At 71.1% G+C, this 55,835-nt stretch carries 58 protein-coding genes and 3 pseudogenes (2 of these 61 only partly in view); 25 read left to right on the top strand and 36 right to left on the bottom strand.

Annotation, left to right across the window (positions count from 1 at the left end):
* Nucleotides 1-550, bottom strand: the 5' portion of a protein-coding gene (locus tag ACVDFE_RS01215) for an HpcH/HpaI aldolase/citrate lyase family protein (protein ID WP_360386239.1). It extends 410 nt beyond the left edge of the window; 550 of the gene's 960 nt are visible here — the first part of the coding sequence; the start codon lies at nt 548-550; its stop codon lies off the left edge, out of view.
* Nucleotides 551-660: 110 nt separating this feature from the next.
* Here ACVDFE_RS01215 and ACVDFE_RS01220 point away from each other — a divergent pair, with 110 nt between their 5' ends.
* Genes ACVDFE_RS01220 through ACVDFE_RS01235 form a run of 4 tightly spaced genes read left to right on the top strand, consistent with a single transcriptional unit; the run spans nt 661 to nt 3,576 of the window.
* Entirely contained in the window at nt 661-999 is a 339-nt protein-coding gene (locus ACVDFE_RS01220) for a hypothetical protein (protein WP_360386237.1), read from the top strand.
* Nucleotides 996-1,829 (top strand): aminoglycoside phosphotransferase family protein, encoded by an 834-nt coding sequence (locus ACVDFE_RS01225; protein WP_360386234.1) that lies wholly within the window; start codon nt 996-998, stop codon nt 1,827-1,829. The genes ACVDFE_RS01220 and ACVDFE_RS01225 overlap by 4 nt, the downstream gene beginning before the upstream one ends.
* Before the next feature lie 15 nt (nt 1,830-1,844).
* Nucleotides 1,845-3,098 carry a magnesium transporter MgtE N-terminal domain-containing protein gene (locus ACVDFE_RS01230; protein WP_360386232.1) on the top strand — a complete coding sequence of 418 codons (1,254 nt, stop codon included), beginning with the start codon at nt 1,845-1,847 and terminating at the stop codon, nt 3,096-3,098.
* Nucleotides 3,091-3,576: a DUF1003 domain-containing protein gene (locus tag ACVDFE_RS01235; protein ID WP_360386229.1), complete on the top strand. Its 486-nt coding sequence runs from the start codon at nt 3,091-3,093 to the stop codon at nt 3,574-3,576. The genes ACVDFE_RS01230 and ACVDFE_RS01235 overlap by 8 nt, the downstream gene beginning before the upstream one ends.
* Before the next feature lie 24 nt (nt 3,577-3,600).
* Here the strand turns inward: ACVDFE_RS01235 and ACVDFE_RS01240 are convergent, their stop codons facing one another.
* Complete coding sequence (locus tag ACVDFE_RS01240; RefSeq protein WP_458429295.1) at nt 3,601-3,999, bottom strand: NUDIX hydrolase; 399 nt, start codon at nt 3,997-3,999, stop codon at nt 3,601-3,603.
* The gene (locus tag ACVDFE_RS01245; protein WP_360386224.1) at nt 3,996-4,463 is read right to left on the bottom strand and encodes a MarR family winged helix-turn-helix transcriptional regulator; all 468 of its coding nucleotides are present in this window, start codon (nt 4,461-4,463) and stop codon (nt 3,996-3,998) included. The genes ACVDFE_RS01240 and ACVDFE_RS01245 overlap by 4 nt, the downstream gene beginning before the upstream one ends.
* A gap of 103 nt (nt 4,464-4,566) precedes the next feature.
* Between ACVDFE_RS01245 and ACVDFE_RS01250 the strand changes: the two genes are divergently transcribed.
* Entirely contained in the window at nt 4,567-5,712 is a 1,146-nt protein-coding gene (locus tag ACVDFE_RS01250) for an Mrp/NBP35 family ATP-binding protein (protein ID WP_360386221.1), read from the top strand.
* Nucleotides 5,713-5,778: 66 nt separating this feature from the next.
* Here the strand turns inward: ACVDFE_RS01250 and tatB are convergent, their stop codons facing one another.
* The 4 genes and pseudogenes from tatB to sigE all read right to left on the bottom strand — a co-directional run bounded on the left by tatB (nt 5,779) and on the right by sigE (nt 8,885).
* Entirely contained in the window at nt 5,779-6,156 is a 378-nt protein-coding gene (gene tatB, locus ACVDFE_RS01255; RefSeq protein WP_360386219.1) for a Sec-independent protein translocase protein TatB, read from the bottom strand.
* Nucleotides 6,157-6,173: 17 nt separating this feature from the next.
* Nucleotides 6,174-7,700, bottom strand: a complete 1,527-nt coding sequence (locus ACVDFE_RS01260) for a S1C family serine protease (RefSeq protein WP_360386217.1) — start codon at nt 7,698-7,700, stop codon at nt 6,174-6,176.
* 65 nt (nt 7,701-7,765) lie between these two features.
* Nucleotides 7,766-8,308, bottom strand: coding sequence for an anti-sigma factor (locus ACVDFE_RS01265; protein WP_360386214.1), 543 nt, complete (start codon nt 8,306-8,308; stop codon nt 7,766-7,768).
* A pseudogene (sigE, locus tag ACVDFE_RS01270) lies at nt 8,305-8,885 on the bottom strand (RNA polymerase sigma factor SigE). The gene ACVDFE_RS01265 and the pseudogene sigE overlap by 4 nt, the downstream one beginning before the upstream one ends.
* Before the next feature lie 219 nt (nt 8,886-9,104).
* Here sigE and ACVDFE_RS01275 point away from each other — a divergent pair.
* The gene (locus ACVDFE_RS01275) at nt 9,105-9,737 is read left to right on the top strand and encodes an O-methyltransferase (protein ID WP_360386211.1); all 633 of its coding nucleotides are present in this window, start codon (nt 9,105-9,107) and stop codon (nt 9,735-9,737) included.
* A gap of 243 nt (nt 9,738-9,980) precedes the next feature.
* On the opposite strand, the gene glgC is transcribed toward ACVDFE_RS01275, so the two are convergent.
* Nucleotides 9,981-11,195, bottom strand: a complete 1,215-nt coding sequence (gene glgC, locus ACVDFE_RS01280) for a glucose-1-phosphate adenylyltransferase (RefSeq protein WP_360386208.1) — start codon at nt 11,193-11,195, stop codon at nt 9,981-9,983.
* Nucleotides 11,196-11,283: 88 nt separating this feature from the next.
* Between glgC and glgA the strand changes: the two genes are divergently transcribed.
* Nucleotides 11,284-12,435, top strand: coding sequence for a glycogen synthase (glgA, locus tag ACVDFE_RS01285; RefSeq protein ID WP_360386206.1), 1,152 nt, complete (start codon nt 11,284-11,286; stop codon nt 12,433-12,435).
* 1,328 nt (nt 12,436-13,763) lie between these two features.
* On the opposite strand, the gene ACVDFE_RS01290 is transcribed toward glgA, so the two are convergent.
* Entirely contained in the window at nt 13,764-15,011 is a 1,248-nt protein-coding gene (locus tag ACVDFE_RS01290; RefSeq protein WP_458429296.1) for an MFS transporter, read from the bottom strand.
* A 52-nt stretch (nt 15,012-15,063) separates the two neighbouring features.
* Here ACVDFE_RS01290 and ACVDFE_RS01295 point away from each other — a divergent pair, with 52 nt between their 5' ends.
* Nucleotides 15,064-15,957 carry a LysR family transcriptional regulator gene (locus tag ACVDFE_RS01295; RefSeq protein WP_458429297.1) on the top strand — a complete coding sequence of 298 codons (894 nt, stop codon included), beginning with the start codon at nt 15,064-15,066 and terminating at the stop codon, nt 15,955-15,957.
* Here ACVDFE_RS01295 and ACVDFE_RS01300 read toward each other — a convergent pair.
* The 3 genes from ACVDFE_RS01300 to ACVDFE_RS01310 all read right to left on the bottom strand — a co-directional run bounded on the left by ACVDFE_RS01300 (nt 15,939) and on the right by ACVDFE_RS01310 (nt 19,367).
* A complete protein-coding gene (locus ACVDFE_RS01300; RefSeq protein ID WP_458429298.1) occupies nt 15,939-17,537 on the bottom strand; it encodes a hypothetical protein in 1,599 nt (532 codons plus the stop codon). The two genes, ACVDFE_RS01295 and ACVDFE_RS01300, sit on opposite strands and share 19 nt — an antisense overlap.
* A gap of 78 nt (nt 17,538-17,615) precedes the next feature.
* The gene (locus ACVDFE_RS01305) at nt 17,616-19,034 is read right to left on the bottom strand and encodes a leucyl aminopeptidase family protein (RefSeq protein ID WP_458429299.1); all 1,419 of its coding nucleotides are present in this window, start codon (nt 19,032-19,034) and stop codon (nt 17,616-17,618) included.
* 165 nt (nt 19,035-19,199) lie between these two features.
* A complete protein-coding gene (locus tag ACVDFE_RS01310) occupies nt 19,200-19,367 on the bottom strand; it encodes a DUF3117 domain-containing protein (protein ID WP_065914675.1) in 168 nt (55 codons plus the stop codon).
* A 208-nt stretch (nt 19,368-19,575) separates the two neighbouring features.
* Between ACVDFE_RS01310 and ACVDFE_RS01315 the strand changes: the two are divergent.
* From ACVDFE_RS01315 to ACVDFE_RS01325, 3 genes and pseudogenes are all read left to right on the top strand, one after another.
* Nucleotides 19,576-19,716, top strand: a pseudogene (locus ACVDFE_RS01315) (PaaX family transcriptional regulator C-terminal domain-containing protein); the annotation flags it as partial.
* Between the two features lie 235 nt (nt 19,717-19,951).
* On the top strand, nt 19,952-20,374 hold the full coding sequence (locus ACVDFE_RS01320) for a PaaX family transcriptional regulator C-terminal domain-containing protein (RefSeq protein ID WP_458429300.1): 423 nt from the start codon (nt 19,952-19,954) through the stop codon (nt 20,372-20,374).
* 12 nt (nt 20,375-20,386) lie between these two features.
* On the top strand, nt 20,387-21,172 hold the full coding sequence (locus ACVDFE_RS01325; RefSeq protein WP_458429301.1) for an enoyl-CoA hydratase-related protein: 786 nt from the start codon (nt 20,387-20,389) through the stop codon (nt 21,170-21,172).
* A 64-nt stretch (nt 21,173-21,236) separates the two neighbouring features.
* Here the strand turns inward: ACVDFE_RS01325 and ACVDFE_RS01330 are convergent, their stop codons facing one another.
* Genes ACVDFE_RS01330 through ACVDFE_RS01345 form a run of 4 tightly spaced genes read right to left on the bottom strand, consistent with a single transcriptional unit; the run spans nt 21,237 to nt 23,086 of the window.
* On the bottom strand, nt 21,237-21,785 hold the full coding sequence (locus ACVDFE_RS01330) for a DNA-3-methyladenine glycosylase I (protein WP_458429302.1): 549 nt from the start codon (nt 21,783-21,785) through the stop codon (nt 21,237-21,239).
* Nucleotides 21,772-22,074: a DivIVA domain-containing protein gene (locus ACVDFE_RS01335; RefSeq protein ID WP_360386186.1), complete on the bottom strand. Its 303-nt coding sequence runs from the start codon at nt 22,072-22,074 to the stop codon at nt 21,772-21,774. Before ACVDFE_RS01335 ends, ACVDFE_RS01330 begins: the two co-directional genes overlap by 14 nt.
* Complete coding sequence (locus tag ACVDFE_RS01340; protein ID WP_458429303.1) at nt 22,071-22,763, bottom strand: permease prefix domain 1-containing protein; 693 nt, start codon at nt 22,761-22,763, stop codon at nt 22,071-22,073. Before ACVDFE_RS01340 ends, ACVDFE_RS01335 begins: the two co-directional genes overlap by 4 nt.
* Entirely contained in the window at nt 22,748-23,086 is a 339-nt protein-coding gene (locus ACVDFE_RS01345; protein ID WP_360386180.1) for a PadR family transcriptional regulator, read from the bottom strand. The genes ACVDFE_RS01340 and ACVDFE_RS01345 overlap by 16 nt, the downstream gene beginning before the upstream one ends.
* 106 nt (nt 23,087-23,192) lie before the next feature.
* On the opposite strand from ACVDFE_RS01345, the gene ACVDFE_RS01350 reads away from it, so the two are divergent.
* Genes ACVDFE_RS01350 through ACVDFE_RS01365 form a run of 4 tightly spaced genes read left to right on the top strand, consistent with a single transcriptional unit; the run spans nt 23,193 to nt 27,593 of the window.
* Nucleotides 23,193-24,353: a cytochrome ubiquinol oxidase subunit I gene (locus tag ACVDFE_RS01350; protein WP_458429304.1), complete on the top strand. Its 1,161-nt coding sequence runs from the start codon at nt 23,193-23,195 to the stop codon at nt 24,351-24,353.
* Nucleotides 24,353-24,976 (top strand): cytochrome d ubiquinol oxidase subunit II, encoded by a 624-nt coding sequence (locus ACVDFE_RS01355; protein WP_360386174.1) that lies wholly within the window; start codon nt 24,353-24,355, stop codon nt 24,974-24,976. The genes ACVDFE_RS01350 and ACVDFE_RS01355 overlap by 1 nt, the downstream gene beginning before the upstream one ends.
* Nucleotides 24,946-26,295, top strand: a complete 1,350-nt coding sequence (locus ACVDFE_RS01360) for an ABC transporter ATP-binding protein/permease (protein ID WP_458429305.1) — start codon at nt 24,946-24,948, stop codon at nt 26,293-26,295. Before ACVDFE_RS01355 ends, ACVDFE_RS01360 begins: the two co-directional genes overlap by 31 nt.
* The gene (locus tag ACVDFE_RS01365) at nt 26,292-27,593 is read left to right on the top strand and encodes an amino acid ABC transporter ATP-binding/permease protein (protein WP_458429306.1); all 1,302 of its coding nucleotides are present in this window, start codon (nt 26,292-26,294) and stop codon (nt 27,591-27,593) included. The genes ACVDFE_RS01360 and ACVDFE_RS01365 overlap by 4 nt, the downstream gene beginning before the upstream one ends.
* Here ACVDFE_RS01365 and ACVDFE_RS01370 read toward each other — a convergent pair.
* Both ACVDFE_RS01370 and ACVDFE_RS01375 read right to left on the bottom strand, forming a co-directional pair.
* Nucleotides 27,525-28,436 carry a glucosyl-3-phosphoglycerate synthase gene (locus ACVDFE_RS01370; protein ID WP_458429307.1) on the bottom strand — a complete coding sequence of 304 codons (912 nt, stop codon included), beginning with the start codon at nt 28,434-28,436 and terminating at the stop codon, nt 27,525-27,527. The two genes, ACVDFE_RS01365 and ACVDFE_RS01370, sit on opposite strands and share 69 nt — an antisense overlap.
* Nucleotides 28,436-28,774 (bottom strand): hypothetical protein, encoded by a 339-nt coding sequence (locus ACVDFE_RS01375; RefSeq protein ID WP_458429308.1) that lies wholly within the window; start codon nt 28,772-28,774, stop codon nt 28,436-28,438. Before ACVDFE_RS01375 ends, ACVDFE_RS01370 begins: the two co-directional genes overlap by 1 nt.
* Before the next feature lie 117 nt (nt 28,775-28,891).
* Here ACVDFE_RS01375 and ACVDFE_RS01380 point away from each other — a divergent pair, with 117 nt between their 5' ends.
* Nucleotides 28,892-30,385, top strand: coding sequence for a CocE/NonD family hydrolase (locus ACVDFE_RS01380; RefSeq protein ID WP_458429309.1), 1,494 nt, complete (start codon nt 28,892-28,894; stop codon nt 30,383-30,385).
* 10 nt (nt 30,386-30,395) lie between these two features.
* Nucleotides 30,396-31,445, top strand: a complete 1,050-nt coding sequence (locus ACVDFE_RS01385; protein ID WP_360386157.1) for a winged helix DNA-binding domain-containing protein — start codon at nt 30,396-30,398, stop codon at nt 31,443-31,445.
* On the opposite strand, the gene ACVDFE_RS01390 is transcribed toward ACVDFE_RS01385, so the two are convergent.
* Genes ACVDFE_RS01390 through dapE form a run of 3 tightly spaced genes read right to left on the bottom strand, consistent with a single transcriptional unit; the run spans nt 31,416 to nt 33,815 of the window.
* The gene (locus tag ACVDFE_RS01390; RefSeq protein WP_458434247.1) at nt 31,416-31,949 is read right to left on the bottom strand and encodes an LOG family protein; all 534 of its coding nucleotides are present in this window, start codon (nt 31,947-31,949) and stop codon (nt 31,416-31,418) included. The two genes, ACVDFE_RS01385 and ACVDFE_RS01390, sit on opposite strands and share 30 nt — an antisense overlap.
* Nucleotides 31,949-32,731, bottom strand: a complete 783-nt coding sequence (locus ACVDFE_RS01395) for an LOG family protein (protein WP_360386154.1) — start codon at nt 32,729-32,731, stop codon at nt 31,949-31,951. Before ACVDFE_RS01395 ends, ACVDFE_RS01390 begins: the two co-directional genes overlap by 1 nt.
* Nucleotides 32,732-32,747: 16 nt before the next feature.
* Nucleotides 32,748-33,815: a succinyl-diaminopimelate desuccinylase gene (gene dapE / locus ACVDFE_RS01400; protein WP_360386151.1), complete on the bottom strand. Its 1,068-nt coding sequence runs from the start codon at nt 33,813-33,815 to the stop codon at nt 32,748-32,750.
* A 60-nt stretch (nt 33,816-33,875) separates the two neighbouring features.
* Here dapE and ACVDFE_RS01405 point away from each other — a divergent pair, with 60 nt between their 5' ends.
* From ACVDFE_RS01405 to ACVDFE_RS01415, 3 genes are all read left to right on the top strand, one after another.
* A complete protein-coding gene (locus ACVDFE_RS01405) occupies nt 33,876-34,289 on the top strand; it encodes a hypothetical protein (RefSeq protein ID WP_360386148.1) in 414 nt (137 codons plus the stop codon).
* Nucleotides 34,290-34,359: 70 nt separating this feature from the next.
* Entirely contained in the window at nt 34,360-35,316 is a 957-nt protein-coding gene (gene dapD, locus ACVDFE_RS01410) for a 2,3,4,5-tetrahydropyridine-2,6-dicarboxylate N-succinyltransferase (RefSeq protein WP_458429310.1), read from the top strand.
* A 76-nt stretch (nt 35,317-35,392) separates the two neighbouring features.
* The gene (locus ACVDFE_RS01415) at nt 35,393-36,298 is read left to right on the top strand and encodes a hypothetical protein (protein ID WP_360386142.1); all 906 of its coding nucleotides are present in this window, start codon (nt 35,393-35,395) and stop codon (nt 36,296-36,298) included.
* Nucleotides 36,299-36,328: 30 nt separating this feature from the next.
* Here the strand turns inward: ACVDFE_RS01415 and dapC are convergent, their stop codons facing one another.
* Together dapC and fdxA are read right to left on the bottom strand one after the other, a co-directional pair.
* The gene (gene dapC / locus ACVDFE_RS01420; protein ID WP_458434248.1) at nt 36,329-37,420 is read right to left on the bottom strand and encodes a succinyldiaminopimelate transaminase; all 1,092 of its coding nucleotides are present in this window, start codon (nt 37,418-37,420) and stop codon (nt 36,329-36,331) included.
* A 2-nt stretch (nt 37,421-37,422) separates the two neighbouring features.
* Nucleotides 37,423-37,752, bottom strand: coding sequence for a ferredoxin (fdxA, locus tag ACVDFE_RS01425; RefSeq protein WP_218130387.1), 330 nt, complete (start codon nt 37,750-37,752; stop codon nt 37,423-37,425).
* A 201-nt stretch (nt 37,753-37,953) separates the two neighbouring features.
* Between fdxA and ACVDFE_RS01430 the strand changes: the two genes are divergently transcribed.
* Entirely contained in the window at nt 37,954-38,622 is a 669-nt protein-coding gene (locus ACVDFE_RS01430) for a GNAT family N-acetyltransferase (RefSeq protein ID WP_458429311.1), read from the top strand.
* Here ACVDFE_RS01430 and ACVDFE_RS01435 read toward each other — a convergent pair.
* The 7 genes and pseudogenes from ACVDFE_RS01435 to ACVDFE_RS01465 form a co-directional block, all read right to left on the bottom strand.
* Nucleotides 38,598-39,029: a hypothetical protein gene (locus ACVDFE_RS01435; protein ID WP_360386137.1), complete on the bottom strand. Its 432-nt coding sequence runs from the start codon at nt 39,027-39,029 to the stop codon at nt 38,598-38,600. The genes ACVDFE_RS01430 and ACVDFE_RS01435 overlap by 25 nt on opposite strands.
* The gene (mshB, locus tag ACVDFE_RS01440; protein ID WP_458429312.1) at nt 39,019-39,855 is read right to left on the bottom strand and encodes an N-acetyl-1-D-myo-inositol-2-amino-2-deoxy-alpha-D-glucopyranoside deacetylase; all 837 of its coding nucleotides are present in this window, start codon (nt 39,853-39,855) and stop codon (nt 39,019-39,021) included. The genes ACVDFE_RS01435 and mshB overlap by 11 nt, the downstream gene beginning before the upstream one ends.
* Nucleotides 39,856-39,911: 56 nt before the next feature.
* On the bottom strand, nt 39,912-40,904 hold the full coding sequence (locus ACVDFE_RS01445) for an ABC transporter ATP-binding protein (protein WP_360386131.1): 993 nt from the start codon (nt 40,902-40,904) through the stop codon (nt 39,912-39,914).
* Nucleotides 40,901-42,067 carry an ABC transporter ATP-binding protein gene (locus ACVDFE_RS01450; protein ID WP_458429313.1) on the bottom strand — a complete coding sequence of 389 codons (1,167 nt, stop codon included), beginning with the start codon at nt 42,065-42,067 and terminating at the stop codon, nt 40,901-40,903. The genes ACVDFE_RS01445 and ACVDFE_RS01450 overlap by 4 nt, the downstream gene beginning before the upstream one ends.
* Before the next feature lie 2 nt (nt 42,068-42,069).
* Nucleotides 42,070-43,002 (bottom strand): ABC transporter permease, encoded by a 933-nt coding sequence (locus tag ACVDFE_RS01455; RefSeq protein ID WP_458429314.1) that lies wholly within the window; start codon nt 43,000-43,002, stop codon nt 42,070-42,072.
* Nucleotides 42,995-43,994 (bottom strand): annotated as a pseudogene (locus ACVDFE_RS01460) (ABC transporter permease). Before ACVDFE_RS01460 ends, ACVDFE_RS01455 begins: the two are co-directional and overlap by 8 nt.
* A gap of 174 nt (nt 43,995-44,168) precedes the next feature.
* A complete protein-coding gene (locus ACVDFE_RS01465; protein WP_458429315.1) occupies nt 44,169-45,572 on the bottom strand; it encodes an ABC transporter substrate-binding protein in 1,404 nt (467 codons plus the stop codon).
* Between the two features lie 56 nt (nt 45,573-45,628).
* Here ACVDFE_RS01465 and ACVDFE_RS01470 point away from each other — a divergent pair, with 56 nt between their 5' ends.
* Nucleotides 45,629-45,796 carry a hypothetical protein gene (locus ACVDFE_RS01470; protein ID WP_458429316.1) on the top strand — a complete coding sequence of 56 codons (168 nt, stop codon included), beginning with the start codon at nt 45,629-45,631 and terminating at the stop codon, nt 45,794-45,796.
* A 579-nt stretch (nt 45,797-46,375) separates the two neighbouring features.
* Here ACVDFE_RS01470 and ACVDFE_RS01475 read toward each other — a convergent pair.
* Both ACVDFE_RS01475 and typA read right to left on the bottom strand, forming a co-directional pair.
* Entirely contained in the window at nt 46,376-48,037 is a 1,662-nt protein-coding gene (locus tag ACVDFE_RS01475; protein ID WP_458429317.1) for an ABC transporter family substrate-binding protein, read from the bottom strand.
* A gap of 233 nt (nt 48,038-48,270) precedes the next feature.
* Nucleotides 48,271-50,166, bottom strand: a complete 1,896-nt coding sequence (gene typA, locus ACVDFE_RS01480; protein WP_360386117.1) for a translational GTPase TypA — start codon at nt 50,164-50,166, stop codon at nt 48,271-48,273.
* Nucleotides 50,167-50,330: 164 nt separating this feature from the next.
* Between typA and ACVDFE_RS01485 the strand changes: the two genes are divergently transcribed.
* Nucleotides 50,331-50,483, top strand: coding sequence for a hypothetical protein (locus ACVDFE_RS01485; RefSeq protein WP_360386115.1), 153 nt, complete (start codon nt 50,331-50,333; stop codon nt 50,481-50,483).
* A gap of 133 nt (nt 50,484-50,616) precedes the next feature.
* Here the strand turns inward: ACVDFE_RS01485 and ACVDFE_RS01490 are convergent, their stop codons facing one another.
* Nucleotides 50,617-50,922 carry a YciI family protein gene (locus ACVDFE_RS01490; protein ID WP_360386113.1) on the bottom strand — a complete coding sequence of 102 codons (306 nt, stop codon included), beginning with the start codon at nt 50,920-50,922 and terminating at the stop codon, nt 50,617-50,619.
* A gap of 171 nt (nt 50,923-51,093) precedes the next feature.
* On the opposite strand from ACVDFE_RS01490, the gene trpS reads away from it, so the two are divergent.
* Entirely contained in the window at nt 51,094-52,017 is a 924-nt protein-coding gene (gene trpS, locus ACVDFE_RS01495; protein ID WP_360386110.1) for a tryptophan--tRNA ligase, read from the top strand.
* Here trpS and ACVDFE_RS01500 read toward each other — a convergent pair.
* Genes ACVDFE_RS01500 through ACVDFE_RS01510 form a run of 3 tightly spaced genes read right to left on the bottom strand, consistent with a single transcriptional unit; the run spans nt 52,010 to nt 54,756 of the window.
* Complete coding sequence (locus tag ACVDFE_RS01500; protein WP_458429318.1) at nt 52,010-52,789, bottom strand: (deoxy)nucleoside triphosphate pyrophosphohydrolase; 780 nt, start codon at nt 52,787-52,789, stop codon at nt 52,010-52,012. The two genes, trpS and ACVDFE_RS01500, sit on opposite strands and share 8 nt — an antisense overlap.
* Before the next feature lie 9 nt (nt 52,790-52,798).
* A complete protein-coding gene (locus tag ACVDFE_RS01505; protein ID WP_360386104.1) occupies nt 52,799-54,058 on the bottom strand; it encodes a sensor histidine kinase in 1,260 nt (419 codons plus the stop codon).
* Complete coding sequence (locus tag ACVDFE_RS01510; RefSeq protein WP_360386101.1) at nt 54,055-54,756, bottom strand: response regulator transcription factor; 702 nt, start codon at nt 54,754-54,756, stop codon at nt 54,055-54,057. The genes ACVDFE_RS01505 and ACVDFE_RS01510 overlap by 4 nt, the downstream gene beginning before the upstream one ends.
* A gap of 190 nt (nt 54,757-54,946) precedes the next feature.
* Here ACVDFE_RS01510 and ACVDFE_RS01515 point away from each other — a divergent pair, with 190 nt between their 5' ends.
* On the top strand, nt 54,947-55,835 hold the 5' portion of the coding sequence (locus ACVDFE_RS01515; protein ID WP_458429319.1) for a LolA family protein. It continues 179 nt past the right edge of the window; 889 of the gene's 1,068 nt are visible here — the first part of the coding sequence; it begins with the start codon at nt 54,947-54,949; its stop codon lies beyond the right edge, outside the window.

Raw genomic sequence — 55,835 nt, forward strand, 5'->3', positions numbered from 1 at the left:
CGTCGTAGCCGGGCGGCTGCTCGCCGACGACCAGCGACTTCATGTTGATCGACGCCATGAAGTCCGCGGGGCCGAAGATGATCGTCTCGACGCGCGGGGACGCGGTGGCGATCGCGTTGACGTTGTTGAGACCCAGGGCGTTCTCGATCTGCGCCTCGATGCCGATCTTGCCGACCTCGTGGCCCATGGTCTTCTCGATCTGGGTGAGCAGGAGGTCGAGCGCCACGACCTGCTCCGGCGTCTGGACCTTCGGCAGCATGATGCAGTCGAGGTTCGCACCCGCGCCCTCGACGACCTCGGTGACGTCGCGGTAGGTCCACTCCGTCGTCCAGTCGTTGACGCGCACGACACGGGCCTTGCCGTCCCAGCCGCCCTCGTTGAGGGACGCGACGATGGTCTTGCGGGCGTCCGGCTTGGCCAGGGGCGCGCAGGCGTCCTCCAGGTCCAGGAACACCTGGTCCGCCGGCAGCGTGCGGGCCTTGTCGATCATCTTCTGGCTCGAGCCGGGGACCGCCAGACACGAGCGACGGGGACGCTGCTGGTCGACCACTGGAGTACCTCCTCGTACCGGCCGGTAACTATGTGGGCCACAGTGGCACGCATCGCTGCGGGGCGCATGTCCGCTGAGTCCCGTCTCACAGCCCCTGGCAGTCTGAACCGGTGGAGATCACGCGCATCCTCGACGCGGCGCTGCGGAAAGCGGCCGCCGTGTGGATCACCTCACCCGGCCGCGAACCGAAGCTGGTGCACGCCCACTGGCGCGACGACGCGTTGTGGGTGATCACCGGCGGCACGGAACAGCAGGTGCCCGGACTGGCCGACGGCGCCGAGGTCACCGTCACCGTCCGCTCCCCCAGCACGCACTCGCACCTCGTCGACGCGCAGGCCACGGCCCGGCTCGTGGAACCGGACGACGAGACGGCCCAGGCGCTGAAGACCGCGCGGCTCAACACGAAACCCGAGTGGGACGCGGTGTACCGGCTGGAGTTCGGCGCGTGATCACCGTGCCGGAGGGCTTCGGGCTCGAGCTCGGCGAGGGCGCGCCGGAGTGGGTCGCGAAGCTGCCTTCACTGGCCACGAAGGCGTGCGCGCGCTGGCGGCTCACCCCGGACGGCGCGCTGATGAACGGGTTCTGCGCCGTCGTGCTCCCGGTGCGCCGGCCGGACGGGCACCCGGCCGTGCTGAAGCTGACGTGGGTCGACCGCGAGACCGAGCACGAGCCGATCGCGTTGCGGCTCTACGACGGCAACGGCGCGGTTCGCTTGCTCGGCCACGACGCGGAGCTGGGCGCGTTGCTGCTGGAACGCCTCGACCAGCACTCGCTCGACGACGAACCGATCGACCTCGCCGTCGGCGTGATCGGTGATCTGCTGCGCCGCCACCGGCACCTCGAAGCGCCTGCGAACTTCCGCCGGTTCACGGACACGCTGAAGGAGCACCCGGCCGTTCCCCGCAGGCTGCTCGACGCGGCCAGGGAGGCGGGCACCCGGCCGATGGGCACGACGCTCGTCAACGAGGACCTGCACTACCGGAACGTGCTGCGCGGCGACCGGGAACCGTGGCTCATGATCGACCCGAAGCCGCTGTCCGGTGACCCCGAGTACTGCATGATCCCGTTGCTGTGGAACAGGTTCGGCGAGCTGGACGGGCGCAGGGGGCTGACCGGCCGGTTCCTCGCGCTGTGCGACGCGGGCGAGCTGGACGTGGCGAAGGCCCGCGACTGGACGTTGCAGCGCGCGGTGGCGAACTGGATCTGGTGCCTGGAGGAGGACCTGCCGGACCAAGCGGCCATCTGCGCCGAGATCGCCGAGTGGGCGGTCAGGTCCTGATCTAGGCTCGCTGTCGTGGTGGCTGTGAACAGGGTCTACATCGCGCAGTTGGCCGGACTCCCCGTCTTCGGCCCCGATGGCGAACCCATCGGCAAGGCCAGGGACGTCGTGATCAGCCTCCGCATCGACCGGCAGCCACCGCGGGTGCTCGGGATGGTCGTCGAGCTCGCCACCCGCCGGCGGATCTTCGTGCCGATGCTGCGGGTCACCACGGTCGAGCCGAACGCGGTGACGCTCGCGACCGGGTCGGTGAACCTGCGGCCGTTCCACCAGCGGGTCAACGAGGTCCTGGTGATCGGCGAGGTGCTGGACGCCACGGTGGAGCTGGAGGACGGTTCGTCCGCGACCGTCACCGACGCCGCGATGGAGCTGACCCGCACCCGTGACTGGCGGATGGTCAAGGTCGCGGTCCGCCGGCGCTCCGGACGCCTCGGCCGGCGCGGACCGGTGCAGGTGTGGCGGTGGGAGGACGTCAGCGGTCTGAGCGTGAACCAGCTCGCCGGCCAGCCGCAGGGTGCGCAGCAGCTCGTCGCGGTGTTCGAGGGCATGCGCGCGGCCGACGTGGCCCACGCCCTCCACGAGCTGCCGCCCAAGCGCCGCCACGAGGTCGCGGACGCCCTCGACGACGAACGGCTCGCGGACGTCATCGAGGAACTGTCCGAAGAGGACCAGAAGGACGTCCTGTCGCACCTGGACGAGGAACGCGCCGCGGACGTCCTGGAGGCGATGAACCCGGACGACGCGGCCGACCTGCTCGCCGAGCTGTCCGAGGTGACGAAGGACCGGCTGCTCGACCTCATGGAACCCGAGGAGTCCGAACCGGTCCGCCGCCTGCTGGAGTACTCGTTCGACACCGCGGGCGGTCTGATGACGCCGGAACCGATCATCCTGACGCCGGACGCGACGATCGCGGAGGCGCTGGCACGGGTGCGCAACCCCGACCTCACGCCGGCGCTGGCGTCGATGGTCTTCGTCTGCCGCTCCCCCTCCGCGACGCCGACGGGCCGCTACCTCGGCTGCGTGCACATCCAGCGGCTGCTGCGCGAACCACCGTTCGACCTCGTCGCCGGCGTGCTCGACACCGACCTGGCCCGGTTGTCGCCGAACGCCTCGCTGAGCGACGTGACCCGTTACTTCGCCACCTACAACCTGGTGTGCGCACCGGTGATCGACGACACCGAGCACCTGCTCGGCGCGGTCACCGTCGACGACGTGCTGGACCACCTGCTGCCGGACAACTGGCGCGAGACGGGACTGAGCCATGCCTGAAGTACTGCCCCGCCGCAGGCTCGACCAGCCGCGCGAACCGAGGGGTTTCCGGTTCTCGATCGACCCCGACACGTTCGGACAGCTCTCCGAGCGGCTCGCGCGCTTCCTCGGCACCGGCAAGTTCCTGTTCTGGCAGACGCTGATCGTCGTCGTCTGGATCACGGTGAACCTCGTCGCGGTGTCGTTGCGGTGGGACCCGTACCCGTTCATCCTGCTGAACCTGGCGTTCTCGACCCAGGCCGCCTACGCCGCACCGCTGATCCTGCTCGCGCAGAACCGGCAGGACGACCGGGACCGGGTGTCGCTGGAGGAGGACCGCAAGCGGGCGGCGCAGACGAAGGCGGACACCGAGTACCTGGCGCGCGAACTGGCCGCGGTGCGACTGGCCCTCGGCGAGGTGGCGACGCGCGACTTCATCCGCGGTGAGCTGGAGAAGCTGGTGAAGGAGCAGGACAACCGCAAGAAGGTCAGGCCGTGACGGCCGACCGGGACCAGCCGCTGCTCACGGCCTGACGTGCCCGGCCTCGACCAGGTCGGCCAGCACGTCGTGGATCGCGGGTGCCGTCTCGGCGTGCGCGCGGTACTCGTCGCGGGTGACGTAGGTGAGCTCGGCGATCTCGCTCGTCGGCTGCGGTGTGCCGAGCAGCTCCGCCGTGAAGCAGGTCATGTCGACGATCGCGCCCTCTCCCTCGCCGTACGCGGGGGCGACGTAGCGCTGAAGCACCTCGGGGCGGTCGAGGTCGGTGCCGAGCTCCTCGCGGACCTCCCTGCGCAGCGCCTCGGCCGGGGTCTCGCCGGGCTCGATCTTGCCGCCGGGGAGGTAGAAGGCCTTCTTGTTGCGTGAGCGCACAACGAGGAGGCGGCCGACCTCGACGTGCACGAGTCCCACGACGGTGATCACGGGAAGACGTCGTCCGCGGCCAGCCGGTCGCAGGTGCGTCCGAAGGCCTCCAGCTCACCGGGTCCGAAGCTCTCGCCGAAGTGCTCGGCGACGCCCGCCAGGTGGGTGGTGGAGGCGCTGCGGAGGCGTTCGGCACCGAGCGGTGTGAGCACGGCCACGATGCCGCGTCCGTCACCGTCGGCGCGTTCCCGCCCGACGAGCCCCGCGCGTTCCAGCCGGTCCACGAGCCGGGTCACGCCGGAGCGGGACAGCAGGACGGCGTCGGCGAGCTCGGTCATGCGCATGCGCGTGGAGGGCGACTCGGCCAGTTGAACCAGCACGTCGTACGCCGCGAGAGAAAGGCGCTGCTCAGCAATCAGTTCGGTCTCGAGGACCCGCGTGATCCGTGCATGCGCGCGGAGGAACGATCGCCACACCCCGAGCTCGACGCGGGTGGGCAATCGGGAACTACCCGATTCCGGCACGGACGTCGATGTTACGGACAGCGCTCCTCCCGCTACGACCTGGGCCTGCGCTGGAAAGTGACCGGCCGGTAGGACGGGCGTGAACCGGACGTAGCATGGATCGGTGACCACCACGCAGCCCCTCCCCACCGCGGAGGACGTCCGCAAGGCGCTCTCCGGTGTGCAGGACCCCGAAATCCGCCGTCCGATCACCGAGATCGGCATGGTCAAGGACGTCGAGGTGGCCGCGGACGGCTCGGTCGTGGTCGGGGTCTACCTGACGGTCGCCGGCTGCCCGATGCGCGACAAGATCACCGCCGACGTCACCGCGGCCGTGTCCGCGCTGGAAGGCGTCTCGTCGGTGCGCGTCGACCTCGACGTGATGAGCGACGCCCAGCGCACCGAGCTGCGCAAGACCCTGCGCGGCGGCACCGAGGAACCGGTCATCCCGTTCGCTCAGCCCGGCTCGCTGACCCGCGTGTACTGCGTCGCGTCCGGCAAGGGCGGTGTCGGCAAGTCCTCGGTCACCGTGAACCTGGCCGTCGCCATGGCCGCGCGCGGCCTGTCCGTCGGCATCGTCGACGCCGACATCTACGGCCACTCGATCCCCCGCATGCTCGGCGCGGACGGCCGTCCCACCCAGGTCGAGAAGATGATCATGCCGCCGCAGGCGCACGGCGTGAAGGTCATCTCGATCGGCATGTTCACCCCCGGCAACACCCCGGTGGTGTGGCGCGGCCCGATGCTGCACCGCGCGCTGCAGCAGTTCCTGGCCGACGTGTTCTGGGGCGACCTCGACGTCCTGCTCCTCGACCTCCCGCCGGGCACCGGTGACGTGGCCATCTCCGTGGCCCAGCTCGTGCCGAACGCCGAGATCCTGGTCGTCACGACCCCGCAGACCGCCGCCGCCGAGGTGGCCGAACGCGCCGGTTCCATCGCGTTGCAGACCCGGCAGCGGGTCGCGGGCGTGATCGAGAACATGTCGTGGCTGGAGATGCCCGACGGCTCCCGCATGGAGGTCTTCGGCGCGGGCGGCGGTGCGGCCGTCGCCGAGTCGCTGACCCGTGCGGTGGGCTCCGACGTGCCGTTGCTCGGCCAGATCCCGTTGGACCCGCGGCTGCGGGAGAACGGTGACGCGGGCACCCCGATCGTGCAGGCCGTGCCGGACTCGGCGGCCGCGCAGGTCCTCACCGAGGTGGCGACGAAGCTCTCGGTCCGCTCCCGCGGCCTGGCCGGCCGCCTGCTGAACGTCTCACCCGCCGGGCGGTAGCAGAACGAGGACGAGGGGCCCCGCGTCACCGGTCCGGTGACGCGGGGCCCCTCGTTCGTTCTCGGGTCAGGTGGCGTCCGGGTCGAACGGCGGGCGTTCGCCGGGGGCCAGAGGGCGCTGCTCAGGGGTGGGAGGAGTGGGCGGCGTCGGGTAGCCGTTCGCCTTCGTCGTCGGCTCCGGGTCGTCGAAGAGGTGCTTCGTCACCGCGCGCTTCGGGTCGAAGTTGCGCAGCTCCCGCAGGTCCTCCAGGGGTTTGCGGAGCTGTTCGAACTCCGGCCCCATCTCCTGCTTGAGCTGCTCGCGTGCGCCGGTCGCGTACTCACGGACCTGGCGGACCGTCTTGCCCAGCCAGGCCGCCGCGGACGGCAGGCGTTCGGGGCCCAGGATGAAGAGACCCGCGACGACGATGATGAGGATCTCGACCCATCCGATGCTGTCGAACACGGGTCCCAGCCTACTTGTCAGTCGGACTTGAGCGTGACGTCGATTTTCAGCTCACGGCCCTGCCGCGCCAGCACGACCTGCACGGTTTCGCCGATTTCGTGTTCCCTGACCGCTACGACCAGTTCGGCGGCGTTGCGGACCATCCGGTCGCCGACCTTCGTGATGACGTCGCCCTCCTGGATGCCGGCGGTGGCCGCGGCCCCACCGGCGGGGACGTTCTGCACCTGGGCGCCCTCGGAGGTCTCGGCGGAGACCGACTTGACGTTGACGTTCATGTCGGCGTGCTTGACCGAGCCGCTGCGGATGAGCTCCTGGCCGATCTTGCGGGCCTGGTTGCCGGAGATGGCGAAGCCGAGGCCGACCGAACCGCCGGTCTCGGTGCGGATCGACGAGTTGATGCCGACGAGGGCACCGCGCGAGTCGACCAGTGCGCCACCGGAGTTGCCGGGGTTGATGGCCGCGTCGGTCTGGATGGCGTCGTAGGTGACCTGGGGGCCGCCGTTCTCGCCCGCGGCGGTCACGGGGCGGTGCAGCGCGGAGACGATGCCCTCGGTGACGGTGTTCGACAGCTGCAGCGGCGAGCCGACGGCGATCACGGAGTCACCGACCTGGAGCTCGTCGGAGTTGCCGAACTGCAGCACCGTCGGGTTCGTCACCTCGACCTTGATGACGGCGAGGTCGGTCTTCGGGTCGCGGCCCACGACGCGGGCCGCGGCGCGGGTGCCGTCGGTGAACACGGCGCTCAGCTTCGCCGAGGAGTCCGCGGCGGCGGGGGCGACGACGTGGTCGTTGGTGAGGATGTAGCCGCCGCTCTCGATGACGACGCCGGAACCGACGCCCGCGACGTTCGCACCCTTGAACTCGATGGAGACGACGCTCGGGGTCACGCGCTTGGCGATGTCGGACACCGAACCGGCCGGGCGTTCCTTGCCCTCCGAGACCTCGGCGAGGGTGACCGTCGAGTCGGTCAGCGGGTTGCCGGCGCGCCCGATCAGCCAGCCGACGAGGCCGCCGACGGAACCGACCAACAGGGCGGCGACCATCAGCAGGGCGAGGGCGGTGGGCTTCACGCGGCGGCCGAACAGCAGCTCGGGGACGCTCAGCTGGGGACCGGGCTCCTGGGCCTTCTCCGGCTCTCCCGGCGGGTCCTCGCCCACGGCGGGCGGGCCGATGACGGCACCGGCGGCGGGGTCGCGCCACGGGTCGGCGGCGGGCTTGCCGTCCCAGAAGACCGGGTCGACGTCGGGGTCGGGCGTGCTGTGCGGCTGGTGGCCGGGCGGGCGCTGCAACAGCTCACCGGAGCCCTGGCGGCCGAACGCGGTGGCCAGCGACTCGGGTGGCGGTGGCGCGGACTGCACCTGGGGAACCTGCACGGTGCGCGCGGCGAACGCGCCGTCGACACCGGCGGGGCGGCCGAAGGCGGTGGCGTGGGTGGGGTCGACCGGCGGCTGCACGAGCGGTCGCGGGCGCAGCCTGCGGTGTGCTCCGTCGTCCACTCCGGACACAGGTGTGGGCGTCTGGCCGTTGGGCGACTGCTGGCTCATCTCTCCCCGAGTTTTCCGCTAGGAGTGCTGAACCACAGCCTGCCTGACGAGCGGTGAAATAGCTGTCAGCGGGTGCCGACGAGCGCGCCGGTCAGGTCCTGGTGGATCAAGGGCGCCGGCTGCGCGGGCAGCTTCGGCTCGCCGTCCGGGGTGGCGAACGCGAGCGCGCCGAGCAGCATGCCGCTCACGACGACGCCCGCTCCCTGGCGGGCCCTGCGGCCGGTGAACCAGCCCTGGCTGCCCAGCGGCTTGGACGACCCCAGCACGGGACCGGAGCCGAACGCGGGCTTGTCGGTGCGCTGAACGGCGACGAACTGGCCGTCCTCGGTGATCGCGAGCCCGTCCGGTGCGGACGGCAGCTCGACCTCCTGCGGGATGGCGCCGAGCCGGTCGAGCAGCGAGGCCGACGCCGTAGGCGCCGACGCGGTGCGCACGGCTGCGCGCGCCTGCTGCTGCGTGTAGGTCTCGAACGCGCAGAAGCCGCAGCGCTGGATGTGCGCAGAGGCTCGCTCGTGTGCGACCGAGGACAGCTCTCCGTCCACGAACGCGACCACGGCATCCGGCAACAGGTGCTGCTCAGGCAGGCTCCAACCACGGAGGTCGGTCATGCAGAGTCCTCCAGCAACGATTCCCGACGACGGCGTTCCAAAGCGACCTTCAGGGCCTGGCGGCCCCGGTGGATCCTGCTCCTCACGGTACCCATCTTCACCCCGAGAGTGGCGCCGATCTCCTCGTAGGAGAGTCCTTCCACGTCACAGAGCACGACGGCGGCCCTGAACTCCGGGGGAGCTCGTCGAGCGCGGCCTGCAGGTCCGGGTCGAGGTGGTTCTCGTCGTAGATCTCCTCGGGGGACAGGTCGTCACCCTCGAGGCGGTCGTTGTCCTCGGGCAGCGCCTCCATGCGCACGCGGCTGCGCCGGCGTGCCATGTCCAGGAAGAGGTTGGTGGTGATGCGGTGCAGCCACCCCTCGAAGGTGCCCGGCTTGTACGACGCCAGGGAGCGGAAGACGCGGATGAACGTCTCCTGCGTGAGGTCCTCGGCGTCGTGCTGGTTGCCGGTCAGGCGGTACGCGAGCCGGTAGACCCTGTCCGCGTGCTCGCGGACAATGCTGTCCCACGAGGGCGGCGTCCAGTCGGCCGTCTCGATGGGCGCGACGGCCTCCGGCGAACTCGACTGCGTGCGCATCAGGTGTTTCGGCACCTCCATGTGGGCCGCCCGGCGACCCTTGTGCGGCTCAACGGACGGCGGGTCCGGCTTGTTCCCGACCAGAGCCTGGCTTCTTGCCCCTGTACCTTCTCCCGCGCGGTTTAAACGATCGTGAGAGCTGGCTGAGAGCACCCTGAGAATCTCGGTTCGGGCGGCGTTCACCCGTTTTGGGCACAAGTGGCACTAGCCTTCGTCCTTGTGACACCGGAATCGGCCCTGCGGGAGTACGTCGAGCAGTACCTCCCCGAGGACGACGTGCACCTCGCCGCGCGCGCACGCGGTGAGGAACTGGGCTGCGTGCCCATCGGCGCGGGTGGCGGAGCCGCTCTCAGGTTCCTCGCGGCCGCCCTGCAGGCGAAGGCCGTCGTCGAGATCGGCACCGGCGCCGGCACCAGCGGCCTCTACCTGCTGTCGGGGATGCCGAGGTCCGGCGTGCTGACGTCCATCGACGTCGCCCCCGAACACCAGCGCGCCGCCCGCGAGGCGTACGCCGCCGCCGGCATCTCACCGTCGCGGACCCGCCTGATCATGGGCAAGGCCCTGGAGGTCCTCCCCCGTCTCACCGACGCGGCCTACGACCTCGTCTTCGTCGACGCGTACAAGCCCGAGTACCCGCAGTACCTCGAACACGGGGTGCGGATGCTGCGGCCCGGCGGCGTCATCGCGTTCGACAACGTCCTCTGGCACGGCAAGGTCGTCGACCCGAAGGTCAAGGACGAGTCGACCCTGGCCATGCGCGAGATCGCGCGCTCGTGCCGGGAGGACCCGCGCCTCGTTCCAGTCATCCTGCCGCTGGGCGACGGCCTCCTGGTCGCCGCCCGCCGCCCCTAGGACGGTCACGCGGGGCCCCGCGTGCCCTTCAGGGGAACGCGGGACTCCCGCGTGACCCTGGAGAGGGGAACGTGGGGTCCCCGCGTGACCCTGGAGGGGAACGCGGGACTCCCGCGTGCCTTCTGGAGGGGAACGCGGGGCCCTTTCGTGCGCTCCTGTCGCACGCGGGGACCTTTCGTGCGATCCGCGCGTGCGCGGGTTATCGGCGCATGCAAGGGGTGTGTAAGAGAAGAGGGGTGTGGGCTAGTAGGCGCGGACGCCCTTGCCTAGGACTGTGACGCCGCCTGCTGAGACGGTGTAGCGCTCGCGGTCCATCGGGGCGTCCACGCCGATCAGCGCGCCGTCGGGCACCACGACGTTCTTGTCCAAGATCGCCCGCCGGACCACCGCGCCCTTGCCGATCCGCACGCCCGGCAGCAGCACCGAGCCCTGCACGACCGAGCCGACCTCGACCACCACGTCCGACGAGATCACCGAGCCGTGGATCTTGCCGGAGATGATCGCGCCGGGGCCGACCATCGAGTCCTCAGCGGACCCTCCCGCGATGAACTTGGCCGGCGGCAGCGGCGGCGTCGCCGTGCGGATGGGCCACAGCTGGTTGTAGAGGTTGAAGATCGGGTGGACGGAGACCAGGTCCATGTGGGCGTCGTAGTAGGCGTCGATCGTCCCCACGTCGCGCCAGTAGCCGCGGTCGCGGTCGGTCGCGCCGGGCACCTCGTTGTCCTGGAAGTCGTAGACGTGCGCTTTGCCGCGGTCGACGAGCATCGGGATGATGTCGCCGCCCATGTCGTGGTCGGAGTCCGGGTTCAACGCGTCCCCGCGCAGCGCGTCGAGCAGCGCCTCGGTCGTGAAGACGTAGTTGCCCATCGACGCGAACGTCACGTCCGGGTCGTCCGGCACGTGCGGCGGCTCCGACGGCTTCTCCAGGAAGCGGGTGATCTTGCCGGAGGCGTCGGAGTCGATGCAGCCGAACGCCTTGGCCTCGGTCCGCGGCACGCGGATGCCGGCGACGGTCACCGCGGCACCCGACTCGACGTGCTGCGAGATCATCTGGCCGGGGTCCATCCGGTACACGTGGTCCGCGCCGAAGATCACGACGTGGTCCGGCTTCTCGTCGTGGACGAGGTTCAGCGACTGGAAGATCGCGTCGGCCGAGCCGGTGTACCAGCGCGGGCCCAGGCGTTGCTGGGCCGGGACCGGCGTCACGTACTGACCGAGCACATTGGACAGGCGCCACGTCGTCGAGATGTGGCGGTCCAGTGAGTGCGACTTGTACTGCGTCAGCACGCAGAGCTTCGCGAGCCCGGCGTTGACCAGGTTCGACAGCACGAAGTCGACCAGCCGGTAGTTGCCCCCGAAGGGCACGGCCGGTTTCGCGCGGTCTGCCGTCAGTGGCCACAGGCGCTTGCCTTCACCACCGGCAAGCACAATTCCGAGGACGTGCGGCTGCCCCTTCACAACACGTGACCCTATCCGGGCGATCGTCCGCGAACCAGACGCAAAGCAGTTCGTCCCACCGTGTCGCGCTGTGATCTACGGTGGGTGCGTGCGAGTTGCGCTCATGACGCGGGAGTACCCGCCGGAGGTCTACGGCGGCGCTGGTGTGCACGTGGGATTCCTCGTGCCGCACCTCAGAGAGCTGGTCGATGTCGACGTGCATTGTTTCGGGGCGCCCAGGGGAGACGCCACGGCGCACAACCCTCCCCATTCTTTGGAGCACGCAAACGCGGCGTTGACCACACTTGCCGTCGACCTCGAAATGGCGGCGGCGGTGTCCACGGCGAACCTCGTGCACTCGCACACCTGGTACGCCAACATGGGCGGCCACCTCGCGAAGCTGCTGCACGGGGTGCCGCACGTGGTGACCGCGCATTCGCTGGAGCCGCGCCGGCCGTGGAAGGCCGAACAGCTCGGCGGCGGGTACCGGATCTCGTCGTGGGCGGAACGCACCGCCTACGAGCACGCCGACGCGGTCATCGCGGTGAGCGAGGGCATGCGCGCGGACGTCCTGGACGCCTACCCGGCGCTGGACCCCGCGAAGGTCCACGTCGTCCGCAACGGGATCGACTCCGTCGCCTACCACCCGGTCGCCGAGACGGACGCCCTGACGTCCCGTGGGATCGATCCCACGAAGCCGATCGTCGCTTTCGTGGGGAGGATCACCCGGCAGAAGGGCGTCGGGCACCTCGTCGCCGCTGCGCACCAGATCTCGCCGGAGGCGCAGATCGTGCTGTGCGCGGGCGCGCCGGACACCCCGGAGATCGCCGAGGAGACCCGGCTCGCGGTGAGCGAGCTCGCGGCGGCACGCGAGGGCGTGTTCTGGATCCAGAAGATGCTGCAGCCCGCGGAGGTCCGGCAGATCCTCAGCCACGCGACGGTGTTCGTGTGCCCGTCGGTCTACGAGCCGCTCGGCATCGTGAACCTGGAGGCGATGGCGTGCGGCACGGCGGTCGTGGCCTCCGACGTCGGCGGCATCCCCGAGGTCGTCGCGGACGGTGAGACCGGGCTCCTGGTTCACTACGACGAGCACGACCCGTCGACCTACCGGCTGCAGTTGAGTGAGGCGATCAACTCGCTCATCGCCGACCCGGAGCGGGCCAAGCGGTTCGGCGCGGCTGGCCGCAAGCGGGCTGAGCAGGAATTCTCCTGGGCCGCGATGGCGGAGCAGACGGTCGAGGTCTACCGCAGTGTGATTTGAGCCACACACGTCCGGGGCAACCCTGAAGTGTGAACGCCGCCTTTAACCAGTAGTGACTTTTGGTTCCAACTGGTGAGGGGCGCGAGGACTGTGCGTTGTGCGGTGCTGGGTCTGGCGGTCGTCCTGGCGGCGGCCGGATGTGCGTCAGCACCGAAGGCGGCCCCGCCCGCTCCCACGCTCACGGTCGACGGCAAGAAGCTCGCCGGCGCCTCCGACCTGCAGTCGGAGGCCGAGGCGCAGATCTCGTTCACGCTGGAGTACGGCTACGTGGCACGGGCGGGTGCCGCGGCGGTCAGCTGCTGGTTCGCCAAGACCGGCGTCGACTCCGAGGTGGACCGGCGGCTGTGGTGCGGCCCGGTGCAGGTGCCCGGCACCGGCGCCTCGACCGACTGGGTGCCCGTGCCGCTCAAGGAGGTCGGCAAGACCGACGACGAGGTCCGCTTCGAGGTCCAGTCGCCGCAGGTGCCCGAGAGCGGCAACCGCAGTTCCCCGGTGGGCACGCTGATCCGCACCGACGGCAAGCAGTTCGACCCGGCCAAGCAGCAGGACCTGACCGCGGGCAGGGACTTCCTCGCCGTGCTGCCCGACGACGGCAAGCGGTCGAACTCCGACCTCGGGCTCGGCAACGTCGACGTGCGGGTGCGCGACGACCTGCTCTCCACGGCCGTGACCGGCTGGGCGAACCCGGACCTGTGGCACACCTCCGACGGCACCGTGCGCGCAGAGCCGGGTTCCCGGCTGCGCGTGCTGCGGATGAAGGTCGAGAAGCTCAACGAGACCGACAGCGGCTACCTGCGCACCAACTGGCAGGGCTTCGCCCCGCAGCCCTCCGAGCTCGCGCTGGAGCTGCCCGGCAAGCGCCAGGTGCTGCCGCAGGACCGCCTGCCGGCCAACGGTTCGGTGTTCGTCGTCTACACCGTGCCCGACCCGCAGGCCGGCACCGAGACGCTCGCGCTGGGCACGCTCGGCGCCAAGTCGCTGGAGCAGCGGGTCGAGGTCCCGTCCGGCAAGCGCGCCGAGAACCCGCCCGCCGTGCTGCTGCGCGCGGCCGGTCCGGCGCAGTTCGCCGAGCAGACGCAGAAGTTCCGGCTCGGCGGCAACGCCATGGGCATGAAGGTCACCGGCGTCAAGCTCGGCCGGCAGCGCCCGGTGAAGCTCGGTCCGAGCCAGTACGACGTCGCCACGGCCTCCGCGCCCGACAAGGCGCTGCTGGAGGTCCGGCTGGAGGCCACCGGTGACGTGCCGGACACCGCGGGCGGCCTGCTGACGAAGGACCTGGTCACGGTGACCCTGCCGGACGGTTCGGCGGCACCGCAGGTCGGTGCCCGCTACGACGGCGGCCCGCTGCCGTTCGCGGTCGTGGTGGAGATCCCGGCGGACACCCGCTCGGTCTCGGTGGGGCTGGTCGACGGCAACCCCGACCTGCCCCGGCTCGGCAAGGTCGCGCTGATGCCGGTCGACGCGCGCCTCACGCTCGCGCTGGAGTTCTGAGCGAGCATCGCGGCGAGCGCCAGCCAGCCCACGACCACGGCGACCAGCCCGCCCCAGCCCCACTCGCCGAACGCCGTGCTGCCCGCCGTTCCGCCGACGCTGCTGCCCACGTAGAAGCCGAGCAGGTACAGCCCGGACGCCTGGCCGCGGGCGTGTTCCGGAGCGCGCGCACCGACCCAGGCGCTGGCCGTGGCGTGCGCGGCGAAGAACCCGCCGGTGACGACCGCCAGCCCGAGCGGCACCCACACCAGGCTCGCGAGCGCGCCCAGCGCGAGGACCCCGATGCACGCGAGCAGCACCCTGCCGCGGCCGAACCGGTCGGAGAACCGGCCCGCGAACGCCGACGCCACGCTGCCGACGCCGTAGAAGAGGAAGACCAGCGACTCGATCCACGTCGGCCCGCCGAGCTGGAAGCCGACGACGTTGTAGAACGAGATGAACGACCCGACCAGCAGCACCGACACCGCGTAGAGCGACAGCAGCACCGGGTCGCGCAGCGCCGCCTTCAACGCCCGCGGCGCCCGCTTCGGCCGGGTGCGCGCCGGCGGCAGGAAGAACACCACCACGGCAGCAGCCACCAGCCCGAACATCCCCGCCGCCAGCAGCGAGCCGCGCCACCCCAGCCAGTCCGCGGTCAGTCCGGACGCGAGCCGGCCGAGCATGCCGCCCGCGCTGTTGCCCGCGATCATCGCGCCCATCGCCGCGCCGAGGCCGCCGCCGCCGTCGAGCTCGTCGGCCAGGTACGCCATGGCCGCGGCGGGCACCCCGGCCACCGCCGCGCCCTGCAGCACGCGCAGCACCAGGAACACGTCGTAGTTCGGCGCGAACGGCAGCGCGAGCCCGACCAACCCGGCCAGCAGCACGCTCGCGACGATCACCGGCCGCCGCCCGATCCGTTCGGACAGCGCCGCGACCGGCACGACCACCAGCGCGAGCGCCAGCGTGGACGCCGAGATCGCCAGCGACGCACCGCCCGGCCCGAGCCCGTACTCGTCCGCGATCAGCGGCAGCAGCGGCTGCGGCGCGTACAGCAGCGCGAAGCTCGCGAGTCCGGACGCGGCGATGGACGCGGTCAGCCTGGTCATGCTTCCGACGCTAAAGCATCCGTCCAATACGGAAATGCGTCAGAATCAATCCGTGGACGAATTGGAGCTGGCTCCGAAGCTGGCCGTGCTGAAAGCGCTTGCCGCCGACGAGCACGTGACCCGTGCCGCGGAGCGCCTCGGCCTGCCGCAGCCCACGGTCAGCCGCTGGCTCGCCGAGCTGGGCGACGCACTGGGTGCTCCGGTAGTGGTCAGGTCCGGCCGCCGCGTCCGCCTGACCCGCGCGGGCCGCCTGCTCGCCGACGCCGCCACCCGGTCGCTGGCCGCGCTGGAGACGGGCCTGCGCGAGGTCGAGGAGGAGCTCGACCCGGAGAAGGGCCGCGTGGTGCTCGGGTTCCTGCACATGCTCGGCCGCTCGGTGGTGCCGGAGCTGGTCCGCGGCTTCCGCGCCGAGCACCCGCACGTGCGGTTCGGCCTGGTCCAGGACGCGCGTCAGGGCGTGGTGGACAAGCTCGTCTCCGGCGAGATCGACCTCGCGCTGGTCGCCCCGCCTCCGTCCGGCCCCGAGTTCTCCTCGGTGGTGCTGTTCGAGCAGGAACTGATCGTCGTCGTGCCCGCCGCGCACCGGCTGGCCGCGCGCGGGGCGGTGCGGCTGACGGACCTGCGGGACGAGGACTTCATCGTCCTGGAGCACGGCTACGGGCTGCGGCAGATCACCGACGACCTGTGCGCGGCGGCCGGGTTCACGCCGCGCATCGCCTTCGAGGGGCAGGAGACCGAGACCGTGCGCGGGCTGGTGGCGGCGGGACTCGGGGTGGCGTTGCTGCCCCACCCCGAGTTCACGCCACCGGCAGGCGTGCGGGAGCTGCCGCTGACGCCGCGGTCGAGCCGGGTGTTCGGGTTGTCGTGGCTGACGGACCAGCCGCTGCCACCGGCGGTCAGGGCGTTCCGCGAGCACGCCCTGCGCACTCACGAGGTCCAGCGCTGAGTCCCCGACCACGTGCGCAGGTACGACTCCGCCCCGCCCAGCAGGTCCGCCACGACCTGGTCACCGCCGAGCTGCCGCACCTGCTCGACCCAGTCCGGCAGCAGCCCGATGTGCGCGCCGCCGTCGGTGTTGACGTCCCACACGCGTTCGCCGGTCCTCTGCCGGTCCACCAGCGGGCCGTCCGGGTAGCTGCGGAACGGGTAGGTCACGCCGGCGCGCGGAGCCGGGTGGGAGCCGACGCCGTTGAAGTCGGAGCCGAAGCCGAGGCCCACGTCGTACCTGCGGCGCAGGGCCTCGGTGGCGGCGGCCTGGGCGACGTAGCTGTCGGGGTCGTTCTCGTAGCCGGCGATGAACCCGCCGAGCCGGTAGACCTGTTCGGTCCACTGCGCGTCCATCCAGCCGTGGCTGGACAGGACACCGGGGTAGCGCGCGGCGGCGGCCAGCTCCAGCGTGCGGCCGGCGGCCTTCACGCTCATGTGGTCGACCTCGATCATCATGTGCCTGCGCATCATGCCCTGCACCGCGTACTCGCCCAGCGCGGTCAGGCCGCGCACGTTGCAGCGCCGGTCCGGGTCGTACGCCGGGGCGACGACGGTGGCGGGGATCAGGGCGTTCGGGCCGGCGAAGCCGATGGGGTTGTCCTGCTGCGGGCCCCTGCACCGCTCGGTCTGCCACCACGTGCCGGTGCGCAGGAACTGGCCGGCGTTGAGCACGCCGCCCTGCACGCCGGAGTCGAAGCGGACGCCGCACAGGGCGTTGTCGAACTTGTGGCACAGGAACGCGCTGCGCACGCCGAGCGCGTAGACCTCGTCGAGACCGCGGTCGATGTCACCCCGGCCGCACAGCGGGAGGTCCAGGAGCTGGCGGCAGCCGAACAGCTCCGAGGTCTCGATGCCGAGGACGACGGCGAGCTTGCCCTGCTCCACGACCGACCGCGCCTGCTCGGACGTCGTCACGATGCGGAACCAGCCCTTGCCGGGGCCGCCGAACATCCGGTCGACGTGGTCCTGCAGCTCGTACGTGCGCTTGGCCTGCAGCCGCACCGACGTCATCTCGTCGCACGGCCGGTCCTTGAACGGGTAGATCACGCACAGCTCGGCGTTGCTGGTCAGGTCCGTCACCAGGATTCGCTGGCCGCCGCGCCACGCCCGCTCCAGCCAGGCGTAGTAGTTCTGCTGGTGCGAGACGGTCGTGTACGACGGCCAGTCGCGGAACGTCGGCCAGCCCACCGGGTCGTGGCCGTCGAGGTCCGAGGTCACCACGGCCTCGAAGATCGCGCCGAGCCCGGCGGGGTGGTGCTCGGGGCAGTCCCGCAACGCCTCCGGCGCGCCACCCTCGGCGAACGGCGCGCCGCAGATCAGCCGGCCGCCGAACGCCTCGCTGGTCATCAGGTGGTTGTGCGCGTCGACGAGGCCGCGCACCCGGCCCTGGCCGTCGGTCCCGCGGAACGGCTCGCCGGTCACCCCGATCTGCGAGTCCTGCGCGGGCCGGGCCACCGGCTCCCACCACGGCGTGCTCGCCACGGCGGGGGTCAGCGCGGTCAGGAGCAACGAGACGGCGAGTGCCAGGCGGAGTAACACGAGCGCTCCTCTACGGCGTTGTGAAGGAGCTGACATCATGCCGTGGCACACCGCCGTCTCGAACGGGCCGATCGGCTACTAACGCGAAAAATGTTCAGCAACTTCGACGAGGGTTCGCGCACCGAAGCCCGTGGCGCCCGCGACGACCTCCTCGTAGACCTTCTCCGACCGCGCCGGACCCGCGATGTCGAGGTGCGCCCACGGCACGTCGCCCGCGAACTTCTGCAGGAACAGCGCCGCGGTGATGCCGCCGGGACCGGGCGGGCACTGCCGGTAGTCGGCGATCTCGCTGGTCACGGCCTCGACGTGCTCCTCCAGCAGCGGCATCCGCCACCACTTCTCCCCCACCCGCGCACCCGCGTCGACCACGGTGCGGGCCAGCGTGTCGTCAGCGGTGAACAGGCCGCCCGTGCGCAGGCCGAGCGACACCTTCATGGCACCGGTCAGCGTCGCCACGTCCACGACGAGGTCCGGCTTGAGCGTCTTCACCGCGTACGCCATCGCGTCGGCGAGCACCATGCGGCCCTCGGCGTCGGTGTTCTGCACCTCGGTGGTGGCGCCGCCGTAGTGCCGCACGACGTCGCCCGGCCGGTACGCCGAGCCGGAGACGTGGTTCTCGGCGCACGGCACGAGGCCGGTGACCCTGATCGGCAACCCGCGCCGGGCCACGGCCAGCAGCGCGGAGATCACCGCGGCGCCACCGGCCATGTCGGTGCGCATGAGGTGCATGCCGTCGGCCGGCTTCACGGAGATGCCGCCGGTGTCGAACGTGATGCCCTTGCCGACGAAGACCAGGTGCGGGCCGGTGCCGCCGTCGTAGGTCAGCTCGACCAGCCGCGGCGGGCGGGACGAGCCGCCGCCCACGGCGAGGACGCCGCCGAAGCCCTGCTGCGCCAGCCACTTCTCGTCGCGCACGACGGCGGACAGGCCGGGCACCCGGTCGGCGAGCTTGGCCGCGGTGGTCGCGAGCCAGCGCGGGTCCTTGACGTTGGACGGCGTGTTCGCGAGGTCGCGGGTCAGCGCGGTGGCCGTCGCGAGCGCGTGCGCCTTCAGCGCGGCGGAGGTCAGGACCTCCTCGAAGCCCTGGTCGGGCGTCACCAGGCGGAGCGAGCCGACCCGGCGGGGCGCCTCCTCGCCGGTGACCTTGAAGCGGTAGCCGCCGAGCGCCGCGCCCAGCACGAACGCCCGCACCTTGTCGGCGTCGAAGTCGGCGGTCAGCAGCACGTCGGCGGTCTTGGGAGCGTCGTCACCGCCCAACGCGCGCACGAGCGCCGCACCGGCCGTGCGGTAGTCGCTGAGCGTTCCGGTGCCCACACCGAGCGTCCACGTGCCGGTGGCCCGGTGGCGGACCGCCTCGCCGGCCTTGCCCGTCAGGTCGGCGGTGTCGATGCCCTCGCCACCCGGACCGAGCGCGGGACCGGTGCCCGCGAGCACGACCGCCGGCACGCCGCGCCGCGGCGTCACGGCCACCTCGACGTCCACGAGCTTGGTTGGCACTGCCGGAACCGTCGACCCCACGACCTGGACCTCTCGTTGTGCATCAGGGACCGCTCATTCTCACCCAGCGGCGCGGCCGTTCGCCCCCGCCCCTGGTTGCAACAAGCGATGCCCCGGTCTCCACTGTGGAAACCGGGGCTTCACGTGCTTCTCTCGCCGGGTGCCTCAGCCGGCGGCGGCCTTCAGCGCGTCGCCCAAGGCGCTGGCCTCGTCCGCCGACATCTCGACGACGAGGCGCCCACCACCCTCGAGCGGCACGCGCATGACGATGCCGCGTCCCTCCTTGGTGACCTCGAGGGGACCGTCGCCGGTCCGGGGCTTCATGGCCGCCATCGCGTGCTCCCTCCGTCAACTCTTCCCCGTCCGGCCAGGCCGGATCTGCTCCATTCTCCCCTATCGCGACTCAGGGGCGAAACCGAACCGATCTTTTGGCGAGTCCGGGTGACAGTTGTGGATCTTCACTTGTCCCTGGTCAGTACCCGGTTTCACGACCGCGCAACACTTTCGGCACTCCACGGCGCGGCGTGACAGACTCAACAGGGTGCGAGCCCGTTCCGCGCTATTCGACGTCTACGGCGGCCACCTGCGCGAACGCGGTGGTGCCGCCACCATCGCCGCCCTCGTCCGGCTGCTGGAGCCGCTGGGGTTCGCCGCGCCCGCCGTCCGGACGGCGGTCTCGCGCACCGTCCGGCAGGGCTGGCTGCACCCCGTGCGGCTGCCCGACGGGCCCGGCTACGCGATGACACCCCGCGGGGAACGGCGGCTCGACGAGGCCGCTGCCCGCATCTACCGCACCCGGCCGTCCACCTGGGACGGTCGCTGGCACGTCGTGGTCCTGGAGGAGCTGCCCGGCCGCGACTCGCGCGACCACCTGGCCTCCGAGCTTCCAGCTGCTGGGCTACGGCGCCCTCGGCCCGGTGACGTGGATCGCACCCCGGCCCTCACCGGAGCTGGCCGACGTGCTGGCCGCCGGAGAAGTTCCCGCACGAACTTTTCACGGTTCACACGACGGTGCGGACGCCGAGCTCGCGGCGAGGGCCTGGGACCTGGGCGGACTGGGCCGCGACTACGCCGCGTTCGTCGCTCACTGGCAACCGGTCGTGTCCGTTGTGGACGAATCGGACGACGCGGCCGCCTTCGCCGCCTCCCAGCAGCTGCTGCACGCGTGGCGCAAGTTCCTGTTCCGCGATCCCGGTCTTCCTGCTGAACTGTTGCCCCAGGACTGGCCGGGCCGGGAGGCAGCGTCGTTCTTCGACGAACAGACGCTGCGGCTGGCACCGGGCACGAGCCGCTTCGTCGACGAGTGCCTGCGCCCGGTCCGCAACGTTTCCACTGCTTGATGGAGGTCCCGAGTGTCCGAGCTCCTCGTCGACGACGCTGACGGAGTGCGCACGTTCACGTTCAACCGCCCGGAGTCGTTCAACGCGTTCACCGTCGCGTTGAAGGTGGCGTTCCTGGAGGCGTTGAAGGAGACGGCTGCCGACTCCTCGGTGCGCGCGGTGGTGATCACGGGCGCCGGCCGGGCGTTCTGCGCGGGCCAGGACCTCAAGGAGCACATCGGGTTGCTCCAGGCCGGTGACCCCGCGCCGCTGCACACCGTGGAGCTGCACTACAACCCGATCGTGCGCGAGCTGATCGGCATGCCGAAGCCGGTGATCGCGGCGGTCAACGGCAGTGCGGCGGGCGCGGGCGCGTCGTTCGCCTACGCGGCCGACCTGCGGATCGCGGGTGCGTCGGCGAAGTTCCTGATGGCGTTCGCGAACGTCGGGCTGACCGCGGACTCGGGTGCCTCGTGGACGTTGCCGCGGCTGATCGGGCACGGCCGGGCGATGGAGATGATGCTGCTGGCGCAGCCGGTCGGTGCCGAGGAAGCGCTGCGGATCGGCATGGTCAACCAGGTCGTGCCGGACGCCGAGCTGCTCTCCACCGCGCACCTGCTCGCCGCGAAGCTCGCCGCCGGTCCGACGACGGCCTACGCGAAGATCAAGGAAGCCCTCGCGGCCGCCGCCGACGGCACGATGGAGGACGCGCTGGAGGCCGAGCGCCGCACCCAGGCCGACTGCGGCGCCACCGCGGACCACCGCGAGGCCGTGGACGCGTTCGTGACCAAGCGCGCCCCGAAGTTCACCGGCCGCTGACCCCTGCTTGTTCCGGCATCTGCAAGTACCACCAACTCGCAGTTGGCGGTACTTGCAGATGCCCTCAGGAGGAGGCGCGGAAGCAGGTCGCGATGTGGTCGTCGACCATGCCGGTGGCCTGCATCAGCGCGTAGCACGTGATGGGGCCGAGGAACTTGAAACCGCGGCGCTTGAGCTCCTTGGCCATCGCCTTGGACTCGGGCGTGATCGCGGGCACGTCGGTGATCGTGGCGGGGCGGACGTGGTCCTGCGGCGCGAACGACCACAGCAGCGCGTCGAGGTCGAGGTCCTGCTCGGTGATCACGCGGGCGTTGTGGACCACCGCGTCGATCTTCATCCGGTTGCGGACGATGCCGGCGTCGGCCATCAGCCGTTCGACGTCGGCCGGTCCGAAACCGGCGACCAGCTCCGGGTCGAAGCCGGCGAACGCGGCGCGGAACGCCGGCCGCTTGCGCAGGATCGTGATCCACGACAGCCCGGACTGGAACGCCTCCAGCGACATCCGCTCGTACAGCTCGTTCGTGCCGTGCAGCTCGACGCCCCACTCGGTGTCGTGGTAGTCGACGTAGTCCGGCGTGGAGCCGCCCCACGGGCAACGCTCACGCTCGCTCATGGCTCTCCGGCTCCAGCTCCCGCACGCGCGCCCGCAGCGTCTCCACCTCGGTCGCGAGCCGTTGCAACGCCCAGTCGACCTCGCTCATCTTGTAGCCGCGGAACACCTGCTGGAACTTCAGCTCGCGGACGTCCTCCGCGGTGATGTCGTCGGCCGGCAGCCGCGTGGGCGAGGCGCCGGGCGGCAGCGGGGCGAGCTCCTCGCCGCGCCCGAACACCAACGCCGCGAGCAGGAACACCACTGCCGCGACGGCCACCATCACGATCAGGTAGATCAGGGCGTTGGTCACGCGACGATCGTGGCACAGCTCAGGCAGCGGCGAGCGAGCAGACCGAGCCGGACGATCACGGTCCAGGTGATGAGGCTGGCGACGCTCATCGGCACCGACTGCAGCAGCCGCGCCGGGTCGAGGTGCGCGGTGGCCGCGATGATCGCGAGGTTGCCCGCGAGCACCATGCCGACCGCGCCCAGCGCCACGCCCGCGCCGAGCCGGGCGAGCAGCCTCGTGTCGTACGTGCGCGCGAGGACCCGGCCGAGCACGAGGGCCACCAGCGCGATCCCGGACGCGACACCGCCGGCCAGGTCGTTCGCCTTGGCGATGAACAGGTACCACTGCGGCGGCACCGTCCCGAAGTCCTGCCACGGCCCGATGAGCAGCATCCGGACGAGCTCCCACGCCATGTGCAGCAACGGCAGCACGATCGCGAGCCAGATGAGCGTCCGCGTGCCGTACGCGACGGCCAGTTCGGCCTGGTACTCGTTCGCGATCTCCTTGACCGGCCCGAACTCCGCGACGGCGCGCCGCTGCGCCTCCTGCTCGGTGAGACCGCTCTCGACGTGGGCCTCGGTGGCGTCGGACAGGCTGTCGCGGGTCTCCGCGAGGAGGTCGCGGACCTGCCGCTTCGAGCCACGCAGCCGGGACCCGAGGTCGGTCACGTACCGGTCGATCACGCGGTGGTCGATCACGTCCGGGCCCACCCGCCACCACCTCCCAGCACCCCGTCGATGACCGTCGTGAACTCCCGCCACGCGGTGCGCTCGGCGCTCAGCGCCCGCTGGCCGGCCGAGGTGAGCCGGTAGGTCCGCCGCTTGCGCCCGCCGACCGTGCTCCAGTCGCTCGTGACGTGGCCCGCCCGCTCCAGCCTGCGCAGCGCGGGGTAGACCGTGCCGGTGGGCAGGTCCAGCGCACCGCCGCTGAGCTGCTGCAACGCCTCGATGATCGCGTAGCCGTGCAGCTGCTCGCCGTCGAGCGTGGCCAGCAGCAACGCGTCCAGGTGGCCACGCAGCGCGTCGGGCTTCATGAGTAGCGACTCTACTGATGCGCCGCCTCCGGGGAGCCCTGAGATGTCCCTGATGTTGCAGGAGATCCGCCTTGATGTAGGCACGCTACATATAGCGTCCCTACTCATGAGCGCAGCAGACCTCGCCCGCCTCCAGTTCGCGTTGACGACGTCGTTCCACTTCCTGTTCGTGCTGCTCACGCTCGGGCTCGTGACGCTGCTGGTGGTCATGCAGACCCGGTACGCGGTCACCGGGAACCCGGTGCACGAGCGGATGACGCGGTTCTGGGGCCGTGTCTACGTCATCAACTACGCGCTGGGCATCGTGACGGGCATCGTCATGGAGTTCCAGTTCGGCCTGAACTGGTCGGGGCTCGCGACCTACGCGGGCGACGTGTTCGGGGCGCCGCTCGCGCTGGAGACGCTCGTCGCGTTCTTCCTGGAGTCGACGTTCCTCGGCCTGTGGATCTTCGGCTGGGGCCGGCTCAACCGGTGGGTGCACCTGAGCCTGCTCTGGCTGACGGCGCTCACGGCGTTCGCGTCGGCGTTCTGGATCATGGCGGCGAACGGGTTCCTGCAGCACCCCGTCGGCCACCGGGTCGAGGGGAACGTGCTGCGGCTGGACGACTTCTCGGCCCTGCTCACCAACCCGACGTGCACCAGCGCGCTGATGCACGTCGTCTTCGCGTCGATCACGGCAGGCGGCGTGTTCGTGACCGGCGTGTCGGCCTACCACTTCCTCCGGCGCACCACCGAGACCGACTTCTTCCGGCGGTCGCTGCGGCTGGGCGTGGTGAGCACCGCGCTGGCCACGCCGTCGCTGATCGGCGCCGGGTTCGCGCAGTTCCCGGTCATCGCGCGGTACCAGCCGGGCAAGGCCGACGCGGCGCAGTGGCTCGGCGCGCCACTCGGGTTCATGATCATCATCGGGATGGTCCTGACGGCGGTCAGCTGGCTCACGCTGCCGCTGCTCCTGCGGGACGCGGTGATCCGCCTGCGCTTCCCGCTGCACCTCATGGTGATCGGCATCCCGCTGCCGTTCGCGGCGGCGGTCTTCGGGTGGGTCTTCCGCGAGGTCGGCCGGCAACCCTGGCTCGTCCAGGGGCTGCTGCGGACCGAGGACGCGGTGTCGCACGTGGACGCCGGGCAGGTCCTGTTGTCCCTCATCGTCTTCACGTCCCTGTTCGCCGTGCTGGCCGTCGTCGACTGGACGCTGATCGCACGCGCGGTCCGCCGCGGTCCGGACACGACGCCCGCCCCTGTCTCGCCGTTGGTGGTGACGCTCTGATGGAAGCGCTGTGGCTGACGGTCCTCGGCACGCTGACGGCCGGCTACTTCGCGTTGGCGGGCTTCGACTACGGCAGTGGACTGCTGCTGCCGTTCCGCCGCCGGGACGAGGTGCTGCGGAGGATGACGCCGTTCTTCCTCGGCAACGAGGTGTGGCTGGTCGCCGCGGTCGGGGTGCTGTTCGCGGCGTTCCCGCGGCTGGAGGGCGAGCTGTTGTCCGGTGCGCACAGCGTGTTCACGCTCGTGCTGGCCGGGCTGGTGCTGTTCATGGCCGCGGTGCAGCTGCGGTTGTGGTGGTGGCTGGTGTTCACCGGCGCGCTGGCGGTGTCGGTGGGCTGGGGGCTGTTCCTCGCGCACCTGCTCGACGCGCCGTGGCCTGTCGCGCTGGTGATGCCGGTGCTGTTCGCGGTGCACGGGTGGGTGTTCCAGAGCGGCCACCGGCGGCTGTTCCCGGTGACGGCACTGCTGTGCGCGCTGCCGATCCCGCTCGCGTTCACCCGTGTCGACACGACCGGGCTCATGGCGCACGCCGACACGCTCGGCCTGCTCGCGTGGGTCGCGGTCCCGGTCATTCCGCTGGTGGTGGTTGTGCAGTGGTCGATCGTCGCCATCTCCTCGCGCTGATCCCGGTCCCGTTCCTGGTGCTGGCGCAGGCGGAGCTGCTCGCGTCGGTGCTGGCAGGCGGCACCGGGTACGCCCTGCTGTGCCTGGTCGTCGGCGCGCGGGTGCTGGTGTGGTGGGGGCACCGGGAGTGGGCGCACCGGGCCGCCGAACGCACCCGCACCCGGCTGCGGGAGGCGTTCCTGCGCGACCCCGGCACCAGGGCCGGCGAGGTCGCGACGCTGGTCACGCGCGGCGTGCACGACGTGACGCCGTACGTGACCGGGTACCTGCCGCAGCAGGTCCTCGCCGTCGTGGTGCCGCTGGCGGTGGTCGTCCGGCTGGCGTTCGCGGACCTCGCGGCGGCGCTCACGATCCTCGTCACGCTGCCGTTGGTCCCGGTCTTCGGCGCACTGGTCGGCGCGCACACCCGTGAGCGGACCGCACGGCAGTGGGACGCGCTGGCGACGCTCGGCGGGCACTTCCTGGACGTCGTCAAGGGCATCGGCACGCTGCGGGCGTTCGGGCGGGCGCGGGCGCAGTCGGCGACCGTCCGCGCACTGGCCGCACGGCACCTGACCGAGACGATGTCGGCGCTGCGGGTCGCGTTCCTGTCGGCGTTCGTGCTGGAGCTGGTGGCCACGATGGCGGTGGCGCTGGTCGCCGTGCCGGTGGGGCTGCGGCTGCTCGGCGGCGGCATGCCGCTGCACACCGCGCTGCTCGTGCTCTTCCTGGCGCCGGAGGCGTTCCTGCCGTTGCGCGCGGCCGGTGCGCAGTACCACGCCAGCGCGCAGGGCCGTGCGGTGCTGGACCGGGTCCCGGTCCGCGCCGAGCACACCGGGGTGGCGCCGCCGGACCTCGCCCGCGCCGAGATCGTGCTGGACGGCGTGAGCGTGCGCAGCCTGCGGAACTTCTCGCTGCGGATCTCCCCCGGCGAGCGGATCGCGCTGGTCGGCCCGAGCGGCGCCGGCAAGAGCACGGTCCTGGGGCTGCTGCTGGGGTTCGTGCGACCCGACGAGGGCCGCGTGCTGGTCGGTGGTGTCGACCTCGCGGAGATCGACCACGCGCAATGGCTCGCCGCGCTGTCGTGGGTGCCGCAACGCCCCACGCTCGTGCCGAAGGACCTCTCCTCCGGCGAGCAGCAACGGGTCGCGCTCGCCACCGCGCTCGACCGGCGCCACGCCGGGCTGTTCCTGCTGGACGAACCGACCGCGCACCTCGACGCGGAGACGGAGGCGCTCGTGCTCACAGCGGTCAGGGAGTTCACCAGGGGCCGCACCGCCGTGGTCGTGGCGCACCGGCCGGCGCTGCTCGCCGAGGTCACGAGGGTGGTGGCGGTGTGAGGCTCGCGATCGTCGTCGGCACCCTCGCCGAGCTCGCCGGCGTCGGCCTCACCGCGACCGCCACGTGGCTCGTGCTGCGGGCCGCCGAGCACCCGCCGGTGCACGCGCTGACCGTCGCGATCGTCGCGGTCAGGGCGCTCGCGCTGGCCAAGGGCGCACTGCGCTACCTCGAACGCCTCACGAGCCACCGGGCCGTGCTCGGCGAGGCCGTCGAGCTGCGCGGCCGGGTCTACGACGACCTGGTGGCGCGCCGGCACGTCCCGTCCGGCACCGCGCTCACCCGGATCGTCACGAACGTCGACCAGCAGCTCGACGCCCGGCTCCGCACGACGTTGCCGTGGTGCACCGCCGTCCTCGCCAGCGTGGTCGTGGTGGTCGTCTCCGGCTTCTCGGTGCCGCTGGTCGCCGGTCTGCTGGTGAACCTCGGCCTGCTCCCCTGGCTCGCCACGCGGCGGGCGGAGGACCTGACGCCGTTGCGCGCCCTGCTCACCGAGCAGACCACCGAACTGGTGCACAGCCGTGAGGAGCTGATCGCCCACGGCCTCTACGACGCCCGGTTCGCGGTGGCGGCCCGGACGGCGAAGACGTTGTCCCGCGAGGAACGCGCCCGCGACCTGACCCCGCTCGCCATCGCCGTCCAGTTCGGCGCGGCGCTGCTGGTGCTGGCGCAGCACGAACCCGCGTGGCTGGTCATGGCCGCCATCGCGACGTTCGAGATCACCGTCCCGCTGGCCGCGCTGAGCAGGCCGGCCCCGGAACCGACCGGCGAACCCGAGCCCGCAGAACCCGCCGACGTGCCGGTGCTGCGGGGGAAGACCGCGGTCGTCGGCCCGAGCGGGGCGGGCAAGACCACGCTGCTCAACGCCGTCGCGCGCCGGCTCGAACCCAGTGCGGGCGCGCTGGCCGACGCCCACGTCTTCCACACCACGGTCCGCACGAACGTCCTGCTGGCCAAACCCGGTGCCACTCAAGAAGAACTGGACCGGGCCGCCGAGATCGCCGAGCTGGACCTCGACTGGGACCGGGTCGTCGGCGAACGCGGTGAGGAGATCTCCGGCGGCCAGCGGCAACGGCTCGTGCTCGCCCGGTCGGTGCTCGCCCGACCCGAGGTGCTGCTGCTGGACGAGCCGACCGAGGGCCTCGACCCCGAGCAGGCCGACCGGGTGCTCGGCAAGGTGCTCGGCCACTGCCGGGGAACGGCGCTCGTCGTGACGCACCGCGAGGAGCAGCTAGCGCTCTTCGACCACGTGCACCATCGGGGGCCGGTCCGCGACGACCACGTCGGTCGAGTCGGGTAGCCACTCGCCGTCGACCTGCACGAACTGCGTCAACGGCCCGGAGTCCGCGGACACCCCGCACCGGGCCAGCGCCGTTCCCATGATCTGCGCGGACATCACGCCGAGCTGCAGCAGCGACCGGTTGCGGTGCTTGCGCACGCCCAGGTTCACCTGCGCCAGCCCGGCCAGCCCGTGCAGGCGGTGCACGTCCAGCAGCAGGCCGATCTCCACGCCGTACCCGGCGGCGAACGGCACGGACTCCAGGAAGGAGCGGGTCGCCGCGTACTCGCCGCCGAGGGGTTGCACCACACCGGACAGCTCCGGCCGCAGGGTGTTCAGCAACGGCCGCGCCACCAGCTCCGTGACGCGCCCGCCACCGGTGCTCTCCAGCCGCAGCGGCCGCCGGTAGAAGCCCTTCACCAGGTGCACGCCGGGGTCGAGCAGCAACGGCCCGAGCAACGCCGTGACGAACGCGGTCTCCGGGTCCACGAGGTCGGAGTCCAGGAAGACGACGAGGTCGCCGGTGGTCGCCGCGAGCGAGCGCCACAGCACCTCGCCCTTGCCGGGCACCGGTTCCAGCCACGGCACGACGTCCTCGCGCAGCACCACCCGCGCCCCGGCCTCCGCCGCCACGGCGACGGTCCGGTCGGTCGACCCGGAGTCCACCACCACCAGCTCGTCGACCAGCGTGCCGAGCAGCGGCCGCACGATCGCGACGACGGCGCCGACGGTCTCCTCCTCGTCCAGCGCCGGCAGCACCACGGACACCGTGCGCCCGCGCTTCAGCGCCACCAGCTCGTCGACCGTCCACGGGGGCTGCTGCCAGGTGTGCGTGCCGAACCAGGCTTCGACGGAGGGCAGCATCAGGCCAGCGCCCGCACCGCTCGGGCCGGCGGACGGGTGCCCGCCACGCTCGCGACCATCTCCACGACCTTCCTCGCCTGCCGCACGTCGGACGCCCGCACGGCGCGTGCTCCGGACAGCGCGGCCACCGTCGCGGCCGCCAGGGTGAAGTCCTCGTCGCCCGCGGGGACGGTCACGACGTCCAGCGTCCCGGTGAGCGGCGGCAGCTCCAGCTCGCCGTCGAACTCGACGACGTCGGCACCGTCGGCGACCGCCTGCTCCAAGGCATTCGCGCTGGTCAGATGCGCAACGACCAGCACCCGGTCTTTCGGCAGCTCACTGACGCGGAATCGGTTCACGCCACCCAGCGTAAACAGTGACCTGACTCACAGCTTCTTGCTACTCGCGAGTAGCCATCTGCTTTACTCCCGAACAGCAACCCTGTGTGATCTACGTCATGGTCAAGGAGGACCAGCGTGCGCCGGTCACTTGTTCTGTTCCTGGCACTCCTCACCACCCTGCTCGGTGCACCGGCGGCCATCGCGGCGCCGGGACACCAGATCACCTACCGCACCATCCCCGGCGTCGGCGGCACCGCGCTGAAGGCCTTCGTCATCGAGCCCACCGGCCGGGGTGACGGGCCGTTCCCGCTGCTCGTGATGCCGTCGAGCTGGTCGGTTCCGAACATCGAGTACGTCGGTGCCGCGGCCAAGCTCGCCAAGGAGTCCGGCTACGTCGTCGTGAGCTACACCAGCCGCGGCTTCTGGGACTCCGGCGGTGAGATCGACATCGCCGGTCCGGAGACCGTCGGTGACGTCAGCAAGGTCATCGACTGGGCGATCGCCCACGCCCGTGCCGACGGCACGAAGGTCGGTGCGGCCGGGATCTCCTACGGTGCCGGGCAGTCGTTGCTCGCCGCCGCGAACGACCGGCGGATCAGGGCGGCAGCGGCGCTGAGCACGTGGACCGACCTGGCCCGCTCGCTCTACCCCAACGACACCGTGAACAAGCAGGCCGTCGAGGTCCTGCTGGCGGCGGGCCACGCCACCGGGCGCCCCGGTCCCGTTCTGCTGGAGGCCGAGGACGCCTACCGCGACGGCCGGTTCCACGAGGTCGTGCCGATCTCCGCCGGCCGGTCAGCCGCATCGAAGATCGCGCAGCTCAACGCCAACGGCACCGCCGTGCTGCTCGGCAACGCCTGGAACGACGGCATCTTCGCCCCCGGCCAGGTCGCGGACCTCTACTCGCGGCTGACCGGGCCGAAGCGGCTCATGCTCTCGCCCGGCGACCACGCCACCGCCGAGCTGTTCGGCGCGGCCGGTCTGCCCAACGAGATCTGGGAGTCGGTCGGCCGCTGGTTCGACCGGTACGTGAAGGGCACGGCCAACGGCATCGATGCCGAGCAGCCGGTGCAGCTCAAGCCCAACAACGGCGGCACGTGGAGGAAGTTCGGCGCCTGGCCGGACGGGGCCGCCGACACGGTGCAGCTCGAAGGCAAGCGGATCCACGCCGGCTGGAACACCGTCGCCGACAGCGGCACGATCCTGCTCTCCGGTGCGCTGCAAGGGTTCCTGAACCTCCCGACCGGCGTCTCGCTGCCGTTCGTCGACCGCAACGTCGCCGGCGTCTGGTACGGGCCGCAGTACCCGGCCGGTGCCACGCTCGCCGGCACGCCGCAGCTGCGGTTGACGGTGACGCCGAGCGCGGAGGTCACCACGTTGTTCGCGTACCTGTACGAGGTCGGCCCGCTCGGACTGGGCGCGCTGGTCACGCACAAGCCGGTGAAGGTCACCGGTGCCGGCCGCACGCAGACGCTGGACGTGCCGCTGGAGCCGACGGTGTGGAACGTCGGCGCGGGCAACCGGCTGGCACTGGTGGTCGACACCGTGGACCCGCGGTACCTCAGCGAGTCGACCCGCGGCTCGACCGTCACCTTCGGACCGTCGAGCCTCACCGTGCCGAAGGCGTAAGAATGTCCGGGTGGACCTCACCCGGCAGCAGGTGCTCCTCCACCGGATCCACCAGCACGAGCTGGACCGGCGCGTCGGCGACGCGGCCGAGCTGGCGGTGTTCTCCCTGGGCGTCCAGGACAACACCGCCGGCTCGGCGTTGCTCAGCCTCGCCGCACGCCTCACCGCGCCGGCCACCGACGACTTCACCGTCACGTGGTCGGTGCGCGGTGCCCCGCACCTGCACCGGGCCGGTGAGCTGAAGGCGTTCGCCCGCGCGCTGTGGCCGTGGAGCGACGCCGACGCCCGTGCCCGCGCCTCCCGGCCGAAGGTCGACGACCTGCTGGCGGCGTTGCGGCACGTCGCCACGGCCATGCGGTCGATCGTGACGAAGCCGATGACCAAGGGCGACGTCAGCGCGGCGCTGACCCCGTTGGCGCCGAAGCAGACCGTCGAGGACTGCCGGGGCTGCGGGACCGCGCACGTCAGCGACCCGATCTTCCGGCTCGCCGCGCTGCCCGCGGGTTTGCGAATCCTGCCCGAGTGCAAGACCGTCACGTTCGAACGGATTCACGGCTGGCCGGGGGTGCCGCGGCAGACCGCCGGGTTCGACGAGCTGGTGCACCGCTACCTGGCGCTGCACGGCCCGGCCGGACCGTCCGAAGTGGCCTCCTACTTCGGCACGACCGTGCGCGAGGTCAAGAAGAGGTGGCCGGACGACCTCGTCGAGGTGGCCGTGGAGGGGCAGCAGGCGTGGCTGCCGGAGGGTGTGGAGATCGCCGCCGCCGACCCGCCGGAGGTCAGGTTCCTGCCGCCGACCGACCCCTACCTGCAGGCGCGCGACCGCGACCTGCTGCTGCCGGACAAGGCCGCGCAGAAGGACGTCTTCCGCGTGCTGGGCCGGCGCGGCGCCGTGCTGGTGGACGGCGAGATCGCGGGCTCCTGGCAGGGCAGGGTGGTGTCCGGCAAGCGGTTCGCGGTGGCGGTCACGCCGTACCGGCCGCTGCCGGACCTCCTGCCGGAGGCCCAGTTCCTGGCCAGGGTCAGGGGACTAGCGGACGCAAGCGTCGAGAGCCGCTGACACGTCGCCGGTCACGACCAGCGAGGCCAGTGCGGCGGGCGAGACGAAACCCTTGTCCCGCAGCTCGGTCAGCCACTCGACGAGGCCCTTGTAGTGGTCGTCGACGTCGAGCAGCACGACCGGCTTCTCGTGCATCCTCAGCACCCCGGCCGTCCACACCTCGAAGAACTCCTCCGCGGTGCCGATGCCGCCGGGCAGCGTGAGGAACGCGTCGGCCTTGTCGTCCATCATCCGCTTGCGCTCGCGCATGGTGTCGACGACGTGCAGCTCGGTCGAGTCGGTGTCGGCGATCTCCCTGGTGGCCAGGCCCTTCGGGATCACGCCGTAGGTGCTCGCGCCGCCGGCGCGAGCCTCCCGTGCGACCGCGCCCATCATCGAGGTCTGCCCGCCGCCCCACACGAGGTTCCAGCCGCGTGCGGCGATCTGCCTGCCCACCTCGGCGGCGACGTCCACGTAGCTCTGGGGAACGGTGGCGAGACTGCCGCAGTACACAGCCACGTACATCAGTGTGCGTCCGCCCATGCCTTGTGCGCTTCCTTGACCACGCGCACCGCGTCGTCGATGTCGTCGGTCAGGTGCAGCAGCGCGAGGTCCTTCTCGCCGACCTTGCCGCCCTCCAGGACCGAGCTCTGGATCCAGTCGTACAGGCCCTGCCAGTAGCTCTTGCCGAACAGCACGACCGGGAACTTCGTGACCTTCTTCGTCTGCACCAGGGTGAGCGCCTCGAACAGCTCGTCGAGCGTGCCGAAACCACCCGGCAGGCAGATGAACGCCTGCGAGTACTTGATGAACATCGTCTTGCGGACGAAGAAGTAGCGGAAGTTCACGCCGAGGTCGACCCACGGGTTGAGCCCCTGCTCGAACGGCAGCTCGATGCCCAGCCCGACCGAGAACCCGCCGGCCTCCGAACACCCGCGGTTGACCGCCTCCATGGCGCCGGGACCGCCACCGGTGATCGCCGCGAAACCGGCCTCCGCCAGCGCTTTCCCGAGGTCGCGCCCGAGCTGGTACTCCGGGTGGTCCCGCCCGGTCCGCGCCGACCCGAACACGGTCACCGCGCTCGGCACCTCGGCGAGCGCCCCGAAGCCCTCGACGAACTCGGCCTGGATGCGCAGCACCCGCCACGGGTCGGTGTGCACCCAGTCCGACGGCCCGCGCGAGTCGAGCAGGCGCTGGTCGGTGGTGGTGAGCTCGTCCTTCTGGTCGCGGCGCAGCACGACCGGCCCGCGCTGCTTCTCCTTGGGATGCTCGTCCACCGCGCCGTTGCTGTTCTTCTCTTCCGTCATCCGATGATCCTAATGATCAGGCCAGCAGAAAACGCTGAAGCACGGTGAAACACCCGGTGATCTGTTCGACCGGCACGTTCTCCTCCTGGGTGTGCGCGAGCGTCGGGTCGCCCGGCCCGAAGTTCACCGCGGGCATCCCCAGCGCCGCGAACCGCGCCACGTCCGTCCACCCCAGCTTGGCCACCGGCGTGCCCCCCGCGGCGGCCACCAGCTCCTGCGCGGCGGGGGCGTGCAGCCCCGGCAGCGCACCGCCCGAGAAGTCCGTGACCGTGACGTCGTAGCCCGCGAAGACCTCCCGCAGGTGCTGCTCCGCCTGCTCCACCGACCGGTCCGGCGCGAACCGGTGGTTGACCGTCAGCACCGCCTCGTCCGGCACGACGTTGCCCGCGACCCCGCCGCTGATCTTCACGGCCTGCAGTCCCTCGTGGTACCGGCAGCCGTCGATCTCGGGCTGCCGCGGCTCGTAGGCGGCGAGCCGGTTCAACGCCTCCCCGAGCCCGTGGATGGCGTTCTGCCCCATCCACGCCCGCGCGGTGTGGGCGCGCTTGCCGGTCGTCCTGACCTCGATGCGCATGGTGCCCTGGCAGCCGGCCTCGACCGTGCCGTTCGACGGCTCGCACACGATCGCGAGGTCGCCCCTCAGCCACTCGACGAGCTCCCGTTCGATGCGGGTGAGCCCGTTGCGCTCGGCCTCGATCTCCTCGCAGTCGTAGAAGACGAACGTGAGGTCGTGGCGCGCGTTCCGGCTCTGTGCGGCGATCGCGAGCATGACCGCGTCGCCGCCCTTCATGTCGACGGTGCCGCACCCGTGCAGCACATCGCCCTCGCGGCGGCTGGGGAAGTTCCGGTTGACCGGCACGGTGTCCAGGTGCCCGGCCAGCACGATCCTCTTGTCCTTGCCGAGGTTCGTCCGCGCCAGCACGGCGTTCCCCGATCGAGTGATCTCCAGGTGCGGCGCGTGCAGCCGCAGCGAGCGTTCGACCAGATCGGCGATCTCGTCCTCCTCCCCTGACACGCTGCGCACATCCACCAGCGCGGTGGTGAGCTCGATCGGGTCGGCGAACAGGTCAAGGGTGTCGGACACGACCGCCACCCTAGCGCCGCGCGTTTCGCGCCTGCCCGATCAGCCGCTAGCGTGCGGTGCGTGACCAAACGCACACTCCTCGTCACCGCGCTCGTGCTGACGGCGACCGGCTGCGGCGAGGCGCCCGCGGCGTGCGACCAGCAGTGCGGCGAGATCAGGGCGCTGTTCGCCGCCCCGTGCGGCTCCCAGCACAGCGGCACCCCCGCCGAGTGCGCCGCGTGGGTCTCCCGGGTCGGCGGCATGACCCGCGCGCTCGACCGGTCGTTGCAGGGCAAGGAGGTCGAGCCCGGCGTGAACGAGGTGCTGCCCCGCCTCAAGACCTCGGTCGGCGACTTCGAGGCGAACCGCTGCGGCGAGGTGGCGGTGGACAACGTGTCCAGCACCGACGCCCGGCAGTGGAAGTGCAACGAGGCCCTGATCGCGACGCGCGGCGACCTCGGTTCCCTCTACTTCACAGCCGACGTCCCCGACTGAGCACGACCGCCGCCACCGGCGGTGACCTGCGGAACCCGGCCCCGTCCCACCAGGACTAAGCTCGGTCTCCGTGAGCACCGCATACGGCATCGGCTTGGCCACTGTGACCCCGGACGGCACCGTCCTCGACACCTGGTACCCGTCGCCCGTCCTGGAGGAGACGCCGGACCTGGGCACGACCCGGCTGGCCTCCACCGAGATCGCGGCAGCCCTCGGAGAGGCCGCGGCCAAGCTCCTCGGCGAGGACCCCGAGCGCGGCGTCGAGGTGGTCGGCGTCCGCGTGGCGGTCGACCTGGACGCCGCCCCGGCCGACACCTACGACGTCTGGCTGCGACTGCACCTGCTCAGCCACCGGTTGATCCAGCCGCACGGCGCGAACCTCGACGGCATCTTCGGCCTGCTCACCAACGTCGTGTGGACGAACCACGGCCCGTGCGCGGTCGACGGCTTCGAGCAGACCCGCACCCGCCTGCGCGTCCGCGGGCCGGTGACGGTCTACGGCGTCGACAAGTTCCCGCGCATGGTGGACTACGTGGTCCCGTCCGGTGTGCGCATCGGTGACGCGGACCGGGTGCGGCTCGGCGCGCACCTCGCGTCCGGCACCACGGTCATGCACGAGGGCTTCGTGAACTTCAACGCCGGCACGCTCGGCAGCTCGATGGTCGAGGGCCGCATCTCCGGCGGTGTCGTGGTCGGCGACGGCTCCGACGTCGGCGGCGGCGCGTCGATCATGGGCACGCTGTCCGGCGGCGGCAAGCAGGTCATCTCGCTCGGCGAGCGGAACCTGCTGGGCGCCAACGCCGGCCTGGGCATCTCGCTCGGCGACGACTGCGTGGTCGAGGCCGGGCTCTACATCACCGCCGGCACGAAGGTGACGCTGCCCGACGGCACGGTCACCAAGGCCGTGGAGCTCAGCGGGCAGTCGAACCTGCTGTTCCTGCGCGACTCCACCGACGGCGTGGTGAAGGTGAAACCGCGCAAGGGCACCGGCGTCGAGCTGAACGCCGCGCTGCACGCGAACGACTGACCGGAAACCAGGTGTCCGGGGCCCGGTCTGCGCAGGCAGGCTGGGCCCTTGCCGTCTCGACCCGCAGGAGGTGCACGTGCTGAAACAGCGACTCGAGTTGAACGCTCGCGCCGCCATCGAGCGTGCCCTCCAGGGTGCGCAGTCGGAGGACTCGTTCGTCGAGTTCAAGACGCAGTGGCCGGTCGACCACGGCAAGGCCGCACGGCAGATCGCCGCCCTCTGCAACGCCGCCAGGGGCTCCGAGGCGATGTGGGTGGTCGGTGTCGACGAGAAGGGCCGCTACGTCAAGGGCGCGCCGGCCGAGGAGCTGTCGAGCTGGTGGCCCAAGGTGGAGAGCCACTTCGACGGCGTCGCGCCCGGCCTCACGACCGTCGCGTTCGACTGGGCTCCGCGCCGGACGGTCGTGGTGCTGTCCCTGCAGACCGACAACGCGCCGTACGTGTTCGTCACGAAGAAGGAGCCCTACAGCCGGGAGATCCCGTGGCGCTCCGGTGAACGCACGCGGTCAGCACGCCGCGGCGAGATCCTGGAACTGCTGCTGCCCAGGCTGGAGATGCCGGGCTGGGAGTTCGTCAGCGCCCGCGCGACGCTCAGCCAGCACTCGCCGACGCTGCGGTTCGAGGGCGACCTCTACCTGGAGACGAACCAGCCGCTGAGCCTGCCGCACCACCGCTGCCACTCCTACGTCACGTACGGGCTGGACAGCGAGACCGTCGACCTCGGGTTCAGCTTCCGCACCAACAGCAGGGACGTGCGGGCCGTCGAACGGGTCGTGCGGGTCGCGGAACCGGCCGTGCTCCACGTCAGCGCGGACACCGACGTGGAGCTGGACGCCTTCCAGGACCTGTGGGACCTGCACTGGCACCTCGTGCTGGGCCTCGGCCTGAGCGGCGAGGAGATCAGCACGAGCGTGCGGCTCACCACGGACGCGGTGCCGCCCAACCAGTTCACCCGCCGGGTGTGGTCGGCGCTGAAGCCCTGACGCCCCTGACGCCGCGCCGGCAACGCCGGGTCAGGCCTTCAACCGCTCCGCGGCGGCCGCGACCCGTTCGTCGGGGGCCGTCAGCGCGATCCGCACGTGCCGGGCACCCGCGGGACCGTAGAACGTGCCCGGTGCGGCCAGGATGCCCCGGTCCGCCAGCCAGGCGATGGTCTCCCAGGCGTCCTCGTCGCGCGAGGACCACAGGTACAGCCCCGCCTCGGAGTGCGACACGGTGAACCCGGCCGCCTCCAGCGCGGGCTTGAGCACCTCGCGCCGGGCCTGGTACCTGGCCCGCTGCTCGGCCACGTGCGCGTCGTCCTCCAGGGCGGCGCGCATGGCCTCCTGCACCGGCCGCGGCACGATCATGCCCGCGTGCTTGCGCAGCTCCAGCAGGCCCGCGACCAGCTCGGGGTCGCCGAAGACGAACCCGGCCCGGTAACCGGCCAGCGAGGACGACTTCGACAGCGAGTGCACGGCGAGGACGCCGTCGAAGTCGTCCACGACGGACGGGTGGAGCACCGACACCGGCGCGGAGTCCCACGGCAGTGCGAGGTAGCACTCGTCCGACGCGACAACGGCTCCGGCCTCGCGCGCGGCGGCGACGGCGGAACGCAGCTGTTCGGTCGACAGGACACGGCCGGTCGGGTTCGACGGCGAGTTCAGCCACACCAGCTTCGTGCCGGGCGGAGGCCGCTCGTCGTCGGCCAGCCGGACGACCTCGGCACCGGCGAGCAGCGCGCCGACCTCGTAGGTCGGGTACGCCACCGACGGCACGGCCACGACGTCACCGGGACCGACGCCCAGCAACGTCGGCAGCCACGCCACCAGCTCCTTGGAGCCGATCGTGGGCAGCACCGCGTCGGCGGACAGGCCGGTGATCCCGTAGCGCCGCCGCACGGCCGCCACGAAGGCGGCGCGCAGCTCGGGCGTGCCGTGGGTGGTCGGGTAGCCGGGAACGTCCGCGACGGACGACAGCGCGGACTGGATCACCGCGGGAACCGGGTCGACGGGTGTGCCGACCGACAGGTCGACCACACCGCCGGGGTGCTTGCGCGCCTTGGCGGCGTGGCCGGCCAGCGAGTCCCACGGGAAGTCCGGCAGGCCCGGACCTCGGCGTTGGATGATCAATGCCCCTCAGCAGCCTGCGGTGCGAGTGCCTTCACGAACTCCGGGTCGGCGCTGACCTTGCCGACCTTCGAGGCGCCACCGGGTGAGCCGAGCTCGTTGAAGAAGTCGACGTTCGCCTTGGTGTAGTCCTTCCACTCGTCGGGGACGTCGTCCTCGTAGTAGATGGCTTCCACTGGGCACACCGGCTCGCACGCGCCACAGTCCACGCACTCGTCGGGGTGGATGTAGAGCATCCGGTCGCCTTCGTAGATGCAGTCGACGGGGCACTCTTCGATGCACGCCTTGTCGAGCAGATCCACGCACGGCTGGGCGATCACATAGGTCACTGCGCTCTCCTGCTTCTCACTGGTCCACACCGCGCAAGCCGGAGAGTACGCGGCACGTTCGAGTATCACCCGGTCAGGCTTGCCTTAGCTGCCTGGTGCGCCACGTCACACCACCCACCCCGGCTCGCTCCCTGAGACGAGGATGGACCCGTGCACACAGTGGATCACCTGGAATCGCTCTGCGCGCGAGCATGGCCCGCGGTGGCAGAAGAACGGCTTGGAGACTGGTTGATGCGCGCGGCCGCCGGCTTCACCGGCCGCGCGAACAGCACGCTCACCTGCGGCGATCCCGGTGCACCGGTTCCGTCGGCGCTGTCGGCCGTCGAGGGGTTCGCCCGTGCGCACGGCATCAAACCCACTGCTCACGTCGTGCGCGGCAGCGGTCACGAGCGGGCGATCACCGACGCGGGCTGGCGGGTGGACCTCGACCACCCCGGCGGGGCGGAGTCGCTGGTCATGACGGGTCCGCTGGAGAAGTTCGCCGACGGTGCCGCCGAAAGCCGCGATCTTCCCGGATGGTGGGAACTGACGGCCGGATCCGAGGTGACCGCCGCGATGCGGCACGTGCTCGGCACCGGCCGGGTGTGCTTCGCGGGCGTCGAGGAGGACGGGGTCGTGGTCGCCGCCGTGCGCGGGGCGGTCGTCGAGGACGTGCTGCACGTGGCCCGGCTCGCCGTGCGGCCGGAGCACCGCCGCCGCGGTCTGGCCACGCGCCTGATGGGCGAGCTGGCCGGGTGGGGTCTCGCCGAGGGCGCCACGACGTGCGCGCTCCAGGTCGCCGAGCACAACACCGCGGCGATCCGGCTGTACGAGGAGCTCGGCTGCTCCGAGCACCACCGCTACCGCTACTGGGTGCCCGCGGGGTCGTAGAGGCCGGGCCGGTTGGCCGCGTTGCGCGCCATCGCCGCGCTCACGGCCACCGCGCCCGGCAGCGCGCCGCCGGCGATCAGCAGCAGCGTGCGCCAGTCGCCCAGCAGGAAGCTGACGCGGGCGACCCGGCCGGGCTCCAGGTAGGCGAGCGCGAAGATCGTGAAGAACCACACCAGCAGCGGCGCCGCGGCGGCGGACACCCGGTCCGACAGCGCCGCGGCCCACATGACCAGCACGGGCGTGGTGACCACCGCCACCACGACCATGACCGGGAACGGCCACGCGCCGAGGTCCGGCAGCAGCGTCCCGTCGAACCGGACGAGCAGGAAGAACACTTCCAGCACAGCGAGCACCGCTGCCTCGACGCACAGGAGCAGCAGCAACACCACTCGCCAGCTAGCGCTCACCCAGTCCTCCGAACAGATCCGCGGCGACGCCGTCCGCCGGTCCCTTGGCGAGCACGTAGTACTCGTTGCCGACCAGCGGCTGGGCGATGCCGTTCGACAACGCGTACCCCTCGTCCCACACACTGACCTGCGTGGAGTGCGCGCGCAACGCACGGCGCTTCGCGATCAGGTGCTCCGAGATGTCGATCACGGTGGTGATGTCCTCGTCCGGCGTCACCGGCAGCTCGCCGGGCTCCGGCAGCCGGAACACCTCCGGCACCGCGGACAGCGCCGCGACGCCCGCCTCCGTGGCGTCGCGCGAGGTCACCGCGTAGAACACCCGCTCGACGTCCGAGACCTGCGCGCAGGCGGCCATCGTGATCTCGTGCGCGCGGATGTGGTCCGGGTGCCCGTACCCGCCGAACGCGTCGTAGCTCACCACGACCTGCGGCTTCACCTCGCGCAGCACGTCGGCGAGCTGCGCGGCCTGCTCCTGCACCGAGCCCTGGACGAACGCGCGCGGGTGGGCGTTGGACGGCACGTCGACCATGCCGGAGTCGCGCCACCTGCCGATGCCGCCGAGGAACCGGTGGTCGGTCACGCCCAGTGCCGCGCAGGCGGACCTCAGCTCCCCGACGCGGTAGCCGCCGAGCTGGTCGGCCTCCGCGGCGGCCAGGTGGGCGAGCGCGGGCGGGATGATCTCGCCCTCCTCCCCCAGCGTGCACGTGATCACCGTGACGTGGGCGCCGGCCGAGGCGTAGCGCGCGATGGTGCCGCCCGTCCACAGACTCTCGTCGTCTGGGTGGGCGTGCACGAAGAGCAACCGTGGTGGGGCAGTCAGCGTCACCAGAAAAGAGTAAAGGCCACCTTTGTCCAGGGACGAAGGTGGCCTTCACATCGGTCTCACACGACCGTTTTTTCCTCAGCGAAGTGGCAGGCGGACAACGTTCCGTCCGGCGCACCTCGCCTTTCCAGCTTCGGTTCTTCGGTGGCACAGATGTCCTGGGCCTTCCAGCACCGCGTGCGGAACCGGCAGCCCGACGGCGGGTTCACCGGCGACGGCACGTCACCGGTCAGCACGATCCGCTGACGCTTGCGCTCCTGCTTGGGGTCCGGCATCGGCACCGCCGACAGCAACGCCTGCGTGTACGGGTGCATCGGGCGGGTGTAGATCGCCTCCCGCTCGCCGATCTCGATGATCTTGCCGAGGTACATGACCGCGACCCGGTCCGAGATGTGCCGCACCACCGAGAGGTCGTGCGCGACGAACAGGTAGGCCAGCCCGAGCCGTTCCTGCAGCTCCTCCAGCAGGTTCACGACACCGGCCTGCACCGACACGTCCAGCGCGGACACCGGCTCGTCGAGCACCAGGAAGCGCGGGTTCAGCGCCAGCGCGCGGGCGATGCCGATGCGCTGCCGCTGACCGCCGGAGAACTCGTGCGGGTACCGGTTGCGGTGCTCCGGGTTCAGGCCGACGAGTTCCATCAGCTCGTTGACCCGCCGCTGCACGCCGCCCTCGACCCCGTGGATCACCAGCGGTTCCGCGATGATGTCGTTGACCTGCCACTTGGGGTTCAGCGACGCGTACGGGTCCTGGAAGACGATCTGGATGTCCTTGCGCAGCGGCCGCAGCTGCTTGGTGCTGAGCGACGTCAGCTCGCGGCCCTCGAACTTCACCGAGCCCGAGGTGGGCTTGTGCAGCTGCAGGATCGCGCGCCCGGTCGTGGACTTGCCGCAACCGGACTCGCCGACCAGGCCGAGCGTCTCACCGGGGCTCAGCGTGAACGACACACCGGACACGGCCTGCACGGTGCCGACGTTGCGCGGGATGATCCCCTTGCCGCGCACCGGGAACTCCTTGACGAGGTCGGTGACCTCCAACAGCGGGGTGGTCACTTCGACTCCTCGTCCAGCAGGGTTCCGTGCACGGCGGTGACTTCGAGCGACTCGTCGGGGTTGGCCGCGGCGAAGACCGCCGGGTTCTCCACGGTGCCGATCTCGTCGTGCAGGAACAGCCTCTGCGGCTGCTCGTGGGTCGCCAGGTGCTCCCAGCGGTGGCAGCGCGTGCGGTGGTCCGGCCGGCCCGCCTCCTCCAGGTGCGGTTCCCACTCGTGGCACACGTCGGTGACGAGCGGGCAGCGCGGGGAGAACGAGCAGCCGGTCGGCAGGTTCACCAGCGAGGGCGGCGCGCCCTTGATCGGGGTGAGCCGCTTGCCCAGCGAGGCCGGGTTCGGCACGGAGCCCAGCAAGCCCACGGTGTAGGGCATCCGCGGCCGTTCGAACACGTCGTCGACCGGGCCGGACTCGACCACGGTGCCGCCGTACATGACCTGGACGCGGTTGACCATGCCGGCGACGACGCCGAGGTCGTGGGTGATCATGATGATCGCCGCGTCGGTCTCGGCCTGCAGCCGCAGCATGGTGTCGAGGATCTGCGCCTGCACCGTCACGTCGAGCGCGGTGGTCGGCTCGTCCGCGATGATCACGCTGGGGTCGTTGATGATCGCCATCGCGATCACCACGCGCTGCCGCATGCCGCCGGAGAACTCGTGCGGGTACTGTGCCGCGCGCTTGTCCGGCTGCGGGATGCCGACGAGCTCCAGCGCCTCGACCGCCTTCGCCCACGCCGCCTTCTTCGAGACGTCGTGGTGCGCGCGGTAGGTCTCGGCGAGCTGCCACCCGACGCTGTAGACCGGGTTCAGCGACGTCATCGGGTCCTGGAAGATCATCGCGATGTGCTTGCTGCGGAACGGCTGCATCTGCTTGTAGGTGCGGCCGTTGAGCTCCTGGCCGCGGTAGCGGATGGAGCCCTCGATCCGCGCGCTGCCCGGCAGCAGGCCCATGATCGCCATGGACGACACCGACTTGCCGGAGCCCGACTCGCCGACGATGCCCAGCACGTCACCGGCGTTGAGGTCGAACGAGACGTTGCGCACGGCGCGGACGTCGCCGTCGTCGGTCGGGAAGGTGACCGACAGGTCCTTCACCGACAGCAGCGGTGCGGTGGACCCGTTGTCAGCCGGCAGGAAGTCCTCGGTCAGTTCGGGAACAGTGGTCATGGTCAGGCACGCACCTTCGTCTGCCGCGGGTCGAACGCGTCGCGCAGGCCGTCACCGATGAAGTTGACGGCGAGGGAGAGCGACACGAGCACGATGAACGGACCCCAGAACAGCCAGGGCCGGTTCAGGAACTGCCCGTAGTTCTCCAGCACGATCACGCCGAGCGAGGTGTCCGGGGGCTGGACGCCCAGTCCCAGGAACGACAGCGCGGCTTCGGTGAGCACTGCCGCCGCGATCGCCAGCGTGGCGTTCACGGTGATGCTGCCGATCATGTTCGGCACCAGGTGCTTGAAGATGATGCGCGGGGTGGTGGCACCGCAGGCGCGGGCCGCCTCGACGAACTCCCGCTGCGCGAGCGAGAGCGTCTCACCGCGGGTGATGCGGGCGATCTGCATCCACGCGAACGCGGCGAGCACCAGCGCGACCACGTACCAGCTGCCGGAGAAGCCCTTCACCACGATCGCGGCGACCGCGATCTGCGGGATGATCAGCAGCAGGTCGACCAGGCGCATCAGCGCCGCGTCGACGAACCCGCGCAGGTAGCCGGCGAGCGCGCCGAACGTCACGCCGATGGCGGTGGCCAGCGCGGCCACGATCAGCGCGATCTGCAGCGAGTAGCCGGTGCCGCGCATGAGCAGCGCGAGCATGTCCTTGCCGACCTGGGTGGTGCCGAGCGGGTGGGTGCCGCTCATCGGCTGGTAGGACCTGCTGGAGACGTCCTCGAAGTCGTAGGTCCAGATGAACGGGCCGACGAACGCGAAGAGCACCAGGAAGACGAACACGCCGAGGCTCACCATGGCGAGCCGGTGGCGCAGGAAGCGGCGGATGACGAGCTGCCCCTGCGTGCGGGTCTTCGCCGAGTCGAACTCGTGGGCGCCCGCCTCGGGCGCGGAGCTGACCACGCCGCCCTCGGACGCCAGGTTGATGTTAGCCAAGGCGAATCCTCGGGTCGAGGATGCCGTACACGACGTCGGCAACCAGGTTGAACAGCACGATCAGGGTCGCGGTGACCGCGAGCCAGCCCATGAGCATCGCCGGGTCGAACTGGCGCACGGAGTTCACGAGCAGCGTGCCCATGCCGGCCCAGCCGAAGACGGTCTCGGTGATGATCGCGCCGGAGAGCACCGCGCCGAAGTTCAGCGAGAACAGCGTGGCGACGGGGATGAGCGCGTTGCGGAACGCGTGCCGGAAGACCACCCGGCTCTGCGAGATGCCCTTCGCCCGCGCCGTGCGCACGAAGTCCGAGTGCAGGATCTCCAGCATGGAGGCCCGCTCGAACCGGCTGTAGGCGGCGAAGCTGATCAGCATCAGCGCGACCGTCGGCAACAGGAACGTGCCGGTGTACTTGAAGATCACGTCGCCGAGGTCGCCGCTGAAGCCACCCGGCCGCGGACCGGCGGTGGTGAGCCAGCGGTCCAGCCCCATCGACTCCAGGACGTTGTTGAACTGGATGCCGTAGTTCTTCACGATCACGGCGACGCAGAAGATCGGCATCGAGAACATGAGGAACGCGGTGCTGGTGGCGAGGTAGTCGAAGATCGAGTACTGCTTCACCGCGGCGAGCACGCCCACCGAGACGCCGAGGGTCAGCGCGAGGAAGCTCGGCCCCGATGACCAGCCGCCCGGTGGTCCACAGCGCGTCGGTGACCGCCGGGAAAACCGCTTGCTTCGCCTGGCCGAGTGCGATGCTCTGTCCCCAGTCACCGGACAGGAAGTCGGTGAGCCAGTTCCAGTAGCGGACGACGATCGGCTTGTCGAGACCGAGCGAGATCTCGGCGGCCCTGATGTCGGCCTCGGTGACACCGGGGCGGAACCGCATCTCCGCCAGCGGGTTGCCCGCCGTGGCGACGAGGACGTAGCAGGCGAAGCTACCGATCAGCAGGATCGGTATGGATATGAGCAAACGACGAATGATGTAGCGAATCACGACAAGCTCCTGTTGGGCGGCACCCGGCTGCCGGGGGGTGAGGCCGGGCACGGGAACCCCGCAGCGCGGAATGTACGCGCGGTGGTGGCGTGCGGGGAACCCAGGCGAACGGGGCCGGACCTGTAGGCCCGGCCCCGTCCCCTCAGTTCAGCCTCGTGTACTGCTCAGGCCCGTCTAGTTCTTGGGCTGCCACTCGTTGGCGTTCCAGAGAGCGCCGTAGTAGCTCTGGAAGTACACGCGGTCGAGACCCTTGAACGCCCACATGTTCGGCATCTGGAACAGCGGGAGCGAACCGTACGCGTTCGCGATCTCCTCGTCGGCCTTCTGGAAGTACTTGAGCGAGTCCGCGATCGAGGTCTGGGACACGGCCGTCTTGAGGGCCTCGTCCGCAGCCGGGACGCTCATGTTCTGCCAGTTCTGGCCACCGCCGGTCTCGTAGATCGACTTCTTGGAGCTCTTGAACGGGTCACCGGACCACGCGAACAGGGCGACGTCGTAGTCACCGTTGGACACGCGCTCGTCGAGGAAGTTCGGGTCGGTGTCGTCCTTGACCTCGATGCCGGCTTCCTTGCACTGGCCCTGGATCAGCTCGACGGTCTGCTTGCGCCGCGGGATGTCGGTGTGGCTGATCCGGAAGGAGGCGCGGACGCCGTCCTTCGCGAACACGCCGTCCGCACCCTGCGTCCAGCCCGCGTCGGAGAGGATCTTCTTCGAGGCGGCCGCGTCACCCTTGGCCTTCTCGCCGTAGACGTCCTTGTAGCCCTCGTCCTTCGGGAAGAAGATCAGGCTGCCGAGCGGCTTCGCGTCGGCTTGGACCTCGGAGATCAGCTTGTCGATGATGTCCTGGCGCTTGACGCACATGAAGAAGGCCTTGCGGATCTCCTCCTTGGACAGCGCCGGGTGCTTGAACTGGATGTCCAGGTGCTCGAACGACAGGCCGGGGCCCGCGCCGAACGTGACGCCCTGGGCGTTCAGGCTCTTCAGCTTGGTGGCCGCGTTCGCGTCCGGCTGCGCGAAGGAGTTGACGGAGACCTCACCGTTCTCCAGCGCCTGCGCCTGCGCGACGGGGTCCGGGATCGCCTTCAGGATGATCTTGGCGGGACCACCGGGCTTGCCGGCCCACTTCGGGTTGCGCTCCAGCGTGACCGACTGGTTGGCCTCGTAGCTCGTCAGCATGTAGGGGCCCGCACCGGGCATGAGCGCCTTGTCGAAGCCGTTCCACTTCTCGTTCCAGAAGGCGGAGGCCTTCTCGAGCTCGGCGGGGTCGCTCGTCGCGGTCAGCTTGGTGACGTCCGCGACGCCGGCACCCTTCTCCAGGATGTGCGCGGGCAGGACGTCGCTGTTGAACAGGCCCTCGTAGTCCGGGTACGGGCTGTCGAAGGTGCCCACGAACGTCTGGTCGTCCTTGCACGAACCGGTCATCAGGTCGTAGCCCGTGGTACCGGCCGGCTTGAAGTACTTGCTGCCGTCGGCCTTCTTGGCCTTCGTGCTGGCCGAGAACCAGGCCAGGTAGAAGTCGTCGCAGTCCCACGCCTCGCCGTCGGACCAGGTGACGCCCTTCTTCAGCTTCCAGGTCACCGTCTGCGGGGACTTCGAGGTGCAGCTCGACCCCGTCCATGACGTCCTTGTTCAGGATGACCTTGTTGTTGCCGTTCAGGATGTGCGCACCCGGCTGGACCAGCACCAGCGCGAACGTGTTGTACGAGTTGTTGCCGTCTTCCGTCGCGTTGTTGTACGTCGTGTACGGCTTGTCCGTGGACACGACGACCTGCTCGCTGGACTTCGTGTCCGGTGCGGTGTAGCCGTCTCCGGACTCGCCGCGCGCGGTCGCCATCTCGGCGACGGTCGCGTCGTTCCCGTTCGCGTCCGTGTTGCCGCCGCCACCACCACCGCACGCACCCAGCACGAGCGCCGCGCTGGAGATCAGCGCGATCGCCGGCAGTGCTTTGGTCTTCCTCATCGACACGTGCCCTCCTAGCACTGGGCGGCCGCACCTTCATCCGGTGTGCACACCCGTGACCGTGATGTGCCATACGCGCCCCGAACCGGCACATCGTGGGCAGCACCGTAAGAACCCGTTGAGGCGGCGGTCACTACCTGGGAGGGCGATCGTGACCCAATGGTGACGCCTTGTAGCCCAATGCAATGGCCCGATTACCGGGCGAAGGCGTTCGTTAACCGGGCACCGGGAATTCTGTCAACGAAGGCGACCGAACGTACCAACGCGGAATTGGGCCCACCCGGCCGTTTTCCCGGCACGACGAGCCCGTTTAGAAGATCGACTTCCTCGGCGGCCGCAGCGAGGGTGCCCACTTCTCCACCGGTTGAACCTGCTCGACGACGATCCCGTGCGCGGTGTGGCCGGACGGCCGGGCGGCCCGTCACTTGGTGTCGAGGCGGCGCCACTCGGGCGCACCGCTCAGCACACCCGCGAGCGGCGCTCCGGTGTCCACGCCGGACACCGTCGGCAGCACCCCGAGCAGGTCGGCCACCTGGAACAGCGGCAGCGCCACCGCCTGGGCCTGCAGCTGCGGCTCGATCCGGGTGAGCGCGTCGGCCAGCAGCACCTTGCCGCCCAGCGCCGCGTCGATCTCGGCCTGCAGCACCGGGTCGCAGAACCCGGCGGCGTTGGCCGGGTTCGGCGTGGCACCGTCCGGCGCGTCCCCGGTGCACCCGAACTGGCTCGCGAGCCCGGCCGCCGAGTCGCCCGCGTCCACGCGCGGCCCGACGACGACGTCGACGTCCTTCTGCAGCAGCTGGACGGTGAAGAGCTCGTCGGCCTTGGGCGTGACCACCTCGGCCGCGATCCCCCTGGCCCCGAGCTGCGCCTTGACCTGGTTCGCGACGGTCACGTACGGCTCGATCCCGTCCGCGGCGGCGATCCGCAGCTTCAGCGCCTTGCCCGCCTTGACCCACCCCTCGGCGCCCTTGGCGTACCCCGCCTCGGTGAGCAGCTGCTCGGTCGCGGCCGGATCGAGCGTGTTGCCCTGGATGACCGGCCGGTACCCGGCGCGGCTCGGCGGCACGACGTAGGAGTCGGCCCGCAGCTGCGCGCTCGGCCCGCTCTGCGCACCGCTCGCGATCAACGCGTCCCGGTCGAGGGCGGCCACGAGTGCCTTGCGCACCTTGAGATCCGCGAGCTGCTGGCTGGCGGGCCTGAACAGGACCTGCACGACCTCGTTGCGCGGCACGGGTTTCGTGTCGAGACCGGCGACCGTCCTCATGAGGTTGACGTCGGCGGCGTCCGCTCGCAGCAACACCACCTGGTTGTCGCCTTTGGACAGTGACTCGGCCATCGCGCTGTGCGTGGCCCGCCGCAGCACGAGCCGGTCGAGCGTGGTCGGCACCTCCCAGTACCGGTCGCTGCGCTCCAGGATCACCTCGCCGCGCGGCTCGTCGAGGCTCCGCACGGCGAACGGTCCCGCGGTGGCCGGGAAGTTGGTGGCGAGCACGTTGGACCACGTGCCGGGCGCGTCCTTGAGCAGGTGCGCCGGCAACAGGTTGCCGAACAGGCTGCGCCACCCCGGGTACGGCGTGCCGAAGGCGACCTCGACGACCTTGCCGCCCTCGCGGGCGCTGATGTTGTCGATGAGCCGGTAGCCGGCCGGGTCCACCACGCCGGGCTCGCTGCGCATGCGCTGCCAGAGGTAGTAGAAGTCCTCGGCGGCGATCGGCGCGCTGTCCGACCACGAGGCGTCCTTGCGGATCGTGTACGTGACCGTGAACGGCTCGGCCTTGGTGACCCTCGCGCTCACCATGAGGTTCCGGTCGAGCTCCGGCGCACCGTTCGGCCCGCTGCGGAACACCGACGGCAGCAGCAGGGAGCTGAGCGCGGTCGTGATCTGGCTCTGCGTCGCGGTGGCGTGCGGGTTGTAGCCGCCGGCCACGTCGTCGACGCCGACCACCACCTCCTTGACCTTCGGTCCCGTCGTGGTGATGACCGGGGCCTCGGACTTGGGGACCAGCGGTGGCGGAGGCGCGTTCGTGCAGGCCGCGGCGCCGCACAGGACGGCGGCTGCCAGCACTCCCCCGAGACGCCTCATGGGTCCTCACATTGCCAGAAGTGGTGTGAACGCGTGCGGGCAACCCGGTGTACCTGTCACCCGCGTCACTGGGAGGACGTCCCGGTCCGCGGCGGGGTTGCGTCGCTGCCGGGTAGTACGGCTCACCCCGGTGGGCGGTTCGGGCGGGTTCACCGGCCAGGCGGGTCCGGCCGCCCGCCAAACGCCGGTGGGCGGCCCGGCAGGAGCCGGACCGCCCACCGACCGGGCGAAGATCAGCCGCGCTGCTTCAGCCGCGACCGCTCACGGCCGCGCATGTTGGCGTCCAGCGTCACCTTGCGCACGCGCACGACCTCCGGCGCGACCTCCACGCACTCGTCGGAGGCGCAGAACTCCAGCGCCTCCTCCAGCGAGAGCTTGCGGGGACGGGCCAGGGTCTCCATCACGTCGGCCGTGGAGGACCGCATGTTGGTGAGCTTCTTCTCGCGGGTGACGTTGACGTCGAGGTCCTCGGCGCGCGGGTTCTCGCCCACGACCATGCCCTCGTAGGCGTCCGCGCCCGGCTCGACGAAGAACGTGCCGCGGTCGGCCAGCTGGATCATCGCGTAGGCGGTGATGGAGCCGGCGCGGTCGGCGACCAGGGAGCCGTTGTGACGGGTGCGGATCTCGCCCGCCCACGGGCCGTAGCCCTCGGCGACGGCGTTGGCGATGCCGGTGCCGCGGGTCTCGGTGAGGAACTCGGTGCGGAAGCCGATCAGGCCGCGCGACGGGACCACGTAGTCGAGCTTGATGCGGCCGGTGCCGTGGCCCGACATGTTCTCCATGCGGCCCTTGCGGTTGGCCAGCAGCTGCGTGACGGCGCCGAGGTGCTCCTCCGGGCAGTCGACGGACAGGCGCTCGAACGGCTCGTGGACCTTGCCGTCGACCGTGCGCGTGACCACCTGGGGCTTGCCGACGGTCAGCTCGAAGCCCTCGCGGCGCATCTGCTCGACCAGGATGGCCAGCGCCAGCTCACCGCGGCCCTGCACCTCCCAGGTGTCCGGGCGCTCGGTCGGCAGGACCTTCACCGACACGTTGCCGACGAGCTCGGCGTCGAGCCGCGCCTTGAGGACGCGGGCGGTGAGCTTGGTGCCACCGTTGCGACCGGCCAGGGGCGAGGTGTTCACGCCGACGGTCATCGAGATGGCGGGCTGGTCGACCGTGATCCGGGGCAGCGCCTCGGGGTTCTCGGCGTCGGCCAGCGTGTCACCGATGGTGATGTCCGCGATGCCGGCGATGGCGACCAGGTCGCCCGCGCGGGCCGACTCGGCGGGCACGCGGTCCAGCGCCTCGGTGATGAGGAGCTCGGTGATGCGGACCTTGACGGGCTCGCCGTCCTCGCGGCACCACGCCACGGTCTCGCCCTTGCGCATCGTGCCCTGGTGGATGCGGCACAGCGCGATGCGGCCGAGGAACGTCGAGGCGTCGAGGTTCGTGACCAGCGCCTGCAGCGGGCCGTCCACGTCGACGTGCGGCGCGGGGATGTGCTCCATCAGCACCTGGAACAGGGTGTCCAGGTTCTCCTCGTCCGGCAGGCCGCCGTCCTCCGGCTGGGTCAGCGAGGCGCGACCGGCGCGCGCGGAGGCGTAGACGACCGGCAGGTCCAGCACGGACTCGTCGGCGCCGACCTCGGTGGCCAGGTCGAGCAGCAGGTCGTGGGCCTCCTCGACGACCTCGGAGATCCGGGCGTCGGGGCGGTCGACCTTGTTGACCAGCAGGATCACCGGCAGGCCGGCGGCCAGCGTCTTGCGCAGCACGAAGCGCGTCTGGGGCAGCGGGCCCTCGGACGCGTCGACGAGCAGCACGACGCCGTCCACCATCGACAGCGCCCGCTCGACCTCGCCGCCGAAGTCGGCGTGGCCGGGGGTGTCGACGACGTTGATGATCACGTCACCGTCGGGCGTGTGACGACGCACGGCGGTGTTCTTCGCGAGGATGGTGATGCCCTTCTCGCGCTCGAGCTCGCCGGAGTCCATGACCCGGTCGACCAGCTCGGCCCGCGCGGAGAAGGCGCCGGACTGGCGCAGCATGGCGTCGACGAGAGTCGTCTTGCCGTGGTCGACGTGCGCGACGATAGCGACGTTGCGCAGGTCAGTGCGCGTCTGTAGGGCGGACGCGGTGGCCGTGGGCACGCAGAACTCCTAGAGCTTGAAAGTCGTGGAGGGGGCTCGCGCCGGACACGTCGATGCGCACAGCCGTACACCAGAGTACCGGCCGGGGCGGCATTACCACACAAGAGTGCCAGTGAAGTGAGCCTCACCTACTGTAGCGGCAGGAGTGAGGGGGAGTTCAACACGTGGGTAAAAAGCTCAAGAAGAAGTGCTGCAGGTCGAAGCCGCAGTGCAAGCGCTGCCCGGTGCCCTTCCTGCTCAAGGAGCGCGACAAGGCCAGGAAGAAGGCCGCGAAGAAGGCGGCGAAGGCCGCCAAGAAGGCCCAGAAGGCGGCGTGAGACCGCCTGCCGTCCACGCGTGGACGGGCCGTTCCACGTGCGCAAGCTCACTCCGCGAGGCCGTTCCCGGCACGAGCGGCACCCGCGGTCGAGGGCTCGACGCCTCGATCGGGTGGCAGGCCGGCCAACCGGGCTAGTGGGCCGGCAGCACGGCTTCGTTCAGCTTGGCGAGCTCGTCGGCGGTCCGCGTCGCCTCGAACTCGATGATCTTGTACTTCACCAACTTCTGCTCGGCCCACGGGTCCGTGGCGAGCAGCGCTTCGAGCCTGCCCCGGGGCATCGGGCGTGTGATGATCACGCCCCCGGTCCTCGGCACCTGACGCCCGGACGCGAGGAAGAGCCCCCGCCCGTACTGCTCCTCGACCCACTCGCGGTGGTCGGGGAGGGCGTAGTCGATCTGTTCCAGCGGCGCGGCGTACTCCAGCAACACTATGAACATGGAGCAACGGTAGTCCTATACTGCCGGGCATGCGCACGATGAACGCGTTCTGGTGGGCCGCTTCCAGGCGGCCGTAACAGCTGTGCGCTGACGCGAACACAGGCCGCCCGGCAGGGGCGGCTTTTTCATGCGTTCCGTGCGGGCGGTCCCGAACCTCGAAGGGACCCGACCATGATCAGGCTGTCGGCCATCACCCCGTCCGGCCAGGTGCACCTGGGCAACTACCTGGGGGCGCTGCGCACGTGGGCGCGTGAGGGCACCAAGGACGACGTCTACTTCATCAGCGACCTGCACGCGATGACGTCCTCGCACAACGCGCAACGGCTGCGATCGCTCACCAGGGAGCAGTTCGCGGTGCTGATCGCGTGCGGCATCGAACCGGAGAGCACCTGCGTGCAGTCCGACCTGATCCGCGAGCTGGGGGCGTTGAACTGGGTCCTGGAGTGCACCTGCACCTACGGCGAGGCCGCGCGGATGATCCAGTTCAAGGAGAAGTCGCTCGGCCGCGAGTCGGTGCGGCTGAGCCTGCTCACCTACCCGGTGCTGATGGCGGCGGACATCCTGCTGCAGGGCACCGCGGAGGTACCGGTCGGGGAGGACCAGCTCCAGCACGTCGAGCTGGCCCGCGCGCTCGCCCGGCGGTTCAACCACGCCTACGGCGACGTGTTCGTCGTGCCGACCGCGGTGGTGCCGAAGGTGGGCGCGCGGATCAAGGACCTGTCCGACCCGGCGCGCAAGATGGACAAGTCGGCGCAGAGCTCGGCCGGCGTGGTCTTCGTGCTCGACGAACCGGACCTGGTTCGGCGCAAGATCCGGCGCGCGGTGTCGTCGACCGACGGCATCGCGAACCTGACCGACGTCCTCGCCTCGTGCACCGGTGCGGAACCGGAGGACTTCACGGGCCGGTTCTCCGAGCTCAAGGAGGCCGTGGCGGAGGCGGTGGTCGAGGAGCTGCGCCCGGTCCGCGACCGCACGCTTGCTCTGCTCGCCGACCCCGCGGAGCTGGACCGCATCCGCCGCGCGGGTGCCGACCGGGCCCGTGAACGCGCGCAGCCCCGGCTCGACGCGGCGCTGCGGTTGTCCGGGCTCAGCTGAGGAGGTCCAGCAGGGCCGGCACCAGCACCCGGTCCGCCGGCAGCCAGGGCAGTCCCGGCAGCTCGTCGGCGGTGAGCCACCGGACGGCGTTGTGCTCCAACGCCTCCGGCTCACCGCCCGCGGGGTCGAGCCGTGCGGCGTGGATCCGCAGCACGAGGTCCCGCTTCAGCGGCACGTCCGGTCCGACCCGGTCGCCGACCACGACCGGCACGCCGAGCTCCTCGACGCACTCGCGCACCAGCGCGTCCTCCGGCCGTTCCCCGTCCTCGACCCGGCCACCGGGCAGTTCCCACTGCCCCGCCTGGCCCTCCGGGTACGACCGCTGCTGCGCGAGCAACCGTCCGCCCCGGACGACGGCCGCTCCGACGACGACCCGCGCGGCCACCAGCTCGGCGCACCGCCTGGCCAGCGCCGCCGACCGCTTCTCCAGCAGGCGCAACGCCATCCCGCGCCCGACCACGACGTCGGCGAACCGCCCAACCGCGCCGCCGACGGTCGTCCAGCCCACCCGGTCGACCACCATCGTCCCGGCACCGGTGACCACGAGGTCCGTGTGCAGCTCCAGGAACACCCCCGCCGCCGACACCCCGGACAGGTCGGCGCGCGTGACGGTGAGCTTCACCCCGAACGGCCCGGTGAGCACGTCCCCGGTGCACAGCAGCGGCCCCGGCACCCTCACACCGAGACCGGTCAGCAACGAGGTGTCCAGCAGGGCACCGGCGACCACCGCGACGGGCGCGTCGACCAACGCCGACGCTCGCAACTCAGGCACCCGCGTTGACTACCAGGACGGCCAGCGGATCTCCAAACGCGCGCCACCGGCCGGTGACTCGGCCGCGAGCACGGTCCCGCCGCGCCGCTGCACGAGGTGCGCGACCAGCGCGAGCCCCAGCCCGAAGCCGCCGGAGGCCCGCCCGCGGTCCTCCTCGACCCGGTAGAACCGGTCGAACACCTTCGCCCGGTGCTCCGCGGGGATGCCGTGCCCGTCGTCGTCGACGATGAGCCGCACGTCCCGCCCGACCGGCGCCAGCGTGACGGTGACCGTCGAGTACGCGTACCGCCCGGCGTTGCGCAGCAGGTTGTCCAGCACCAGCTCGACCTCGGACCGCGTCGCCGACACCAGGCACGCCGAGGGCGGCGCGTTCAGCCGCACCAGCAGCTCGGTGTCGAGCCGGGAGATCGCCGCCTCCGCCTCCAGCACCAGGTCGACCGCCTCGGCCCGTCCCGGTGCCGCGGTGTCCGCCCGCGCGAGGATCAGCAGCGAGTCGACGAGCCGGCTGAGCCTGATCGATTCCTCGACCACCGACTCCAGCACCTCGATGGAGAAGTCCGGGTCCGGGTGCGCCACCGCGACCTCGGCCTGCGCCCGCACCGACGCCACCGGCGACCGCAGCTCGTGCGCCGCGTCCCCGGTGAACCGCCGCAGCCGGTCCGACGCCTCGTCCCGCCGCGCCAGCAACGCGTTCAGCGCCTGCGCCAGCGCCTGCAGCTCGTCGCGCGACGGCGGCACCGGCAACCGCTCCCCGTGCGGCAGCGCCCCCGCCGCCACCCGCATCCGCTCCACCGGCAGCAGCGACGACCGCACCGCGAGCCACGTGGCGGTGCCGACCAGCCCGGCCACCAGCACGGCGGCGACCGCGAGCCACCGCGTGCCGACCGTGTTGGCGTTCTCGTACCCCAGCAGCTTGTCGCCGTAGACCTCGAGCCGCGGCGTCCCGTCGCCGAGGAACACCACCTGTCCCCGCCACCGGTACGCGGACGCCCCGTCGAGCCGCAGCACCGGTTCCCCCGCCTTCAACGCGCGGACGTCCTGCCCGGTCAGCGGCAGCTCCGGCTTGCCGTCCACCGGCGTTCCCGCGAGGTCCAGCACCCGCGGCGGCTCCTGCGCCAGCTCCCGGTCCACCGCGGTGAGCTGGACCAACCCGATCAACGACGGCGCCAGCCCCGTGAGCGCCAGCAGGCACAGCAACGCCACCCCCGTCGCCACCACGGTGATGCGGAACCGCAGACTGCGCCGCGACCACCAGCGACGAGGGTTCACCTGTTCCCCAGCGCGCTGTCCAGGTCCGGAGTCGACGCGATGTACCCGTGCCCCCTCACGGTCCGCACCACCTCCCCGGCCCCGACCGCCTCCAGCTTCCGCCGCAGGTACCCCACGTACACCTCAACGGCGTTGCGCGTGGCCGCCTGCTCATCGCCCCACACGGTCCGCAGCAGCTCGTCCTTCGTCACCACCGACCCGGCCCGCGACGCCAGCACGTCCAGCACCGCGTACTCCCGCGGGCTCAGCGACACGTCCTGCCCCGCCCAGCTCACCTCCCGCAACCCGCGGTCGATGACGAGCTCCCCCAGCGTCAGCCTGCGGCGCGCACCCCCGCCCCTGCGCAGCAACGCGCGCACCTGCGCCACCAGCACCACGAAGCTGAACGGCTTCACCAGGTACCCGTCCGCCCCGAGGTCGAGCCCGTCGGCCTGGTCGACCTCACCGTCCTTGGCCGACACCATCAGCACCGGCGTCCGCACCCCGTCGGCCCGCATCCGCTGCAGCACCCGGTACCCCGACAGCCCCGGCAACATGATGTCCAGCAGCACCACGTCGAACGCCCCGGTCAACGCGACCCGCAACGCCGTCGGCCCGTCCGCGGCCGTGACGACTTCCATGCCCTCGGCCGACAACCCGCGCTCCAACGCCCGGCGCACGCCGGCTTCGTCGTCCACGACCAGCACTCGAGGCTTCACGAGATCAGCATGCACCCACGCCACCCCGGTCGCTCGCACGGTCTCAGCCGACTCTCAGCGGACCGGTGCCGGGCACGGGGCGACGCCGCGTCCCGATGCCGCCGACCAGCGACGACGTTAGTCTCAGCACCATCTCAGCTCGCCCCCAGCAAGCTGGTCCCACAAGCCCATGGAGGAGGGGACCACAGCGATGAACAAGCGAAAGGTGACCCTGGCCGCGGCAGCGGCCACGGTGGTCACCGGCGCGGCAGGCCTCAGCCTGCTCGCCATGCCCGCAGGCGCAGGTCAGCCGCCGACGCTTCCGCCCATCACCCCGGAAGCGCTGGTCGAGCAGGTCCTGACGACGAAGCCGGCCGCGTTCGGCGGCACCGTGCAGGCCGAGAACAAGCTCGGGTTGCCTGCGATCGCCGAGATCCCGCAGCTGGCCGACGGCAACCACACCGCGCGGATCTGGACCGACGGGGACGAGAAGTTCCGCCTCGCCCTGCCGACGGGCCAGTCCGAGCAGACGATCGTCAACGACGGCAAGACCACCTGGTCGTGGAACTCGCAGACCAACGAGGTCACGAAGGCCGAGCACGGGGCCGACGCCGGGAAGGCGCCCGCGGAGGCGAAGGCCGTCGACCCGACGACCGCGGCCAGGGAGATCGTGAACCTGACGAAGGAGTCGAGCGACCTCAGCGTCGACGGCACCGCGCGGGTCGCCGACCGCGCGGCCTACGAGCTCGTCCTCACCCCGAAGCCGACCGAGAAGACCCTCGTCCGCGAGGTCCGCATCGCCGTCGACTCCGAGACGAAGATGCCGCTGCGGGTCGCGATCCACACGAACGGCGCCAGCTCCCCCGCTGCCCAGGTCGGCTTCACCCAGCTGACCGTGGGACCGCAGGACGCGAAGCTGTTCGAGTTCACGCCGGCCGCCGGTGCGAAGGTCACGACGCCCGAGGCGAAGGAGCAGCGGGGTGACCGCAAGCCCGAGGCCGCGCTGGAGCAGGCGTTGCAGGGCAAGGACCCGCAGTTCTTCGGCGACGGCTGGGACACCGTGGTCGGCGCGCGCATCCCTGCTCAGGCCATGACCCGGG

It is taken from the genome of Lentzea chajnantorensis, from assembly GCF_054300775.1.

Bases quoted from the DNA above. Each gene is read 5' to 3' on its own strand.
- ACVDFE_RS01260 (WP_360386217.1), bottom strand. From the start codon at position 7,700: ATGAGCCAGCAGTCGCCCAACGGCCAGACGCCCACACCTGTGTCCGGA.
- ACVDFE_RS01330 (WP_458429302.1), bottom strand. From the start codon at position 21,785: ATGAGCGAGCGTGAGCGTTGCCCGTGGGGCGGCTCCACGCCGGACTAC.
- ACVDFE_RS01470 (WP_458429316.1), top strand. From the start codon at position 45,629: ATGACCTTGTTGTTGCCGTTCAGGATGTGCGCACCCGGCTGGACCAGC.
- ACVDFE_RS01310 (WP_065914675.1), bottom strand. From the start codon at position 19,367: ATGGCGGCCATGAAGCCCCGGACCGGCGACGGTCCCCTCGAGGTCACC.
- ACVDFE_RS01370 (WP_458429307.1), bottom strand. From the start codon at position 28,436: ATGCTGCCCTCCGTCGAAGCCTGGTTCGGCACGCACACCTGGCAGCAG.
- ACVDFE_RS01290 (WP_458429296.1), bottom strand. From the start codon at position 15,011: ATGACCAGGCTGACCGCGTCCATCGCCGCGTCCGGACTCGCGAGCTTC.
- ACVDFE_RS01450 (WP_458429313.1), bottom strand. From the start codon at position 42,067: ATGACCACTGTTCCCGAACTGACCGAGGACTTCCTGCCGGCTGACAAC.
- ACVDFE_RS01490 (WP_360386113.1), bottom strand. From the start codon at position 50,922: ATGTTCATAGTGTTGCTGGAGTACGCCGCGCCGCTGGAACAGATCGAC.
- ACVDFE_RS01390 (WP_458434247.1), bottom strand. From the start codon at position 31,949: ATGTACGTGGCTGTGTACTGCGGCAGTCTCGCCACCGTTCCCCAGAGC.
- ACVDFE_RS01350 (WP_458429304.1), top strand. From the start codon at position 23,193: ATGAGCGCAGCAGACCTCGCCCGCCTCCAGTTCGCGTTGACGACGTCG.
- ACVDFE_RS01395 (WP_360386154.1), bottom strand. From the start codon at position 32,731: ATGACGGAAGAGAAGAACAGCAACGGCGCGGTGGACGAGCATCCCAAG.
- ACVDFE_RS01265 (WP_360386214.1), bottom strand. From the start codon at position 8,308: ATGACCGACCTCCGTGGTTGGAGCCTGCCTGAGCAGCACCTGTTGCCG.
- trpS (WP_360386110.1), top strand. From the start codon at position 51,094: ATGATCAGGCTGTCGGCCATCACCCCGTCCGGCCAGGTGCACCTGGGC.
- ACVDFE_RS01345 (WP_360386180.1), bottom strand. From the start codon at position 23,086: ATGAAGCCCGACGCGCTGCGTGGCCACCTGGACGCGTTGCTGCTGGCC.
- ACVDFE_RS01475 (WP_458429317.1), bottom strand. From the start codon at position 48,037: ATGAGGCGTCTCGGGGGAGTGCTGGCAGCCGCCGTCCTGTGCGGCGCC.
- ACVDFE_RS01235 (WP_360386229.1), top strand. From the start codon at position 3,091: ATGCCTGAAGTACTGCCCCGCCGCAGGCTCGACCAGCCGCGCGAACCG.
- ACVDFE_RS01355 (WP_360386174.1), top strand. From the start codon at position 24,353: ATGGAAGCGCTGTGGCTGACGGTCCTCGGCACGCTGACGGCCGGCTAC.